Genomic DNA, 44,821 nt, shown 5'->3' on the forward strand with positions numbered 1-44,821 from the left:
TATCACAGCCGGCGCGATGATCCGTGCGATTCGTACGCCGGCTGCGAATGTGTGCATTCAGGCGCGCGACTGTGCTACGCGAACCGCAAGCGGCACATCGCGCCGAGTGCTCGGGTCGGCGCCGGTTCGTGCCGGTTTGTGCCAAATCAGTTGGTGCCGATGCTCATCGTTTCGGGCAGCGTGCTGCCGCCGTCGATGACCATTTGCGCTCCGGTGATGTAGCTTGATTCGTCGCTGCCGAGGAACGCGAACAGCTCGCCCACTTCGGTGGGCTTGGCCAGTCGCTTCATCGGCACGCCGACCGCAATGTCGCGGATCGCCGACTCGGGGTCTGCCGGATTGGATTCGACGGCCATCTTCTCCACCATCGGCGTGCGCGCGTAGCCGAGCTGCGAACAGTTGACTCGGATGTGGCGGTCCGCGTATTCCACGGCCAGACACTTGGTCAGACCGACCAGCGCGGCCTTGGTCATGGCGTAGGCCGCCTCTCCCGCGTCGGCCACGATGTCGCCGGTGACCGACGAGGCGATGACGATCGAGCCGCCACCGTTGGCGAGCATGTACGGAATCACCGCCTGACAGCTGTTCCACACGCCCTTGATATTCACGTCGATGTGGAAGTCGCGCATTTCGTCCGTCATGTCCTCGAACGGGGCGAGACGGCAGACGCCGGCGTTGCAGCAGGCGATGTCGATGGCGCCGAACGTGTTGGCCGTGCGCTTGGCAGCGTCGATCATCTGCGCCTTGTCGGCCACGTTGGCCGTGATGGTGATGATGCGCGCGTCCGGGTGCAGTCCGCGGATGCGCGCGGCCGTGTGTTCGACGTCGGGGGAGAGGTCGACCATGCAGATGTTCGCGCCGTATTTCGCGTACACTTCGGCGATGCCCTCGCCGAGTCCCGCCGCGGCGCCGGTGATGATGGCGGTTTTTCCTTCGAGCTTGCCTTGAATATGCTGACCCATGATGCGCTCCTTTGCGTAGTTGGATTCGTCGCGTCGGCTGCGATGGCGGGCGACGGGACCAGCCGTCGGTGCTGTGTCCGCCGACGACCCGTGACATCCTCATTGTAATGGTTTGGCGGAGGGAGATTCGGGAAGAAACGCGTGCGATGCGCCAATCGAGTCGCTCTGGGCTCTTCCCGGTTGGAGGTCATTGAAGGTAGTTTTGCCCGGCGTACAGCGACCAGTCCGGCTTGGGCGTGCCGTCAACGTAGCTTTGGCGGATGCCCTTGAAGAAGTGCAGTTTGCGTAGGACTTGCTGGTGCGCATCGTGCAATGCCTGCTCCTGCTTGATGATTTCCTGATGACGGTGTTCGAGCAGGTCGACCATGGCGTCGATGTTTTCCCGTTCGCCGTTTTCATACGCGAAGAAGCGCTGCAGCTCGTCGATGGTCATGCCGGCCTGCTTGAAGCACAGGATGGTGCCGAGCCGGTCGATATGCCAGTCGGTGTAGACGCGGCGTCCGCTGGCGTTGCGTTCGACGCCGGGCAGCAGTCCTGAATCCTCGTAGTAGCGCAGGGCGGACTGTTCGATGTGGAAGCGGTCCGCCACGTCCTTGATGCCGTATGTTCTGACGTTCATATCGTTCATGACTTCCCTGCCTTCGCGTGTCGGGTCTTGACTGGAAGTGTACTTGAAGAGATTGAATTAACGTTAACCAAACGGTGTTTTGCAAAAGGAGTGAGGTCATCATGAAACCGTTGGACGATTACAGTTTCATCAAGGGATTCAACTACGAGTACGACCGGTACGAGCATGACGTCATGGAGCGCGACTTCACGTACGCACAGCGACTGACGCTGAACAGCTGCCGTCCGTTCTTCCACATGAGCCGCTGGAAAGAGGATCGCGAAGGCTTCCTCGCCGAGATCCACGATCTGGTGCGCACGGCCTGGTCGAAAGGCATTTCCACCACGCCGATCCTGATGATGCCGTATTTCGCCGACGACCAAAAGCCGTACTGGTCGGCCCCCGCGCACAGCAACGCGCCGATCCCGGGCTGCTACGATCCGGCGAACTGGGCGATCGGCGACGCGTACGTGGCCGACGTGGTCAACGCGTTGAAGGACGAGCCGGGGCTCCTGTTCTGGGACGCGTACAACGAGCCGGGCTGGCACGGGTTCCTGCAGAGCGTGGACGATCCGGCCGAACGGGCACGTCGTTTCGATCTTGTCTGGGCGCACGTACGGCACGTGATCGGTGTGATCCGCGAGAACGATCCGGTCAACGCGATCGGCGTCGGCCACGTGCGCGTCGAGGACAACGAGCTGAGCGGCACGGCCGAACTGGCCGACATCATCGTCTACCACGACTATCTGCAATCCTCCCGTCTTGTCGAGGAATCCTGCCGCAAGGCCGTCGACATGGGCCGCAGGTACGGCAAGCCGGTCATCAACAACGAAACCGGCTGCATCTGCCGCGCCAACCCGTACGAGCTGGAAATCAGACTGTGCAACAAGCACGGCATCGGCTACTATCTGTTCGAACTGATGATCCCGGCGGAAACGAACCAGTGGAGCCGTGTGCACGGCATCGTCTACCCCGACGGCACCGTGCGCGACCCGTCGATCGTGGCCGCGATCCAGGGCTTCTTCCGTAATCGCTCCGACAACGCCATTTTGCCGGATCTCAATCAGGAGCATGAGGTCGACCGCACGCTGGCGATCGTCAAGGAGCGGCTCGAAGCGTCGGCGAGGACCGACCGCGAGCATCAGGAGGCCACGGCCGACGACCTGCTTGACGCCGCGGAACGCTGCGCCAACCTGCTGGAGGCCGGCGAAATGGTGCCGATGTATTACCCGCCGACCCGTCGCATCGAGGAGATGCGGCGCGACCCGCACAAGGATCTGATGAAGATCCGCAACTACACCTACGAACTGGCCCGTCAGCTGCAGGCCAAAGGACTGGTGCTCTGAACCATGGAATCCGCTCTCCCTATGCCGGCATCCGCGCCGACGCTCATGCCGACGCATCGCAGAATCACGTTCTCGTTCCTTGACGTGGCCGGCAATCTGTTGTACTGCGTCATCACGGGATACGCGTTGTACTACTTCACCAACGTGTATGGGCTGTCCTCCGTGGCGGCCGGAGCGATCATCCTGACCGCCACGTGCGTAGGCGTGATCGACGCGCCGGTATGGGGGAGCGTGATCGACCGCACGCGGTCGCGATTGGGCCGGAGCCGGCCGTGGATTCTGCGCATGGCGTTGCCGTTCTGCGTGTTGACATGGTTGCTGTTCACCGTGCCTCCCCTGCATGACGACACAACGCGCACGGTGTATGCGGGCGCAACGTACGTGCTGGCCGGCATGTGCTATGACGGGATTTCCGTGGCCGGTTCCGCTGCGTTGCCGAACCTGACCTCAACGCTCGGCGAACGCGCTCAGGTCAATTCGGTGCGCATGGTCACCGGCAATCTGGGCAATTTCGCGGCGGTGACGTTCATTCTGCCGTTGGCGACGTGGCTCGGCGGATCGAGCACGTCACCGGTCGGCTGGTCGCACGCGGTTCTGATTTTCGCGTGCGTGAGTTTCGCGCTGTTGATCGCGTGCTTCGCCGACATGCGGGAGCGTGCCGCCGATCTGCATGTTCGTCCGCCGTCTCTGCGCCGGAACGTGACCGCCGCGTCCGGCAATTGGGTATGGTGGCTGGTGACGGGCTGGAACGTGCTGTTTTGGGTCGGCTTTTCGATTCGCACGTCCATGCTGCCGTACTATTTCCGGTATGTGATCGAAGACGAGCGGTGGACGTCCATATTGAACGGGGTGTCTGTCGTGCAGATCACCGGCATGGCGGCCGTGCCGTGGCTCGTCTCGCGCATCGGCGTTCACGGCAAATCGTGGGTGACCGTACTGTCGTTTGCATTGGCCGTCGTCGGACAGGTCGGTTTTCTGGTTGCTGGCTCGTCGCCCGTGCTGCTGATCGCGTCTGACTGCTTCGCGTTTCTCGGCACCGGCATGGCATGCGCGATGTCCGCGCTGCTGGTCAGCTCGTCCGTCGACTATGGCGAATGGCACAGCGGCGTGCGCGCCAGCGGATTTCTGACCGCGGTAGGTATGGTGTGCGCGGTGCGTCTTGGCTCCGGTTTGGGCACGATGCTGTCGTCCGTCACGCTGAATGGAATCGAGTTCGACGGTAGTCGTGCATCCCAAACCGGTACGGTTGTCTCCGGCATAAGCGCGACGTTCCTGTTCCTGCCATTGGGCATGTTTGTGGTTGCGATGCTGCCGATGATGGCATACCGCCGGTACGAAACCGCAGAGGACGGCATCATTGCCGGACTTCAATAGGCTTCAATAAGACCGAGGGCCGCACAATGGGCGCTATGGCGATTGCCGATTGCTTCGCAGTCAGCTTGCAATAACGTTCACATACATCGAACACTACGTTTGGATCCGATGTTCCGTAGTGTGCGCCGCCGCGGACGCGCCGGATTACTTCCCGCGTCCGCAGGTCACACTCCGTCTTTGACGACACAGGAGCGGTGCGTAATTGTTGATGATCGCATGAATGACATACCTGTTGAAACACGCAACGACCATTCCAGTCACGGACCGACGTCACCGTTCCGTGCCGAACATCGCCATTCAGGTCGACGATACTGATGAAGTGCTCAAGATCGTGTCGCGCATCCTGAAGGAACGACGGATCGTCTCGAGGCGACCATTGTTGTTGCAGGGATTATGCATGGAAGCATTGTCCATGATCGGCGAGGGGTCTCATGCGATGTTCGACGCGTCTGGCCGGTCCGGCACTCCACTGGTGCGCGAGGCGATCAATTACATCGACGCGCATTTGGGAGATCCGGCCACCGTGCAGTCAGTGGCCGACCACCTGTTCATCAGTCGGGAGTACTTGTACAAGCTGTTTCTGAGAGATCTGGGCGTCACGCCGAGTGCGTTCATCGCCCGCACGCGTTTGTCGCAGGCTCAGGAACGGCTCGGCAGGGAAACCACTTCATTGGGGGAGATCGCGCTGGCCTGCGGATATGGCACCGCGTATGCAATGAGCAAGGCGTTCTCTCGGCATACCGGCATGAGCCCGAGTCGCTGGCGCAAGCTGCATCGTTCCATCTGATCGTGGATACGAGTCCGGGACAAGTTCACGATTGCGTCAGGGGAAGTGCGCCGGAGGAGGACCAGCCTGCCGATCCTGATACCCGGTTGCACATTTTTGTACTCATGTTAACAAACCGTCGATTCGGCCTATGATCGCATCAGCAAGGGGGATATTCTCGATTGCAAGAGGTCCGGCCACCGGGAAGGGCCTTGGAGCAGTGGCAAGGAAGCAAGTGATTCCAACGTTGGAGTCCGTAGTTAAGGAGTGGAACGGTGTACGCAGGACAACATGGCGGAACCCGCCGCAACGGTAAGACAAGCAGGGCGCGCATCATCACCATAACCGGTGCCGTAATGGCATCGGCCATCATGTTAACTGGATGCGGCGCCGACACGGCTACGAATGAGGACGCATCCGTCACCGTCATGGTCGTCCAGTCCTCGGATCAATTGAGCGTGGACAAGATGGTATGGACCAAACAAGTGGAGAAGGATTGCGGCTGCACGATCAAATGGCAGCGCGTCGACGCCAACTCCTTCCAGCAGCAACGTTCGACCATCCTCGCCTCCGAAAGCGTACCCGACATATCCATCAGCGGATTCGGATACGACGAGGCACAGAAATTCCCCTACTTCGAAGATCTCGCCCAGCATCTTGACGACATGCCGAACGTCAAAGAATACCTTGAACAGATTCCGACCGCGAGGACGCTTACCGAGAACGAAAACGGCAACATGTACGTGCTGAGATCATACATGGGAAAGGGATACGCGGTCCCTGCACAGTATCTCATGATCAACAAAACTTGGCTTGACAAGCTCGGTCTGGACCTGCCCACAACCTGGGACGAATACGAGCAGGTCCTCGAGGCGTTCAAAACCAAGGACCCCAACGGCAACGGCAAGCAGGACGAAATCCCACTCGACCTGCGCAAGCTCGACACCGGATTCTTCGGCTGGTGGAACCCGTTCCTTCTGTTGAACTCCCTCGGCATCACCACCCACTTCGGCAGCGGACCCGCCTCACAGGGCATATACGTCAGCAACGGCACGGTCGGCAACTTCATGATCGATGCCCGGTTCAGGCAGGTCATCGAATACCTGCATACTTTGATGGACCGAAACCTTATTCCCAAAGACGCGCTGACCAAGGACATTTCGAAATACTCTGCAGAACTCAACTCCGATGGCAAAACACCCCTCGTTGGCAGCGCATTCGGCTGGGGCGCTAGCGACTTCGGCACCACGTTCGAAGATCAGTACGTCGCTCTACCGACGCTGAAAGCCAACGCCTCGGACCCGGAATCAAACCTCACCTGGGACGCGTCCGGCGACACATACTCATTCACCGGAGGCATCTCCATGAGCGCCAAAACCAAGAACAAGGAGGCGGCGTACAAGATCATCAACAGCCTCTTCTCCGAGAAACTGTCCGTCCAGCAGTTCCGCGGTTCCATCCCCGAATGGGTCACCGATGAAGGAAACCATCGTTACAAGGTCTCCGAACGATTCTGGGATACCTCGACCATGGGCACCCGAGAAGCCATCGAAGGCGGCTTCGCCGGATGGATCCCCGACAACGTCGAATGGGAGGATGAAATCAACATCGACCGTCAGAAGAAAATGAACGACGCCTACCTCGACGACTACGCCAACATCGATGCCACACGGGATGTCATGCCCGCCAACGCACGCCCAACATCGGAACAGCTGACCACGTTGTCCAACAACAACACTGCGATCTTCGACTATGCAATCACCAAAATCGCGACGTGGATCGTCAAAGGCGGCATCGACGGCGAATGGGACGAATACGCCAAACAGCTTAAGGCATTGGGAATTGACGACAACGTCGCGATCTGGCAGGAAGCATACGACAAGGCAACCAAAAACTAATCCAAACAGCCACGTCGAGTATATGCATGCAGCGCCTCCTTCCACATCAAACAAGCAACATCGCATAACGACACCGGCAATACAATGAATGCGGCCTCGCCGCCAACCGACGCGGGACCGCATTCCGCATACCAAGGAGTATCCCATGCCACAAACACACGGCCATACGGCACCGTCACCGTTGCCAACCTTCGCCGAACGCCTCGCATCACAAGGTTCGATGCTGTACGGCGGCGACTACAACCCCGAACAATGGCCGGAGGAGGTGCGGAAGGAAGACATGCGCCTGTTCAAGGAGGCAGGCATCAACGAAGTCACGCTCAACGTATTCTCATGGGCACAGCTGCAACCGAGCGAAAATGAATACGATTTCAGCAAGCTTGACCGGATCGCGCGCACGGTTTCCGACGCGGGCATGTCTATCGTCATGGCCACGTCCACGGGCGCACTGCCGGCATGGATGAGCCTACGGCACCCCGACGTCAACCGCGTCGACGAAAAAGGCCGCAAAATGCGCCACCGCGAACGGCACAACGCCTGCATCAACAGCCCGACGTTCCGCACATACTCCGCGGCGCTCGCCGGCAAGCTTGCCGAACGGTACGGCGGTCTGCCCAATCTCGTCGCGTGGCACGTGGGCAACGAATACGGCGGCATGTGCTGGTGCGACACGTGCGCGGTCAAGTTTCGCGAGTGGCTGCGTGCCCGCTACGGCACGATCGAGTCCGTGAACGAGGCGTGGAACTCGGCGTTCTGGAGCCACACCTATCACAGCTTCGACGAGATCTTCCCGCCGAACGAACTGGGGAACATGACCGGTTGGAGCGGCAAGGCGATCCTCGGCGGATTCTCTTTGGACTACCAACGGTTCTACGGCGAGTGCGTGCTGGAGTCGTACAACGAGGAGAAAGCCGCGATCCGCAGGTTCGACCGGGTCAATCCGGTCACGACGAACATGATGGGCACGTATCCGACGTACGACTACTTCCGCTGGCGGGCGGGCTTGGACGGCAACGGCGATGACTGCGGCGTGGACGTGGTGTCGTGGGATTCGTATCCGCGACCGGACACGCCGGCCGCAAGCGTGGCGATGTGCCATGAGCTGATGCGCGGCGTGGGCGGAGGAGGCCCGTGGATGCTGATGGAGCAGACGCCGAGCCGGCAGAACTGGATGCCGTTCAACGCGCAGAAGCGTCCCGGCCAGATGCGCCAGCTGAGCTGGCAGGCCGTGGCGCATGGCGCGGACACAGTGCAGTTCTTCCAGCTGAGACAGAACCGGGCCGGCTGCGAGAAGTTCCATGGCGCCCTGATCGGCTCCGACGGCACGGACCGCACGCGCGCGTTCCGCGAATGCGCCGCGCTCGGCTCGGAGCTGAAGCGCGTGTCCGGACGGATTCTCGGCAGTCGCATGACGCCGGCGCGCGTGGCGCTGGTGTTCGACTGGCAGTCGCGCTGGGCAATCGACCTGTCGGCCGGTCCCACGATTTCGATGGACTACGTGGCCGAAGTGCAGCGTTGGTATGCGGAACTGCATCGTCGCAACATTCCTGTCGATATCGTCGGTCCGTATGATGAGTACGATTCGTACGATGTGTTGCTCGCGCCCTGTCTGTACATGATGCGCGCATCGCTCGTCACGCGCCTGCGCCGGTTCGTGGACCATGGCGGGCGCCTGCTGTTGACTGCGCTCAGCGCTCTGACCGACGAGCACGACAGCTTGTACCAAGGTGAGATTCCGGTGCCGTTGCGCGACTTGGCGGGCGTGTGGGTCGAAGAGACCGACGCGCTCGATCCGGATACGTCGGTGGTGCCGCTCAGGTTCGCCGATGCGACGGGCGCGACGGATGTGGCCGATGATGTGCATGAGGGCTATACTGGGACCACTCCCGTCATTGCAGACAGTGCGAACGACGCAGCGGGCCCGCACGGCCGCGTACTGTTCGACGTGCTTGAGGCTGATGAAGGCACAGAGGTACTCGCCACCTACGGCAGCGAATACTATGTTGGTACGCCCGCCTTCACGTTCCGCCCGAGTACGGGCAATGGCGGCGTGTTCTATGCGGCCACATTCCCCGACGATGCGGCCATGCCCATGTTCGTCGACCGTCTGCTTGACGGCACCAATATCGTCGGTCTCACCAACGGGCCGTTGACCGGGGTCGTCGACTCGCGTTCGATCGTGCCGGATGCCACCGTGCCGTCTGATCTGCGTGTCGTCGACCTTGAGGTCACGCGCCGCGTCGCTGCCAACGGTACCATGTTCACCTTCGTCATCAACCCGGTCAACGTGCCGGTCACGGTCGACCTGCCGGCCTCGCTGACCGGACGCGACCTGCTGACCGACGCGGACGTCACGTCCGGCGAACGCACCGTCGAACCGTTCGGCGTGCTCATCGTCGAATCCTCGACGGCAACGGCCGGACAGACTGCATAAGCGGGTTATAGGCCAAAAGCCGGTGTGCGGGCGAATCGTTCCCCTCGGTTCGCCCGCACACCGGCTTATTTGTTTTCAGGCTTCCTCATGCCAGCGGGGGTTCTGACCGAACGTGTAGCCTTCGGGATTGTCCATGGCGGCGATGTCGCGCATGTCCTGCTCGTCGAGCGCGAAACCGGTCAGGTCGAGGTTGGCGCGCTGGCGTTCGCGGTGCAGCGACTTAGGGATGGCCACGTCGCCTAGTTGCAGGTGCCAGCGCAGGATCGCGGCGACGGGGGAGACGCCGTGCTTGTCGGCGATGCGCGTGATGGTCGGATCCTTGAGCATCTGGTTGGCTCGTCCCAGCGGGCTCCACGCTTCGGTGATGATGCCGTGGGCGTCGTCGTAGGCGCGCTGTTCCGCCTGCTGGAAGAACGGGTGCAGTTCGATCTGGTTGACCACCGGCGTGACGCCGGTAGCGCGGATGAGCAGATCGATGTGACCGGGCAGAAAGTTGCTCACGCCGATGTGCTTGACGATGCCCTGTTTCTGCGCGTCGACGAGCGCCTGCCATGCTTCGACGAACTGGCCTTGCGACGGGTTCGGCCAGTGGATGAGATACAGGTCGATGTAGTCAAGTCCCATGCGCGCCACGGATTCCTCAATGGTCGTGCGCGCCTGATCGTACTGGTGGTGACGGCCGGGCAGTTTCGACGCGACAATGATCTGCTCGCGCGGCACGTCGGATTCGCGAATCGCCTTGCCGACAATGCCCTCGTTCTCGTAGTTGAACGCGGAATCGATGAGCCGATAGCCGACCTCCAGCGCCGACTTGATCGCCTCGGCGCCGGCGAACCCGTTCACCTTGTACGTGCCGAATCCGATCGCGGGCAGCTCCAGCCCGTCGTGCGCGCGACGTACGGGAATGGCCGGCGGTTCAAGCATGGTCATGATGATCGCTCCTTGTCTCGAAGTATCGGAGAGATGTTGGTATTGCATCATCCACTATAGGGATTTTCCGTTCGGCACGTATGATGAACGGCATGGACGAACGATGGATGAGGGCGCTGCAGGCCAAGGGCATCAATGGCGGCGGTCGAACCGGAGAATCCGGCGTCAATGGCCGGCTGGCAAAGTCGAACACCGACGCCGGTCCGTCCGGAAAACCCGGAAACATGCCGCGCCAATCGCAGCCGGTTCCCTCCTTGCGGGCCAAACCGTTCAAGGCCACCGGTCACAAGGGCGGCATCAGCCGGCAGGGCAACTGACATGCAATGCAGGGGTCAGATCTTACCTAAAGTGTAGGCTAAAACATTCTTGTCAAAAGCAGAGAACGCGACGCGAGGAGTGGCAATGCCGGGATCGTACGGAAGCGAAACGATGTGGGATGAGCAGCGTTACCGGCTGTCGTTCACGGTCGGTGGATTGCTCGCACCGCAGGGACGTATCATTGCCACGTTGTTTCTGGCCGAAAACAATGATGACAACCGTATAGCCCAAGGTGACGAAGTCGAGTTGGGCGAGCATATCGCGCGGATTCGCCAACGCGCCGTTGACGAGAACGTGCTCTCCATCCGCACACGGGCGGCAGGATCGCGTATGGTCAGCGAAGTGATCAAACGGCTGAGCACGCTGAGCGGAACGGAACTGTGCCATCTGGCCGGCGCCGATACGCCAACGGCCGACCGCCACGCATTGATGTGGGTGGCGATGTGCCGCTATTACGCCCTAGTGGGGCAGTTCGCCCATGAAGTGTTGCGCGACCGTTATCTGATGGGCATGCCGACCGTCACCTATGAGGACTACGACCGGTTCATACTTACCAAGGCCATGTGGCATCCAGAACTGGAAACGCTCAGCACGACCACGGCAGCCAAACTGCGCGCGAACCTGTTCAAGGCGATGCACGAGGCCGGATTGGTGGACAAAACCGACAACACGCTGCAACCCGCGCTGCTGGGCAACACCCTGACCGGTATTCTGGAACACAGACCGGAATCATTCGGATTCTTCCCCATCGGGGAACGTTGAGGCAAGACATCCGCACGGAAGAAGGAAGCGGGGAGGCAATGACGGGCAACACCGCACGACGGCAGTCATCCAACATCGAGCAGGACTTCGATGGGCTGTTTCGTTGCATGCGTTCCAAACGTTTTCGTAACGGCGAGGACACCGGCGGCGAACCGGCGAACTACATTTACGCGTATCAGCCGCAGCAGGAGCTGGAAGTCGAACGTCGCATCCCGATCCTTGTCAACCGTCTGCAGGGCATGGACCCCGTGGACGACGATGATGCCGCACCGGCCATACTGGTCATCAACCTGTACGAGCTCGCCATCCGGATCATGCAGGACAACGACGTCTTCGACTCCGCCATCGAACAGGAGCCAGACATGCACGGTGATGCCGACGATGCCGGAGTCGGCGCATGGCCGCCGCTGCAGGAGGACGACTTTTATCAGGCGCTCGCCGGTATGCTCGGTCCCGACAACGACGATCTGAAGGACGCACTCGAGACGCGATACCTGCAGGCGAAAGCGAATCATGAAGCAGATCTAGTGTTCCTGACTGGTGTGGGCCAGGTGTATCCGTACATCCGCACGCACGCGCTGCTCAACTGCGTGCAGGAGATCATCGACGAGCACACGCCCGTGGTGGTGTTCTTCCCGGGAACCTACGAGAAGACCGCGTCGACCGTATCGGTGATGCGCCTGTTCGACCGGCTCGACGCGGACAACTACTACCGTGCATTCAGTCTCAACACCGCGATCCAGGAAGGAGCCGACGCATGAGCGACATGAATGATGCGAACGCATCGCGAGGCGACGCATTGCAGTTCAGGAACATCTTCGTCAGGAACATCGAAGACAAGATCGATGGCGTCATCAAAGCCAGCAACGACAGGAACCTCGTCGACGAGGTGGACGAATACGTGTTGACCAACGAGATCCAGACCAATCTCGAACGGTTCCTCGACACGTACAACGACCCATCCGCCGACTATACGAACGGCGTATGGATCTCCGGCTTCTTTGGTTCCGGTAAATCTCACCTGTTGAAAATGCTCTCGCATATTCTGGGCGAGACTCCCGTGTCGTTCATCGCGGACGACGCCGAATCGCTGAGCCGCGAGCAGGTCATCGACATCATGAAGGCCAAGGCCCGCGACGCCGAGAACCATGAGCTTGAGGGACTATTGGACTCCAACCTGCGTATTCCCGCCACCTCGCTGCTGTTCAACATCGACAGCAAGGCGCAGAAGGGCAGCAAGACCGTGCTTATGGACGCGTTCATCCGCGTGTTTGACGAGGCTCGTGGCTATTACGGTGCCAACAAGTACGTGGCGAAAATGGAACGCGACCTCGACTCCAACGGGTGCTTGAACGAGTTCGTCCGCCAGTTCGAATCGATCGCCGGCAAACCGTGGTCCAAGGGTCGCGCCCAGGCCGCGTTCTCCGGACCGAAGATCGACAGGGCGTTCGCTGCGGCCACCGGCGACGAGGTCAGGGACATTCTCAAGGATTACCAGAAACAATACAATCCGACCATCGCCGATTTCGCCGACGACGTGAACGATTGGCTGCAACAGCAGGATGACGGTCGTCGCCTGATATTCCTGGTGGATGAGGTCGGCCAGTTCATCGGTTCTCGCACGGATCTCATGCTCAATCTACAGACCGTGACGGAGGAGCTGTTCGCGCGCACCAACGGCCGAGTGTGGGTGATCGTCACCTCGCAGGAGGACATCGACGCCGTGATCGGCGACCGTTCGGTCAGTCAGGGGCTTGACTTCACGAAGATCAAGGGCCGGTTCGCGATCAACTTGAAACTGTCCAGCGCCGACGCCATCGAGGTCATTCAGAAACGACTGCTGGCCAAGAACGAGCAGGGCGAGACGGTCACGGAGGAGCTGTGGCAAGAGCACCGGGATGAACTTGATGCTCTATTCACCCTTCAGGGCGAAGGTGGCACACGCCAGTTCAACAACATCAAATTCGGTACGCAAGAGGACTTTATCTCCACCTATCCGTTCGTCAACTACCAGTTTCTGCTGTTCCAAGACGCGATGCGCGGCATGAGTGCTGCAGGCTTTTTCGAAGGACAGCATCGCTCGGTCGGTGAACGTTCGCTCCTGTCCACAATCAGCAGTGCGCTGGTCGAACACAAAGCCGATACGGTCGGCAGTCTGATACCGTTCAGTGCCCTGTACGACGGCATTTCCGGAACCATCCAAAGCTCGGTGAATCACCGAATTCTTGAGGCGGAGCGCGAGCTCGCCCCGGACGTGCAGAAGCTAGCCATGCCATTGCTCAAGGCGCTGCTGCTGGTCAAGCAGGTCAAGGAGTTCAAAGCCAACGTGCGCAATCTGCGCATTCTTGTGCTCGGCCGGTTCGGCGAGGATCTGCCCGAACTGGAACGGCGTATTCAGGACACGCTGAACATGCTGGAACGGCAGAACTATGTGCACCGAACTGGTGACGAGTACGAGTATCTGACCAACGACGAGCAGGCCGTCGAAAGCGAGATCAAGAACGTCGACATCGAGGATCGGCAGATCCGCGACCGTTTGGGCAGGATCGTCAGCGAGGACATTCTCGGCCAGCCGCTAACCGTCGAATACGGGCAGGGACGGCAGAAGGTGAGGTTCCGGTACGGTCTGACCATCGACAACGTGGCGCAGGGACGGACCTATCCGATCACGCTGCACATCGTCACCCCGATGGACGACATACCGCTGGATGCCAAGATCATGCAATCGTCCGGCGAACGCGGGGAACTGCGCGTGATCCTCGACGGCGACGGCTCCAATTTCATGAACGACCTGACCATGGTCGAACGCACTGAGAAGTATCTCCGTCTGCACGCCAACGAACAGGGCTCCCGCAAGCACATTCTCGACGCCAAGCGCGGCGATCTCGACATCATGAAACGGGAACTGAAGTCCACGGTGTCCAAAGCACTGTGCTCGGCCGTTATCGCCTACAACGGCGCCACGTTGGATACCAAGGCTCGCGAGAGCGCGACCGGCATCATCGCGGAGGCGATGCAGACGCTGATCGGACGTCTGTACACCAACTTCCGACTGGTGGAGCACCTCGTCTACACCGAACGCGATCTTCCCGCCGTACTCGCCGACGCTTCGGACTCCACACCGTCGTTGGACGGCACCGATTCCGTGCAGAATCGTCTGGATCTGCCGGCACAGGACGTGTACGACTATGCGGCCGGGCAGATCCGCCGCAATCTCGTGCCGACCGTCAAAGACGTCATCGCACGCTATGAGAACGAGCCGTACGGCTGGCCGCTGGCGGACACGCTCGCATGCCTGTGCTACCTGTACGGTACCGAGCGAATTCGTCTGACGATCGACAGCACTCGGATTCCACGCACCGATGTGGTCAAATGTCTGACCAATCAGAAAAAGACCGAAAGCATGCGCGTGGAGATTCCAAAATGCTACGATGCCGCCAAAATCAGAGAACTACGCAACTTCGCCAACGATTACCTTGGCCTGACCGCAGACAGGCTGCCCGCCGACGCCGAAGACATGGCCCGTGCCATCAGGGACGGGATGCACGAGCAGATACGCGCGATCGAACAGCTCAAGGCCGTCAACGGACAGTTCGCGTTCGTCGCGGCGCTCGACGAGCCACTCGAACGACTGAAGACCGTTGCCGCCAAACCGGAGGAGTGGATACTGGAAACCTTCCCCTCCAAGAACGAAGACGACAACACGGAGCAACTGTTGGACGACCAAGAAGATGTGATCGCCCCGATCCGCAAGGTCCTCAACGGCTTCCAGCGCGATGTGCTGGTCAACGGCCTGGACTGGATTAAAACCAACGACTCCAACTTCACGCTTGCGTCCGCCGACCTGCAACGGGAACGTGACGAGGTGCGTGCCACGGCGGACGATCCGAAACTGTTCCAAGGCAACAGGGTCAACCTGTTCAAGACCCGACTGACCGAACTCCAGCAGCATCTCGGCAAACTCGTCGACACGGAACGCGAACAGGCGCTGGCGACCGTCGCCGCCGTGCGCGAATCCCTCACCGGCATCGACTCGTACCGAACCGCCCGCGAGGACGCCCAACGGCAGGCCCTGCGCTCGCTAGACGATGCGGCCGCGAAGATCGAGTCGGCGAAGTACATCGCCGACATCCGGCAGACCGCGGACACCGTGCGCGGCAGTCTGTACCTGACCTTGGTCAACCAGTTGGACGCGGCCAAGAAGCAGCCGCAGGAGCCGGCTGGTGTTCACAGCGGACCTGGAAAGCCGTCGGAATCGCGGGACTTGCAGAATCCGTCTGCGGGGGAGACGCTGCCCGATGCCGTTGCGCCAGTTGAGCCCGGTCCCAAACATGTCGAGCCGGTGCCGTCCGAGCCGAAGCCAGTCGAGCGCACCATCCGTGTCACGCCGCCGCGCCCCAAGCCGATGCTGCGCACGGAAGACGACGTGGACGAGTTCCTCGACGAATACCGGCGCAAGCTCATAGCCGCCATCCGAGAAGGCAAACGCATTTTACTTTGAGCAAGTTTTTGCATGGATTTAAAATCAATTTTAAATCCATGCAAAAACTGATAGTATTGAAAATACGTTTTCAATGAGGGGTGGTGTTGATGATCGACCGACCGAAGTACCTGCACAAACTCGATATGTGGAAAGACCATGACGTAGTCAAGGTAATCACCGGTGTGCGCCGCTGCGGCAAGTCAACGTTGATGACGCTTTGGAAACAACGCCTGATTGAGCGGTATGGCGTTGCACCGGAGACTATCGTTCACATCAATCTTGAACTGTTGGAGAATGAACCGTTTCTCGAGTACCGCCGCCTGTATGAGGAGATTCTCCGCCGTTGCGGCGAAGGAGGGGGAGCGCGTTATGTGCTGATCGACGAAATCCAGAACGTGCCGGACTTTCAGAAGACGCTTGACAGCTTGCAGGCCAGGGGCGGCATCGATCTGTATGTCACCGGATCAAATGCCATGCTGCTATCGGGAACCTTGGCAACCTTGATATCCGGCAGATACGTAGAGATCGCCATGACGCCTCTTTCGTTTGCTGAATACTGGAGTGCGCAATCCGACACAAGGACGACCATGCAGCGCGCATGGTCCGAATACCTGCATGATGGTGCGCTTCCCGCCACAGTGGGCTTTTCCGGCAATGAGACGATGCTGCACGATTACCTTGACGGCATACTCAACACCGTGCTGTTCAAGGATGTGGCCGCACGGCTGGGCGTCTCCAACATTGCGGCATTGGAAACGGTGACCCGCTATCTGTTCGACAATGTCGGCAATCTCGTGAATCCCAAGTCCATCGCGGATGCCATGACCTCGATGGGCACGAAGATATCGCCGCCTACGGTGTCCAACTATGTGGAAGGACTTGCAGCGGCATTCATCTTCTATCCGGTGCAACGCTATGACGTCAAAGGCAAGCGCGCTCTGCGGCAGGAACGTAAGTATTATGCCGTGGATCTGGGCATGCGTCGCATGTTGTGCTCCAATAAGGTGCGCGACACTGGTCGTCTTCTGGAGAATGTGGTGTTTTTCGAGCTGATGCGCAGGGAAGGTGATGTGTATGTCGGTCAGAGCACGGGTGGCGAGATTGATTTCATCACCAATGGCGCTGACGGCCCGTGCTATTACCAAGTGAGCGAATCCGTGCATGATCCGGATACGTTGGAGCGTGAGTTGTCGTCGCTGCGTGCGGTACGGGATAATTATCCGAAGATGCTGATCACGCTGGATGATGAACGTCCGGTTTCCCATGAAGGGATTCAACAGGTATACGCATTGGATTGGCTGCTTGACGATGGAGAGGAGCAGTGAGCATGAACACGAGTAAGTTGCAGGCTTTTGCGGCCGGGGCGCGCGTGGAGCTGATGAAGGCGGTGCGAGCCAAGCTGGATGCGGCGATGGAGCCGAATTCGGCGGCGAGCGTGGATAATCCGCGCGCGTTCGCAAAGCTGCAGGATGAGATTCGCGGCAACGGCGGCGGCGAGCAGGGTCGTGCCAGGACCGCGGAACGGCACGCCTACCGTTGGTTCAACCGGATCATCGCCTTGCGGTACATGGATGCGAACGACTTCACCAGCCCGCATGTGGTGTCCGGCGAGGACGCGGACAATCCGAACGCCTTGCCGGCCGTATTGTCGGCGGCCAAGCGCGGCGAATTCGACGAGAACGTGTTCGGCTCGAACGTTGGTGCCAAAGCCAAGCTGGTACCTACGATCACTGCGCTGTTAGATGGCAGCAAGACCAGCAACGATCCGCAGGGCGAGGCGTATGGACTGCTGCTGCGCGCGTACTGCGATTGCTGGCATAGGTTCCTGCCGTTCATGTTCGATGATGCCGGTGCGGCGGATGAGATTCTGATGCCGGCCGACCTGCTCGCCTCGGATTCGGTGTTGCGCAAGGTCGCGGAAGTGATGACCGTGGCCGATTGCGTGGGCGACGAGGGACAGGGCAATGTCGAGATCATCGGCTGGCTGTACCAGTTCTACATCGCCGAACGCAAGGATGAGGTGATGGCCGGCTTCAAGAAGAGCAAGAAGGCCGGTGCCGCTGAAATCCCCGCCGCCACCCAGCTGTTCACCCCCGACTGGATCGTGCGATACCTCGTACAGAACACCGTCGGCCGCCTCTGGACCCAATCCCACCCCGAATCCCAGCTCTACAAAAACTGGGAGTACTACGTCTCGGCCCCCTCTGATGAGGGGGCTGTCACGCGCAGCGTGACTGGGGGAGAGACGGGGGCCAAGACCTCGCTGAACATTGAGTCCCCCGAAGACCTCACCGTCTGCGACCCCGCCTGCGGCTCCGGCCACATGCTCACCTACGCCTTCGACCTGCTTTACGATATCTACGATGAAGCCGGCTACTCCGCCAACGAAATCCCTGGCCTGATCCTCGAACATAATCTGTTCGGCATGGAGATCGACGAACGAGCCGCCAACCTCGCCGCCTTCGCCCTGACCATGAAGGCCCGAGGCCGCTACCGTCGCTTCTTTCGCAAGCAGGTCCAGCCCAACATCCAGCGCATCACGCCCGAATACTTCACCGAAATCGAAGTTGAGGAGCTGAACGAGATGTATGGTGTCACCTTCGACGCCGACACTTGGAACACCTACCAGCATGCCGACATCTACGGTTCCCTCATCCAGCCCCCGTCAGAACTTAAGAAGCTGGTGGCAGCCTCGGCTCCCTCGGATAGGACATCGCCGTTAAGCAAACAGTCCAGTGGACTGTTTGTAGGCGATGTAGCGAGCGATAGCGAGCTGAATAACAGTAGCGAGACTGAGAGAGCGTACACCCTACTCGCCTCAGGCATCAAGGAACGCTCCCACACTGTTCTCACCCAAACCCGCTACCTCACTCGCCAATACGCCGCAGTAGTCGCTAACCCGCCCTATCTAAGCTCGAAAAATATGGATGACGAGCTTAAATCTTTTATTAAGAAAGCATATCCTGATGGAAGAACTGATTTGTTCGCTGCTTTTATTTTGCGAAACAAAATGTTAGTTATAGATAATGCTTTTATTGGTATGATAACTATGCAGGGGTGGATGTTTTTATCTGCTTTTTATGATTTGCGAAAAAAACTATTATCGAGTTCGACCATTGATTCATTGCTGCATCTTGGCTCAGGTGCTTTCGATAGCATCGGAGGTGAGATTGTATCAACTGTCGCCTTTGTAGTCGAGAACAAGGGGAGTGATAGATGTGGTACGTATTATCGCTTAGTTGATATACATGGTGACCTTGAGCAGAGTTCTTTTCTTCGTGATTGCGTTAAGCACAATACGCAAAATAATACGTATCATGTAAAGCAAAGTACTTTTTCCAAGTTGCCGAGTAGTGTAATCGTATACTGGCTTCCCGCTTCATTGTTAGCTTCGTTTATAAAAATCGCTAAGGGGGTCAGTGGTGAACCCCTGAGCGACATTGCAAATGTCGCTCAGGGGTTCACCACTGGAGACAATAACATATTTCTCCGCGAGTGGTTTGAATGTGCTTTCAGCAACATCGATTTTAATCGTGTTCAATGGAATGAAAAACAAAAAGGAAAATGGATTCCCTGCGATAAAGGGGGTGAGTTCAGAAAATGGTATGGAAACAATGAATTCATTGTTGATTGGACCAATAATGGAATGAAATTGCTAACATTCCCTTTTGCAACACCGCGTAATACGGATATGACTTTTGCCAAGTCCATTGCTTGCAGTTATGTAGCTTCAGATAACGTTTCCTTCAGGTTTCATGATGGGCATTATTCATTTACTGGATCGGCGGTCTGTGTTAGATCAGCTCGGTATCTTCGGAGTCTGCATTGTTATTTGAATTCTTCTGTTGCTTATGAGTTGTTAAAAGCATTATCTCCTACCATTTCTTTTGAGGCTGGGCAACTTCGTTCGCTTCCTTTCATGCTTAATGACAGTTTTGAAAATCAGTGTCGTTCGTTGCATGATGATTTGGTTGATACTTCGCGTTCTGATTGGGACTCTCAAGAAATATCATGGGAGTTTGTGCGGTTAAAGGTTTTGGAAGGTGTTGACGAAGCTTTACTGTCTGACATCATTCCTTCGTATATCGCCCACTGCAAAACCATCGCAGAAGAACAGCGCCAGCGCGAAATCAAGAACAACGAGCTGGTAGCAGATGCCTATGGCGTGCGTGATGAAGTGCCGTGCGATGTGCCGATCGAACGTGTCTCGCTGAAGCGCAATCCGGCGTTTTGCTACCCGAAGAACACGCCTGCCGAACGTGACGAACTCATGACCCGTGACATCGTCAAGGAAATCATCTCCTACGCGGTCGGCTGCATGTTTGGCCGCTACTCGCTCGACAAGCCGGGTCTGATTCTCGCCTCCCAAGGCGAAACCATCGACGACTATCACGCGCAAATTCCGAATCCCACGTTCGAGCCGGATGCGGACAACGTGATTCCTGTGACCGACGACGAATGGTTCGAGGACGACATCGTCGCCCGCTTCCGCGACTTCCTGAGCGTGGCATGCGGCGAGAAGCATCTGAACGAGAATATCGCCTACATCGAACAGGTGCTCGGCAAGCCTCTGCGCAAGTACTTCGCCACGGATTTTTATGACGATCACGTGAGCATGTACAAGAACCGTCCGATCTACTGGATGTACTCCAGCCGCGCCGATAAGAAGGGTACGTTCAAGGCGCTCGTCTACCTGCACCGGTACATGCCCGCCACCACAAACACGGTCCTCAGGTACCTGCGTGAGTTCACCGCCAAGCTCAGCTCCCAGTCCGAAGCCTTACTTGCCTCCGGCAAGCCTGCCGAGGTACGCAAGGGCGAAAAGCTGCACACCGCCATCAAGGAATGTACCGACTACGAGCGTGATGTGTTGTACCCGCTCGCCACCCGCAACCTCCCCATCAACCTCGACGACGGCGTGCTGGTGAATTACCTCCGCCTAGGCCCCGCCCTCCGCGCCATCCCCGCAATCGAGAAAAAACGCCCCACCGTCCAATCCTGGACCTGGCCCACCCACCCGTTGGAGGACTGAATGCAAGAAACACAATCAACTACGATGAGTGTTAAGAATCTGCTGTTTGCGAAGCAGCAGATTCTTAAAGCTCATTTGGATGTAATTTTGTCTCATCCTGTCACTAAAGGCGACCACTGCGAAGGTGCATGGATTGATTTTTTCAGAAGTTTCCTGCCAAGTAAGTATGCGGTTGACAAAGGATTTGTGTTTGATTCAAAAGGTGCTGTGAGCGATCAAATCGACATCATTATTTATGATGCTATGTATGCGCCATTGATCTTTGGAACAAATTCCGGTGAAAAATTTGTGACGGCTGAAAGTGTATATGCGGTCTTTGATTCGAAGCAGGAAATAGACAAAGAAACACTTCAATATACTAGTCATAAAATAAACACTGTGACTTCACTATGTAGAAGTGCAAGAAGCGTGATAAATGCTGGTCAAGAAGTTCCCCCACGTAAATTAACTCCAATATATGGTGGAATTTTGGCCAAAAAGTCAATATCTTTGCAATCTGTCGAAAAGTATTGCAAGGAATTATCAAATGTCAGATTTGGATGTGCGATAGAAGAAGGATCATTTCTGTACGATTGTGAGCATAATGTGTTTCATTCTTCGAATCAAGAAGAAGCTATTCTAGCTTTCTTTTTCATTATTCTCGATGAGCTTTATAAGCTTGGTACTGTTGCTGGTATAGATATACGTAATTATGCTGATGGATCTTTATCTTCCATATGTTTGAAAAGAGGTAATGATGACCTTGGATAAATATTTCACAAAGTTCCTTACTGATATAGAGCCCTCGCGATCAACAAAGGATGAAATAAAGAGAATTCATAGTAATCTTCGTGAGTTTCTGTCTGAGGATGATGATTGTGCTGCGATTGTTGATTCGACTTTTCTATCTGGATCATATGCTAAGAATACGAGTATCAGGCCTGTGCTAAATGATGGAAAACGTGATGTCGATATAGATATCGTGACAAATTTTACAATGAATGACGATCCTGCTGTTGTTTTAGAAAAAATAGAGGATTTACTCCATAAGCAAGCAAAATACAGTAATACAAAGAAACAGTCTCATTCTATTTGTGTTGAAATGAGTGGCTTGAATGTTGATGTTGTGCCTTTGATACGTGAAGATGATTCCAGTTATTATATTGGATCAAGAGACAATCATACTTGGAGTAAGGCCACGCCAAAAGAGCACATTCAATGGTCTTCTGACGTAAATGCAGAAAACAATATGAAATATAAACCATTGGTGAAATTATTTAAATGGTGGCGCCGAGAAAACTGCCCTGACGGCGTGCGTTTCCCTAAAGGCATTGCACTAGAAGTTATAGTTGCGGACAATATTGGAAATGTGTCGCAATCAACTGAGGATCTTTTAATTGATACAATGAGATCTATTGTATCTAGATACAGAGGATATGTGGTTAATGGTTTCGTACCTTTTCTTCAAGATCCCGCTATGACAGACAATGATTTATTGTCGAGAACAAGTTTTGATGACTTTCAGAAGTTTATTGGAGCGTTGGAAAATCATTTGTCGTTGATAGATGATGAGGGAAGAAATAATGTAGTCTGGAAAAAGATTTTTGGGGAAAGATTCCCGTCTGATAATAAGAAATCGCTTGATTTGGAATCATATAAAACAGTTTCTTATCGACAGGTTCCGCCTTGGAGCTTGCCCCATAAACCATCGGTTACGATTAAGGCTACCGTGGTTTTCCCTAATGATGCGGAATGTGAGATTTCTAGTGATGACTTTTTATTACCGAAGGGGTCGTCGATAAAGTATATGGCCGCATATCCAATTACTTCTAAAGATACGGTGAAATGGCAGATTGTAAATACCGGTAAAGAAGCGGAACTGGCATCGTGCTTAAGGGGAGGTTTTGAAAACTCCAATAATTTTAACTCAGGACCGTTGTGTCGCATCGAGTCTACTGCTTATACGGGGAAGCATTATGTACAGTGTTTTATTGTCCGTAATGGGTGCTGCATTGCATATAGCGATGAATTTTTCATAAACGTAGAATAAGGATGAAAGTTCATTTGTATGTGGTCAATTCAGGGCGAATCCAAGAATGTTGAGTATAAGGTGGCGTTGCCGGATCGGAGCATCAAGTATGTGAAGACGGCGGTGGCGTTTGCCAATGACGAGGGCGGGCGCATCGTGTTCGGCATCGAGGATCAGACGCTGAACGTGGTCGGCGTGCCGGACGATCAGGTGTTCACCATCATGGACGCCATCTCCAACGCCATCGCCGATAGTTGCGAACCATTGATCATTCCGGACATCTCCATGCGTGACATTGGCGGCAAAACGGTGATCGTCGCCGAAATTCTGCCAGGCGCGCAGCGGCCGTACCACATCAAGTCAATGGGGCGTGACCAAGGTACGTTTGTACGCGTTGCCGGCACTACGCGACAAGCCGACGCGGCGACCATTAAGGAACTGTTGTTCGAAGGCAGCAATCGCAGCTTCGACCAAACCGTGTGTCTCGGACTGGAAGCAACCGACGAGGATATCGCCAAGCTATGCGACACAATGACTGAGGTTGCCAAGTCCAACGCGAAGCATGATGCCGACTCGATCAAGCCGGTGACTGCCAAGCAGTTGCTCTCATGGGGCGTACTGGTCGAACGTGATGGCGAGTTTAAGCCGACGAACGCGTACGCGATTCTGGCTGGCATCAACGGTCCGGTGCGTTCCGTCGTGCAATGCGGTGTGTTCAAAGGCTCCACCAAAGCCGTGTTTGTTGACCGCCGTGAGTTCACCGGCGCGCCATGGGAACTCGTCGAACAGGCATACCAGTACGTGCTACGCAATATTCACATGGGTGCACGATTCGAGGGCGTGTACCGGCAGGATGTGTACGAGATTCCACCGGATGCGATTCGCGAACTCATCGTCAACGCCGTCGTGCACCGCAGCTACATCGATCATTCCAGCATCCAGATCGCGATCTACGACGACCGACTCGAAATCACGTCTCCCGGGCGGCTTCCGATGGGCCAGACCATCGCACGCATGAAGGAAGGCTATTCGAAGATCCGTAACGAGGCGTTAGCGGCGGCGTTCTCCTACATGCGGCTCATCGAACACTGGGGCAGCGGCATTCCTCGCATCATCGAAGAAGTGCGCGAGGCCGGTCTGCGCGAACCGGAATTCCTCGGCGGCGACACCGACCTACGCATCAACATTTACCGTCAAGTTGATGCTCTAGCGTCAGATACTGCGTCTGGAGTGCGGGATACTACCGAAACGGTGCGGGATACTGCGTCTGGAGTGCGGGATACTACCGAAACGGTGCGGGATACTGCGTCTGGAGTGCGGGATACTACCAGCCTGACCGATGATGAACGCGCAGTGATCCACTATGCACAGGCCAACGGCGGAATCACATCCGTGGTAGCGAAGAATGTGTTGAATCTTCAGGAACGTCAGACCCAGAAGATTCTCGCTGGCCTAGTGAACCGCGGAATACTGCAGCGTATCGGTGCTGCACGCTCCACGCGGTATGTACCGGCAGAGGCGACTGCGGCGAACGAGAATCGCGATTGAGATGTGTCGACCATACTCGACACATCTCAAGAAAAGCCAATGGAGTTTCGACTATATTCGAAACCTTCGTGTAAAACCCAGTACAGTGTCGACCATATTCGACACTCGATCATAACGGCGAAAGGAACTCGCATGAGCGGCGGCATGCAGATCGGACGATTGTTGGCGTCCCGGTTCGCGGTATTCGACGGGACGCCGTACAGCGCTGGGCGCATCGTGTTCTGGCATGACGAACGAGGTGAGTTCGCGGATCAGCTGGACGATGTCGCCGGGCCGGATGCGGCCGACGAGACGTTGCGTGACGTTCAGGTCGTACGCCTGGAACGCAATCCGTTCGCGTTGAAGCATCGCATGCTCATCGAACAGCCGACCGCGAAGTTCCTCGTGTATCTGACTGGCAAACTGCCCAAAGACGAAGACAACTGGCTGTTGGATCTCGAACTGGCATACGGTCCGCTGTTCACCGCCGACAAGCTGTCGATGATCGTCAATGAACTGTTCCCGCGCGAAGCATCCGCCATCACTCGCGATACGTGGCTCGCTATCATGCAGCGCACCAAACCGTTCTTCGAGGACGACGAACTGGTCGAATCGCTGGCAAGCCGTTTGCATGCCAACGATGACGAACGCGATTTCCAGGCGAAGATGATCGCCGTGCTCTTGAGTTTGCCGGCGGGGGAGCACAGTCTGCAATCGATCTGGCGCAAGTTGCTCGAACAATACGCGCAGGGTGACGAGGACGGCATCGAACGTATCAAGGCGATGGGACTGCTCGACTACCACTGGACCGGCACGCGCGGCATCTACCGGTTCGATTCTGCAAACGAGCTGGCGCATCCCATGGTGAAGGACTTCGCGCTCTGGCTGTTCCGCCTGGCATGGAACGGATTCAGCGACGCCGAACATGGTGCCGACTATTATGCGAACATCCGCCGCGACTTCGACATGTGGCGCAACGATCCACGGTTCGCGCCGGTGATGCGGACCTTGGCCGAGGACGTGTTCTCCGACCTGTCGATTGACCACGATATCGCCCGCATGGGATTGGACGAGCTGACGTCGCGCGGTGTTTTCCGCGAAGTCGACGAGCAGCTCGTGGAACTGCTGTACGCGGACCTCGGTAATGAGAGCATCACCGATGATGATGTGCAACGCATCGTCGCATCCCGCCAATACGGCCTGTGGCATGACGATTTCGCCAAGGATTATGCCGTCATCGCCGCCGCCAGCGCATTGCGGGCGCAACTGCGCGCGGTCCGGCCCGTCATGTCGTCCATCACGTCAGCGCAAGCCGGATTCAGGATCTACACCGACGACCTGTATCGCGTCGACGGCTGTTATCGTCGGTTCGTCGCCGCATGGAAAGCGAGCAGCCGGCCGTTCAGCGGCAGAATGGTCGCGGAAAGCCTCGAACAGGAATATGCGCGTTATCAGGCCGATCTCGGCATGGCATGGCAGTCGCAGGTCAACACGATGGCCGACTGGTCGATCGACGACGTCCCTTCGCAAACCGACTTCTACGCACGCAACGTCAAGAAAACAACAGACGCCGGCAAGAAGATCGCCGTCATCATCTCCGACGCGCTACGCTATGACGTGGCCGCGGAATTCCGCGAACGGCTGACTTCGCAAAGCCGCTGGAACGCCACGATGGACGCGCAACTGGGCGTGCTGCCCTCATACACGCAACTGGGCATGGCCGCGCTGCTGCCGCACACGATGCTCGCATTGGACCCGGCTGACCACTACTCCGTGCTCGCGGACGGCCAATCCACCAAGGGCACGGTCGCGCGGAACTTGATTCTTTCCGCAGTGAACGGCACCGCAGTGGACGCGGAAACGCTGATGAACATGAAACGGGACGAATACCGCGAACTGGTCAAATCCTGCAACATGCTCTACGTCTACCACAACGTCATCGACGCGACCGGAGACAAGGCCGCAAGCGCATCGGACGTATTCGGCGCATGCGAGCGCGCGCTCGATGATCTGGACGGCATCGTCAAGCGACTAGCCAACGCGAACGTGACCAACATGATCGTCACCGCCGACCACGGCTTCCTCTACCAGGACCATGACGTGACCGACGCCGAATGGCTGAGCGAAACCCCATCCGGCGACGTGATCTGGCAGAAGAAGCGGCGGTTCGTCATCGGCTCCGACCTTGCGAACAAACCGTCGTTCGTCACGTTCTCCGCCGCACAGGTCGGACTGGCCGACCCGAACAACGAGCACGTGACCATACAGATTCCCAACGGCATCCATCGGCTGCGCATCCAAGGCGACGGCGCACGATACGCGCACGGCGGCGCCGCACTGCCGGAAATCGTGGTGCCGATCATACACATCAACAAAGGCCGTTCCGCCTCCGGAGACGCACGGCAAGTGGAATTCCGCATCCTGCAGAACACCGACCGCATCACCACCGGGCAGATCACCGTCGACTTCCTGCAGACCGAACCGGTGGGCGGCAAGATATCCGAACGCACCGTGCTCGCCGGACTATGGGGCGTGGAATCAAACGGCCATGCCACGCTGATCTCCAACGAAGTGCCGCTCGCTTTCGCGTCCACATCCAAAGATCCGGCCGAACGTCACGTTCCAGCCACGTTCCTGCTGACCACGGATGCGGACCGGTTCAACAACACCGTCATCGAACTGCGATTGAGCGAGCGGATTGCCGGCTCCAACCAGACGCGCAGACTTGACACCAAGAAGGCGGAATACCGGCTCCAACGCGGACTCGTGATCGACGACGGTTTCGACTTCTGACACGAGGCCAGACAACTTGAGCAACGACAGACGGGTAAGGTAGGAACCATGACCAACGAAGAGCATGCGGCGGACAACACGCCGGCCGAACAAGGCAGCGTTCCGCCGATGAGCGAGCTGGACCGCAAAGTGACCGCTGAATTCTCCGGCTACACGGTACGCAAGGATCTCGTCAGCAAAGTCAAAGGCAACGCGCTCGTCCCCTCGTACGTGCTGGAGTATCTACTCGGCAAATACGCGACCACCACCGACGCGAACAGCGTACAGGCCGGCGTGGAACGCGTGCGAGCCATCCTCGCGGACAACTACGTGCACCGCGAAGAAGCCAACCTCATCCAGTCGAAGATCCGCGAAAAAGGCCGTTACCAAGTCATCGACAAAGTACAGGTCACGCTCAACGAAAAACTCGACCAATACGAGGCCACATTCGAAAACCTCGGCATCAGCCGGGTCGTCGTCGATTCGCAAACCGTTCGAAATAATCCCAAGCTCATGGTCACCGGCATCTGGTGCATGTGCACGTTGGTCTACGCCTACTCGGGCGACCCCAAGGACGTGCCGTGGCGGCTGCACCGGCTCATGCCCGTGCAGATGTCACGCGACGATCGGGAAAACTATTTCGCGATGCGCTCGCGGTTCACGGCCGACGAATGGATCGACCTGCTCATGCAGTCGGTCGGATTCAACCCGTCGCAGTTCTCGGATCGCGCCAAACTGCTGCATTTGGTGCGCATGATCCCGTTCGTGGAGCGCAACTACAACCTGATCGAACTCGGTCCGAAAGGCACCGGCAAGTCGCACATCTATTCCGAGTTTTCGCCGCACGGTATGCTCATCTCCGGCGGTGAGGTGACCGCGGCGAAACTGTTCGTCAACAACACGACCGGGCAGATCGGCCTGGTCGGCTTCTGGGACACGGTCGCGTTCGACGAGTTCGCCGGCAAAACCAAGAAGGCTGATCGTGCGCTCGTGGACATCATGAAGAACTACATGGCGAACAAGTCGTTCTCGCGCGGCCGCAACACCATGCAAGCGGAGGCGTCCATGGTGTTCGTGGGCAACACGTCGCACAACGTGCCGTACATGCTTAAGAACACCGACCTGTTCGAGGAATTGCCCATCCAATACCATGACCCGGCCTTCCTTGACCGCATCCACTACTATTTGCCTGGATGGGAGTTCGAGCAGATCCGCAGTGAGATGTTCACCTCCGGATATGGGTTTGTGGTCGATTATTTGGCCGAGATCCTGCACAACCTGCGCAATGTGGATTATGGGTCCGCGTTCGAACGGTACTTCACGCTGTCGCCGTCGCTGTCCACGCGAGACAAGGATGGCGTGCGCAAGACTTTCTCCGGACTGATGAAACTCATCTACCCGTCCGGCGATGCGACGATGAGCGAGATGGAACCGTTGCTGCGCTGCGCCATCGAGGGACGCAAACGCGTCAAGGACCAGCTGTGCCGCATCGACTCGACGATGGCCGAGGTCGACTTCAGCTACACCCGGGTCGGCTCCGTGGAACCCGTCGCCGTGCATACGCTCGAAGAGGACGACTACCCGGAGCTGTATTGGCGGGATGGAAACGGGCGTGACGACGTTGCGGCTGCGGAGAATACCGCGATGCCGGGCATGCCGGCGACGGTCGCCGTTGCCGATCCTGTCTCCAACGTTGTGGACGCTAGGTCGATTCCATCCGCAACGGATGGCCAAACCCAGCCTGCGGGAGATTCTTCCATCCAGTCCGTAACTGCGGCGAAGAAGCCTGTTTTGTCGCGCATCGAACGAGCCGCCGCAGCGGCTCGTGAGGGCCATCTTGAATTTGTCGAAAACCAACGGGGCATCACGTACAACAAACTGTTCGGCGCGTATGTAGCCGGCGCAAAGCGCATCACGCTGAAGGACCAGTACATCCGAATGCCTTATCAGATACGCAATCTTGCCGAATTCCTGGAAACCGTGCTCAACTACACCGATCGAGGGGACGAAGTACAAGTGCACTTGGTCACGGGACGCACCGAGCCGCAATTCCTTGATCAGCAGATCGAAGACCTGAATGCCGTGCAGGCCGAGTTCGGGGAGCTGGGCATCGTTTTCACATATGAATTCAGCGACTCCGGGCACGATCGTTCCATCGTCACCGATACGGGATGGCGCGTCATCCCCGGCCGCGGGCTTGATATCTATCAGCCGTACAGCTTTGACTGGCTCAACCCGCTCACACGGCAGCAGTCGTTGCGGCGTGCCAAGGAGTTCTCCGTGACCTATCAGAGGGTTGACCTGAGTAAGTGAATGGGCGTCACGGTTCCCGGGATTATTGTCGGAAAATCCCGGGAACCGGGTGATGTTCGCTTTTTGACGGAGAAGCGCGGGGATATGCCGAATCGTCATGTTCGGTTGTTGGGAAATGTGAGATTCCCGGTTCCGGGATGGTTCGGCGCAATCCCGGGAACCGGATATATTGGTATCTTCCTCACAAGGTCGATCAGAATCATAAGGAGAGACAGTCATGCAGGAACGTCGCGGGGCGCTCAGGGCCGGCGAGAAGGTGCAGTTCACCGACCGTAAGGGCAAGAAGATCACCGACCAGTTGGTCGCCGGCGGCTCCACGCAGACCGAGCACGGCCTGATTCTCCATGACGACGTGATCGGCCGCACGGAAGGCATCGTCGTGACCACCGTCACCGCGAAACGCGAGGCGCAGGTCAACCAGGTGCATCCCGAACGCGACGCCAACAAGCCGTGGAAGGCCGCGCGCGCGATCGGCGGCTGGGACTATGCGGTCATGCGCCCGCGGCTGGCCGACTATGTGCTGTCGATGCCGCGCGGCGCGCAGATCATGTATCCGAAGGACATCGCGCAGGTCATCCAGCTCGGCGACATCCGCAAAGGCCTGCACGTGCTCGAGTCGGGCGCCGGCTCGGGTGCGATGAGCGTCAACCTGCTCGACGCGGTGGGGGAGACCGGCCACCTGACCACGATCGAGTTGCGCCCCGACTTCGCGCGCGTGGCCGAGGCGAACGCAACCCTGTATTACGGCGAGAAGCCGGCGTGGTGGGATCTGAAGACTGGCGACTTCGACTCGGTCGCCGCAACCTTGCCGGAGCACGAATACGACCGCATCATGCTCGACATGCTCGACCCGTGGAACCGGCTCGAACAGGCGTACCGCGTGATCGCGCCCGGCGGCGTGCTCGTCTGCTACATCACCACGACCACGCAGATGTCGCGTCTGGTCGAGGCGCTGCGCGACGCCGGCCGCTGGACCGAACCGGACATCCAGGAGACGCTGGAGCGCAGCTGGAAGGCGCAGGGACTCGCCGTGCGCCCCGACCATCAGATGATTGGCCATACCGGGTTCCTCGTCGTCTCGCGCGCGATGGCGGAGGGGTTCGCGGCGCTCAAGAAGCGTGACCGCGTCACCAAGGACACGACCACCGACATCGACTCGCTCACGGATGAGGAGCGCGCCGCGCAGCTGGAGGATCTCGAACTGCGCGATATTTCCGACCGCAAGCTGCGCAAGGTGCTGCGCGATCTCGACACGCAGGTCGGCCATCTTTCCTGAGCCTTCATTCCAAATTCCCTGGCTCGTGAAAGCCGCTCCACGACTGGTTTTCACGAGCCCGTCCCCGTCGGCGATGGTGCCGCGCGCACAACACGCGGTCCGAAAGTTCACTTTCATCGGCCATAATATAGGGCAGTTTTGAATCGTATCGATTGAGATCGAAAGAGGGACGAATGGCCGTCAAACCGGGCAAGGCAGCGAAGAAAGCGAAAGTCTACCAGCACATCCTCATCATCATGCGCCATGCAAAGGCCGAGCCGTTCGGCGTCAACGGTGACCGGGATCGCCCGCTCGCCGACAAGGGCCTCAAGCAGGCGAAGGCAGTGGCCAAAGGGTTGCTCGACATGAAGCTCGTTCCTGACCGCATCGCCTGTTCGGCCGCGCTGCGCACGCAGCAGACCTGCGAGAAAATGCTCAAGACCTTCGGCGACGGTCCGAAGGTTGACTACCGGCAGAGCCTGTACGACGGCGGCATGCAGGCCGTGCTCGACGAGCTCGCCCACACCAAGGACAAGCATCGCGTGCTCATGGTGCTCGGCCACGAACCAACTGTGTCGATCGCCAGCCAGTGGCTCGCCTCCGCGGAATCCGATCCGGCGACCATCGACCTGCTCAATTTGGGCATGTCGACCGCGTCGGTTGCGATCTTCGGCTCCGACAAGCCGTTCAGCCAGTGGCAGCTGCATGAAGCCGACCTGCTTGCCGTCATCAGTCCCAAGGACTTCGACTGACGGCAAGGTTTCCGCATGGCATTCGGCCGCATGTTTCGCGACGCGTTTCGCGGGCCGGCTTGCCTGCCGTAGGATGCGCGTCGTCCGTGCAAGAATACCGGTATGACTTCGATCGGCATAGTGGACAACGACCGTTTCGCACTGACCATGCTCACGCAGACCGTGGGCCGCGCGATGCCCGGTTCCCGCGTGGTCTGGGCGGTTGAATCGGGCGCGCAGGCATTGCACCATTGCCTGTATGACAGGTCCGCCGTACCTGACGTGCTGCTGCTGGACATGTCGCTCACCGACGTCGACGGCGTTGAAGTTTGCCGGCGCATCCGCATGGCGTCGGATCGCCCGCCGATTTTGGGCATCACCTCGTATGCGCTCGATCACTACCGCCAAGCTGCGATCGACGCGGGCGCGCAGGGTATCATTCCCAAAAGTTCGACGCCGCGTGAACTGGTCGAAGCCATAAGCATCGTGGCTGATGGTGGCGTCATCGGGGAGGGGTTCACGGACGCGGCCGCGGCGCATCGGTCCGTCGTCTTCGCCTCGCAGCCGGCCGAAGTCTTGTCGGAGCGTGAGCGGCAAGTGCTGGATCGGTACGCGGCGAACCGTTCCACCGACGAAATCGCGCGTGAGCTCGGCATCAAGCCGTCCACTGTGTTCGTGGTCGTCGGCCATGCCAAGTCCAAGCTGAAAGCGGCCACACGCGCTGAGGCGATCCGCATCTACTTGGCTTCGAGACGCGCCGACAGCACCCACTGACCATCCTCAACATGGGTTTCCACGTCGACGCCCATGCGTCGGTACCGTTCCAGTCCGCTGCCCAGCCCGTTCAGCCCGTCGGCCGTGCCGCGCCGCCGGGGAACGTCCGTTGCTGTGATGATGATGACCGGTCCGGTTCCGTCACGACGGTTCACGGAAGCGAACGAGTCGTCGGCCACGGCGATCGACACCACGTACCCGCGCGATGGATCACCGTGCTTGGCGATGTTCGCGTAGATCTCCGACAGCAGTCCGGTCAGTTCGTCGAACCCGCGGTCGCTCAGGCTTGGCAGAACGTCTGGTAGCGTCGTTTGCCCGGCAAAGCCGAGCGCGCGCAGCCGGTCCTCCTGCTCGTCGACGCACGCGACGATGCGTTCGACCGTGTCCGTATCATGCGCGAAAGAACGTGACGATGACGTTGACGTCGTCGCTGGCGTGTCGTCGAGCGTTGTGATGACCTGATGCGTGCCGTGCAGCGCATGATCGACGATCGTGCGCAGCTCGCGCAGTTCGGACGCGACGTCGAACGACGTTGCGTTAGCGTGAGCCCCGCATGTACTGCCGGCGTCACGTTCGTCGCCGTCGCTCGTGCGATGTCCGGCATCGTCGATCGACGTAAGATCGCGATCGATGCGCATGATCGCGTACGCCAGATCGTTGGAGATACGATCGTGCAGCACCATCGCGATACACTCGCGCTCTGTCTGCCGGCGTACCTGCTCGGTCAGTCGCGCCCGGTCCGCGCTCCAGCGCGACGCGACGCCGATCGTCAGCGCGAACACGCAGTACGCGAACGAGACCACCACCGAATCGGACAGACCGAGGCCGAACAGCAGTTTGCGGTCGACCATCAGCGCGGTGACGCCGAGCGCGGCGGACAGGCTCGCCGCCAGACGACTGTCCGTCCAGATCACCGCCACGGCCATCAGCATCGCCAGCGAATACGAGTACGACATCGGGAACGGCGACACCAAACCGACGCAGTACAGCGTGACAGTCAACCACGCGCCGGACTGCGGAGCAAGCGGCAGCACGACCAGCGACGCTAGCGCCAGCCCCGGAATCAGCAGATACGACAGAAGGTGTCCGGCCGGCCAGCGCAGCACGGTCTCCGCGATCACGCACGCCGCCGTTACGGCACAGCCGACGGCAAGCCAACGGCGCGCGGACATGGATTGTCGCGCGTCATCCCCCGGCATGAGGGACTTCAACGATTGCGCGAAACCGGTGACATGCATGACCATGCCCCTTATTGTCGCACCACGGTCGTCGAGCTCTGACCGATATGGCTGATAATGCTGTCACCCCGGTTGGTGCGAGTGTGCGGAAGCAGCGGGACAACGCGCGGACGCGCACTGTTCAAAAGGCCATAAATCAGCTTTATAACACTATGGCCTCTCAGGGCTTGAAAACATTGACTTCTCGCAGCGAGTACACTCTAAGTGCACTCTATTTTGCTTTGCAACCAGTATACACGGCGCAAAAAACGCCCCGCCGGCCTCCGTTGCGGAAGACTGGCGGGGCGCTTTTCTTGTCAGGCGTTTATTTTCGGCCGTCCGGGTCTGGCGTCCCGCGTTTCGGCCCATGTTCTGACCGCAGCCTCCGAATACAGGGGCCCCTGTGCGGTTTCGATCACGGGCTTGGGGAAGGAGTCTATCTTGGGGAACGCGTGTGCGCGCTGGCGGGTCACTCCGATTATCCGGGCTATTTCGGCAAACCCGACGACCTTCGGAAAGGTCGGGCTGGTGGTCTCGCGTTCGGCTTCATCCCAGCTGCGAATCGACACGCCCACGACGTCGAACCCTTCGAGGCGACCGTCGTCGCGGATTGCGGCGACGGTTTTCTCGAGGGCCGACGCCGTGTCTTCGGCGTCCATTGAGAGGACGACGCTCAGTCCTCTTTCGTCGGCGTCGAGCGCGGCTGATGCGCCATACCGGCCGAGCCTGTCCATGAGGTCAAAGGCGAAGTCTTCATTGATCGGCATCGGAGTACGTATATCCACCGACACCTGCCAAGTGCGGTTGTTGCTCGTCATGTGTTTCTCCTACCGCAGTTCGCGCCGGCCTCGGTGCGCGCCTCGCGGTTCAGGGACCTTTCTTGAGATGGGGAGGCCGTTTGAGAATTCGTGATAAGCTGGTGGCATTGGGAATGGCCGTTCCCGATACCACCAGCGTGATCATTCCGCTTACTCGATGAATCCGTTGCGTTTCAGGAGTGACATGCAGTTTGCGTACCATCGTGAGTCCGATGGTGTTTTGTGTATCATCACTGCCTGTTTGGTTTTGTCCGGCGGATAGCACATCCAGCCTTTCGTTTTGTCCACGATGCGCCATCCTTGGTTCTCGAGCTTCTCAAGAAGCGGTTTGGTTCTTTTGTCTTTGATATCACCTCCCTTTTAATGTTTACGTTGTAAATAATACTATATTCTATTTACATCGTCAACATATTATGGCATGGAAAAACGCCCCTCGCCCTCCGATCATGGAGGATGAGGGGCGGTTTCCTCTAGAGTGCCGAGCAGGTTCACTGATTGACGATTGATGCGACGTTGTGACCGTCGTCGACTTCCGGAATACCTGCCGCGCTGGTGAGAATGGACAGGATGGCAGCGAGTCCGGCGGTGCCGGCGATGACACGCCAGTCAACCGAGCCGATGAGCGTGGTGGTGCCGATGGCGGCGACCGCGGATTGAGCGGCGGTTTTGATCGCGCGGATCGCCGCGGCGCGGACCCAATGGATGAGGTTTTCGGCCTCGCTGCCGTCGATGAGATCGTCGATATCGGGGTGTCCGTCGTTTTTGACCATGGGTTGCTCCTTACTTGTCGATGCGGATGCCGAACGCGGCCGAGTTCTCAACCTTGTTCTGACCGGGCTTGCCACGCAGCGCACCCCATTCGACAACTTTGGCGCCGGCTTGTTTGAGCATGTTGATCGTGTCGGTCTGATCCTGCGGGGTCTTGAATGCGCGCCACGTGCCGGCGAGGATGTTGGCGATGCAGATGCCGCCGTTGTACTGGAAGAGGATGTGGGTTGCCTTCATGTCGCTGATGACTCCTTCGATGAGACTGGTATTAGTGGTGGGTTTGCTGGTAGTGGTGGTTTTACCGCCGGTGGCGTAACGTTGCCATGTGGAGCGGTCGCCGTAGAACTTGTTCAGATCGAGGTTGCCGTTCCAACCGTCGAGTCGTCCGCTGCTCGTGTACTGGCGCATGGCGCAGCTGTAGGTTCCCTCGTTCCATGGGGTCGACTGGTAGCCGGTGGGCTTGTAGTCCGGGTATTGGGCGACCCACAGACCGCAGTTTTTCCGCACGTCCTCGGGTATCTGATTGATCGCGGATGATTGCACGTAGACGAGCGGCCAGACGCCGGTGCGTTTGTGGACTCGTTCCACCCATGCTCGCACCCATGTGCCGTCGCCCCACGCCGTGTTGTCCCCGGACTCCCAGTCGAGCACGGGGATGGCCTTGCCCTTGTACGGATTGAACGTGTTGAGGAAATGGTCGGCCTCCTTGATCGCGTTCCCTCCGCTGGCGTAGTGGTAGGCGCCGAGCAGCTTGCCGGCTCGCGCCGCGCCACTCATCTGCGCGTTCCATGCGGGGTTCACGTAGCCGACGCCTTCGGTGGCTTTGACGATGACGAAATCACACGGCACTTTGGTGAGATTGATACCGGACTGCCAACTGGCGATGTCGATGCCGTTTAACGCCATACATGCTCCTTTCCGCCCGGTTCCGGGCATGAAAAAGGCCCGAACGCGGACTTGCGTTCGGACCTTGGTTGGGTTGGGGTTATTGGGGGTCGGGTTTGATGTGCGCGTCCCTGATGTCCTCGATCATTTGGGTGCCGAGACCGTTGCCGCCCAGATCGTGATAAGCCGAGTAGATCTGCTCGGCTCGCTCTTTGATATGGATGGGGCACACGTGCCCGTCCTCGACCTGCCGGTCGTTGATCTCCTCCAATCGAAGGAACAGGATCAGGCGCATCGCGCGTTCCAACGCGCTGGGTTTCTCGAACCGTCGCAGAATCCACGCGGTGAACGTACCTGTGGCTCCCGACCCGATCACGGCGGTCAGGATCACCGCCCACACGGGAATCGTTTCCGTCACGTCGTCATGGCCTTCTTTCCTTTCTACTGTTTGAACAGGGGATAGTCGGTGGAGTTGAACCAGGTGATTCCATGTTTTTGCATGGCGGTCCAGTCGTCGAGCCGGTACACGCCCACGTTGCTGAACACGGTGGTCGAATCGACCACGTCACTGCCCTGGAAGCGAATCATGAACCAGTCAGCGGGGAGCGTGAATTGCAGGGTGTAAGTGCCCGACGTAGTGCTGCTAGCTGCCTTCTGTTTGCCGGTATCGTCGACGACGGCGATCAACGGCCAACCCTGATATGGGGTGTGGGAGCATACCACGGTAGCGCGCAGGATCAGCGGCACTCCGGCGGACCGACTGTTAAGTGACACGTTGTGCTGGTAGTACACCGTGTTCGCGCCCTTGGCGATGCCGGTCAGGGTAAGTGTGCCGTCACCGCCGTACGTGATCTTGACGCCATTGGACGAGGATTCCGAGCCGACGAACAGGGGATTGGGGTACAGGTTCTCCACGTGAATCATGCGGCCAGCCCCCAATCTTGGGAGTCGACCACACGAGTCAGGCGGAGGCTAAGCCCCCCCCCCGAAGATGATGGGCGTGTGGCGGGTTCTAGTGATCGTTGCAACGCTTGGCTGATTGATGGGAGTGCCAGGTGGGAGACGAGAGCGCGCAGCGCGCGAGTAGGTGGGTGTTCGAGGGCGTGACGTACGCGACGCGTCGTGAGATGTGCGCGGCGCGGCGGGGACGGTACGTTGAGTATCTCAACGCGGGCATGAACTTCACGCAGGCCGCTCGCGCGGTGGGCGTGTCGAAGCGAACGGGGAAGGCGTGGCGCAACGGTCGGACGCGGGCCACGGGACGCAACGAGAAGCCCTTGGTGGACTGGTATCGTTCCACCGTGGACAAGCCCAAAAAGATCAGCACGAGGTATTTAAGCCAGGACGAGCGCATGAGCATCGCCGACTGGCGGCATGCCGGCATGGGCGTGCGCGAAATCGCGCGCAGGCTCGCTCGACCGGCGTCGACCGTCAGCCGCGAATTGTCACGCAACACGAACCCAGCAACCGGCATGTACGAGCCGTATCGAGCCCAGCAGATGAGCGCGGACAGGCTCAAACGACCCAAACCCGTCAAGGTACGCACGGTGCCGGGACTGCTCGACTATATCCACAACGGGTTGCGGGCACATTGGAGTCCCGAGCAAATCGCCGGCAGACTGAGAACCGATTTCCCGGATAATGATGCTATGCACGTGTGCGCGGAAACGATCTACCAGGCCATCTACGTCCAGGCCAAGGGCGAGTTGAAAAAGGACGTGTCCAAAGCATTGCGCAGCGGACGGGCCGCACGCCGGCCACGCTCGAGCACAGACGAGAGGAAACCCCGGTTCCGCGACCCGATGGTCATGATCAGCGAACGACCCGCGCAGGTCGAGGACCGGGCCGTGCCAGGCCATTGGGAAGGCGATCTGATCTGCGGGACAGCGAACCGCAGCGCGATCGGCACGCTCGTGGAACGCTCAACCCGGTTCACGATCCTCCTGCACCTGCCCGACGGCCACGACGCCGAACACGTCCAGCAGGCCATCATCCGCAAGATGCGCTCACTACCGAAACTCCTGCGCAACTCGCTGACCTGGGACCAGGGATCCGAACTCGCCCTGCACCAACGCGTTTCCACGGCCCTTGACATGCAAGTGTACTTCTGCGACCCGCACTCACCATGGCAGCGCGGCACGAACGAGAACACGAACGGACTCCTGCGCCAGTACTTCCCAAAAGGCACCGACCTGAGCGAGTACCCCGAACAGTATCTCGACACAGTAGCCGCAGAACTCAACGACCGGCCAAGAAAAACCCTCGGATTCCAAAAACCATCCGAGAAAATCCTCGAACTCATCAACGCCGCATGATACGATCACACCATTCCAAGACCGCCATCAAGAGCGGCAAACACCCCAAGTGTTGCAACCACCACTAAAATCCGCCAAAAGGGGTCCGGGCAACGTGCCCAGACCCCGGAATGCGGACAGAGCGAGATTCGAACTCGCGGAGGGTTGCCCCTCAACGGTTTTCAAGACCGTCTCTTTAGACCGCTCAGACATCTGTCCATGCGTGACGCGCGATCAGCGAGTCAACCGTTACAGTGTAGCGCAACATGGAGAAAACGCGATGCGCGTTGCACGAACTCACTCTTTGCCGGATATGATGTCGGACAGCGCCTGTCGCATGGCCGTGCAGTAGTCCGGAAGATCTTCGGGCTGAGCGAGCGTCATGATGTCGGCCAGCCGAACGTCCGGCAGATCACCGGCCGCCGGAGGATTGTCGACCGCGTTGATGATCATGTCCGCAACGGCGGATGCGCATTCGATCGGCTGCCCCGACTTGATCCAGCCGAACGTCCGCGGCATGGTGAACAACGCGACTTCGACCAGCTGGTCGCGATTGTCGACGGCATCCTGCGAGTCGGGCGATGCGTCGGACTGGGACCCGTCCGGAGCCTCGCCTGCGAACCATTCGTCATGCCCGTCGGACATTTTCCGCAAGGTATCGCGCAGATCGGCGATGCCAGCGTACGCCATTGCGGTGGCGTCGCGGACAACATCGTCGACCATGTCGGCCGCATGTTCGAACCATTGCGCGTAGGCAGCGCCATCCTCGGTGGCCATGTAGGCGTCCCATTGCTGCCGTTCCCGTTCCATGCCCTTATATTCGCCGTCGGGATACCGAGTCCAGTCCCGCTGCGCGCGCACCCAGCCGTGCATGTCGCCGACCTTGGACTCCAATTCCGCCAAGGGCTGCATGTTCTTGCCATACCATTCATCGCACGTGGCATTGATCCACTCGTCGCGCGTCGGCTTCCGAGTGACCGGTTCGGCGGTAACCTCGGGAGCATCAATCCGAGAATCACCGTCGTCGGACGCCTCGCCGGCGGACCGAACCGGCACCGACCGGCCGATCGTCGGACCATCGGATGTTGCCGGTCCCGGCTCAACCCCGTCTCCGTCAAAACTGAGTATCAGACCGACATAGTACGGAACAAGACATACCACGACAGAAATGAGCAACGATGCGACAAGCCACTGCACCACCCATGTCTCCAAGAGGCCCCACAACACGGTATGCGGGTCGCCGATCATCTGATGAGATGACATATAACCCAGCACCGGCAGCGTGACCGGCAGCGACAGCAAACCCCACGCAACCATGTCAATCATTGCCGCGATTATCGCCAATGCGGACACAATGATCGCCAGGAAAAGCACCACGTAGAGCAGCCACAGTATCGGATCGAACGCACCGCCTCCGGTGGCGCCGCGAATGCCGGAAGCATACTGGTTGCCCCATCGCAGTATGCGGACCGGTCCGGCGACGATCCAGGTGAGACCGTTGAACACGGTCATGCCGCTGCCGGTTTCGATATAGGCCAGCAGGAACGCCAAGCCCCATAACACCGCGCCAAGCACGCCGGCAAGCATCACCGCCGCCGTTCCCAGCAGAAACAGCTTACCAGCCCTCCCCGTGACCAGTCTGGCCCAGACTTTCGCGGGCCATACGAGGAGGTCCAGATACCCGCGTACCGGACGACGCCAGTGACGGAAGATCAGCACGACGAACGGTACCACACAGACAATCGCGTATTTGCTGAACGCCCACCACAGCAATCGAAGAATGCCCTGCACCGACCCCAGTATCACGTATCCCATTTCGCCGCCGTCGAACGACGTCGAACCGTTGGGATTGAGTTCAAGGTAACGGCGACTCCACATGCCGTCAGGATCGGCCTTCGCTATCTCGTACGCGATGGGGTTCAGCGTGTGGCTAATCCACAGGTTGGTGCTGTAGCCCCACGCCTTCATCGTCCTGCCGAATACGTTGAGGTTCGGCACGATCTCCGTCAGGAACGTGAAGGCGATCACGCCGCCGGCGACCGCGGCAAACACCACCAGCATGGAGCAGGGCACCATGAGCAAGCGTCCGATCACGCCCATGATTGAGGCTACCGGGTTGAATCCGGACGTTCCGTCTGCAGCCTTTCCCACGGTCTTTGCCGTGGCCGTGTTCTGCGTGTCATTCGATGTCATATCATCACTCATATCTCTCTCAACCGGACAATCCGTACGCGAATCATCCATCTCTCTCCGATCCGAGTCTAGCCGACAAGCAATCATCGCCGTACAAACGTACAAAAAAATCCCCGGCAAATGAGCAGTGCGCTCATTTGCCGGGGATTTCGGTTCAGGTTAGCGAACCCGTGATGAAATCAGGCCTCCCCCGTGACGAACGTCACGCCTCCCACGTGACGAACAGTCCAGTGGACTGTTCGTAGCCGCGCACAGCGATAGCGGCCGTGCGCGACGCAGGATACAGCAGGCGTGATGAAATCACGCCTCCCACTTAGTCGGCTCGATGACTTCCTTGCCGCCCATGTACGGACGCATGGCCTTCGGGATCTCGATGGAGCCGTCCTTCTGCTGGTGGTTCTCGAGGATCGCGACAAGCCAGCGGGTGGTGGCCAGCGTGCCGTTCAGCGTGGAGACCGGGCGGGTGGAGCCGTCGGCAGTGCGCTCGCGGATGTTGAGGCGGCGGGCCTGGTACTCGGTGCAGTTCGAAGTGGAGGTGAGCTCGCGGTAGCGGCCCTGGGTCGGCACCCACGCCTCGCAGTCGAACTTGCGGGCGGCGGAGGAACCGAGGTCGCCGGCAGCGGTGTCGATGATGCGGTACGGCACCTCGACCTTAGCGAGCATCTCCTGCTCCATTTCGAGCAGGTGCTGGTGCTCCGCGTAGGAGTCCTCCTGCTTCGCGTAGACGAACATTTCGACCTTGTCGAACTGGTGCACGCGGATGATGCCGGAAGTATCCTTGCCAGCGGCGCCCGCCTCGCGGCGGTAGCAGGACGACCAGCCGCAGTAGCGCAGCGGACCGTTGCCGAGATCGAGGATCTCGTTCTCGTGCATGCCGGCGAGCGCCACTTCGGACGTGCCGACGAGGTACTGGTCATCGGGCTCGCGCAGACGGTAGATCTCGTCGGCGTGCGAGTTAAGGAAGCCGGTGCCGCGCATGACTTCGGGGCGGACCAGCGTCGGGGTGATGGCGAGCACGAAGCCGTGCTGTTCGGCCTGGTCGACGGCCATGGTGAGCATGGCGATCTGCATGCGGGCGACCGCGCCGCGCAGGAAGTAGAAGCGGGAGCCGCCGACCTTGACGCCGCGGCGCATGTCGATGCCCGCGACCTCGGTGCCGAGGGTCAGGTGGTCCTTCGGCTCGAAGCCTTCGGCCGCGAAGTCGCGGATCTGGCCGACCTTCTTGACGACGACGTAATCATCCTCGCCGCCTTCCGGAGCTTCCGGTTCGACGATGTTGGAGAGCTTCCACATGGCGGTGGTGTACTCTTCGGCGGCGGAGTCGGCAGTGGCCTTGTATTCGGCGACCTTGGCGGCGAGATCCTTAGTCTGCGCGATGAGCGCGGCCTTCTCGTCGGCGGGCGCGGCGGCGACCTTCTTGCCGATTTCCTTCTGCTGGGCGCGGGCCTCCTCGTATTCCTTGAGGGCGGTGCGGCGGGTTTCGTCGGACTTGAGCACTTCGTCGACGAGTTCGACGGATTCGCCGCGCTTGCGCTGCGATTCCTTCACGACGTCGGTATGGTCACGAATGAATTGAATATCAAGCATGTGCCCCAGCCTACCGCCGTAAGCCGACACGCGGCAAGACCCGAATCCGACGAGAGCGCGACCGCGATAGCAACGCGCGAACGTGCAGGAATCGTCGAGTTTCGCCGTGTCGCGCGGCGATTGCGGGCGTGGTGCGGGAACAATGGAAACCATGCCTACCGCCACCATCGTCGCCATCGTCCTCGCCGTCGTAGCCGGCATCGTCATCATCGCGGCCGCCGCGTACCTTGCCGTGCGCGCGCTGCGCCGCCGCCGGCTCGCCGAACAGCTCGACCGACGCAACGACGATCAGGTGCACTACGCGTTCATCGTCAACCCGTCCAAACCGCAGGCGGCGGAACGCAAGAAGCACATCAAGCAGTTCTGCAAAGCCAAGGGCCTGACCGAAATCGAGTTCATCGAAACGAAACTCGACAAGGACGGCCGCGCGTGCGCGAAGGAGGCGCTTGCGCACGGCGCGGACGTGGTCGTCGCGGTCGGCGGCGACGGCACGGTGCGCACGGTGGCGAGCGCCGTGTCGGGCACGGGCCATGCGCTCGGCATCATTCCGATCGGCACGGGCAATCTGTTCGCCCGCAACATGGGCATTCCGGTCGACGACATCGACGCGGCGCTGTCGGTGGCCACGTCGCACGGCTCGCGGCACGTCGACATGGGCCGGCTCACGCTGCTCGACGATCCGGATTCGGATCACGGCCACGCGTTCCTGATCATCGCGGGCATCGGATTCGACGCGCTGATGATCGACGATACAGATCCCGAACTGAAGAAGAACATCAGCTGGCTCGCGTATTTCGTGTCGGGTGTGAAGAACCTGTTCGCGCCGAAGTATCACGGCAGCGTGACGATCCGCAGCGCGGACGGCAACTCGCACACGATCAAGGGTCTTGCGTTTCGCACGTTCATGGCCGGCAACTGCGGCCAGATCCCGTTCTTTTCGCTGATGCCGGACGCCTCGTACGACGACGGCATCCTCGATTTCGAGATCATCGACACGTCGGGCGGCATTCTCGGCTGGGCGAACCTGTTCGGCGACGTGGTGCACCAGACGATCACCGGCAAGTCCGGGTCGAGTCCGCTGTCGACGAATTCGTCGATCGACAACATTCAGGGCGTGAGCGCGGAGATCATGTTGGAGAAGCCGGCGCTGGCGCAGGTGGACGGCGATATGCTGCCGGTCACGCGCCATATTCGCTTCGACGTGGAGCGCAAGGCGCTGTGCGTGCGCGTGCCGGAGGTGGATCCCGATCTGTCGGCGACGGGCATCATTCCGCCGATCAAGTGACGTTTAACGGCACGTGACGTGCATGATGCGACGCGCGGCACGACGCACGATGCGTCTCGACCGGCGGTCGATAACACGATCGATGACGACGATCGGCGATCAGCGCGCGGCCGCGTCCGTGCGTGCGGCACGTCGCTCGGCCTTTGCGTCGGACGTGACGCGCGCGATGTGCAGCGCAAGATAGGCGATTTCGTCTGACGTGAGCGGCGAGTCGAGCCGGATGCGCACGATGTCGGCGACGGCGCACGCGCAGCTCATCGCCTCGGGATACGACTGTTCGATCGACGTGATGATCGGCTCGGGCTCGCGGTCGAGCTGCTGGTGCTGCCTGATGCGCACGAACAGGTAGCGCAGATGCGTGATGAACCGGCCGACGTTGATGCTGTGCTGGTCGAGTTCGATGCCGTAGCAGCGTTCGATCACGGCGATCATCTGCTGGATGATGCCGGTCATCTGGTACGTGTACGACAGATCGCCGGTCGAGAATCCGGCGTTGACCAGATGCATGGCGAGCGCGACGGTTTCGCCGTCGGGCAGGATGCCGTTCAGCTCGGCGTTGAGCTGGGCGATAAGACGTTCGGCCTGCTCATATTCGGCCGGGTACAGCGACTGCACTTCGGCCGTGAGCGGATAGGAGACCTGGTCCCCGTGCTTGAGCCGGCGGAGCGCGCCGGCGATGTGATCGGCCAACGCCATGACCAGCGTGGGCTTGGATTCGGCCTGCTGGCCGAGGCCCACGCGCGTCATGGCGTCGGTGACCAGACGGATCATTTCGGGCGGGATGTTGGACAGCAGTTCTGCCAGATGATCCGGATCCCGCCCGTCGGAGGGGACGAACACCCGAACGACCTTCGCGCTGTCGATCTCCTGCCCCGGTTTCGCTTTGAAGCCCAGTCCCCTGCCGGTGACGATGACCTCCTGCGCGCCGTCCGAAGCAAGCACGACGTTGTTGTTGAACACGCGAAGCACTTTCAAGTGCGTCCCCTTTTGTCTATACGGCCTCCAGACTCAGTGCTGGATGTCGAGCACCGGGTCGCCCGCGGCGACGTCGATTCCCGTCTTCGGAGTGACGCCAGCCAGGGCCACGGTATTGAGCACCGTCATCAGGGTGGTGGTGCTGTATCCCGCTGCCTTGACCTTATCAAAGTCGACGGTCACGAGCGTGTCGCCGGCGTTGACGCGCTGTCCGGCGGCCACGGCGACGGAGAAGCCCTCGCCGTTCATCTTGACCGTGTCGATGCCGACGTGCACGAGCACTTCGACGCCGTCATCGGACTTGATGCCGAACGCGTGGCCGGTTTCGGCGACGGTCTGCAGCACGCCGGAGATCGGGGCAACGACGGTCGAGTCGGTCGGCTGGATGCCGACGCCCTCGCCGAGCGCGCGGGAGGCGAACACCGGATCGCCGGTGTCGTCGAGGGAGATCACGTGGCCGGCGACCGGGGCGTTGACCGTGTCGGTCGCGGTCGCGGCGGCGGCCGG

Annotated in this window: 34 protein-coding genes and 1 tRNA gene; 21 read left to right on the forward strand and 14 right to left on the reverse strand. The window is 59.1% G+C overall.

The window, feature by feature from the left end; translation table 11 throughout:
* Nucleotides 1-146: 146 nt before the first annotated feature.
* Both ucpA and BBIA_RS03315 read right to left on the reverse strand, forming a co-directional pair.
* Nucleotides 147-962, reverse strand: coding sequence for an SDR family oxidoreductase UcpA (ucpA, locus tag BBIA_RS03310; protein WP_033494244.1), 816 nt, complete (start codon nucleotides 960-962; stop codon nucleotides 147-149).
* A gap of 187 nt (nucleotides 963-1,149) precedes the next feature.
* On the reverse strand, nucleotides 1,150-1,590 hold the full coding sequence (locus tag BBIA_RS03315; RefSeq protein WP_033494243.1) for a MerR family transcriptional regulator: 441 nt from the start codon (nucleotides 1,588-1,590) through the stop codon (nucleotides 1,150-1,152).
* A 101-nt stretch (nucleotides 1,591-1,691) separates the two neighbouring features.
* On the opposite strand from BBIA_RS03315, the gene BBIA_RS03320 reads away from it, so the two are divergent.
* From BBIA_RS03320 to BBIA_RS03340, 5 genes are all read left to right on the forward strand, one after another.
* Entirely contained in the window at nucleotides 1,692-2,915 is a 1,224-nt protein-coding gene (locus BBIA_RS03320; RefSeq protein WP_033494241.1) for a hypothetical protein, read from the forward strand.
* A 21-nt stretch (nucleotides 2,916-2,936) separates the two neighbouring features.
* Nucleotides 2,937-4,289 (forward strand): MFS transporter, encoded by a 1,353-nt coding sequence (locus BBIA_RS03325; protein WP_033494239.1) that lies wholly within the window; start codon nucleotides 2,937-2,939, stop codon nucleotides 4,287-4,289.
* A gap of 232 nt (nucleotides 4,290-4,521) precedes the next feature.
* Entirely contained in the window at nucleotides 4,522-5,076 is a 555-nt protein-coding gene (locus BBIA_RS13205; protein ID WP_238548416.1) for a helix-turn-helix domain-containing protein, read from the forward strand.
* 254 nt (nucleotides 5,077-5,330) lie between these two features.
* Nucleotides 5,331-6,953: a type 2 periplasmic-binding domain-containing protein gene (locus BBIA_RS03335; RefSeq protein ID WP_033494237.1), complete on the forward strand. Its 1,623-nt coding sequence runs from the start codon at nucleotides 5,331-5,333 to the stop codon at nucleotides 6,951-6,953.
* 145 nt (nucleotides 6,954-7,098) lie between these two features.
* The gene (locus BBIA_RS03340) at nucleotides 7,099-9,387 is read left to right on the forward strand and encodes a beta-galactosidase (RefSeq protein WP_160268245.1); all 2,289 of its coding nucleotides are present in this window, start codon (nucleotides 7,099-7,101) and stop codon (nucleotides 9,385-9,387) included.
* Between the two features lie 75 nt (nucleotides 9,388-9,462).
* Here the strand turns inward: BBIA_RS03340 and BBIA_RS03345 are convergent, their stop codons facing one another.
* Entirely contained in the window at nucleotides 9,463-10,311 is an 849-nt protein-coding gene (locus BBIA_RS03345; RefSeq protein ID WP_033494311.1) for an aldo/keto reductase, read from the reverse strand.
* Between the two features lie 113 nt (nucleotides 10,312-10,424).
* Between BBIA_RS03345 and BBIA_RS03350 the strand changes: the two genes are divergently transcribed.
* From BBIA_RS03350 to BBIA_RS03405, 14 genes are all read left to right on the forward strand, one after another.
* The gene (locus BBIA_RS03350) at nucleotides 10,425-10,634 is read left to right on the forward strand and encodes a hypothetical protein (protein ID WP_238548418.1); all 210 of its coding nucleotides are present in this window, start codon (nucleotides 10,425-10,427) and stop codon (nucleotides 10,632-10,634) included.
* 85 nt (nucleotides 10,635-10,719) lie between these two features.
* Entirely contained in the window at nucleotides 10,720-11,397 is a 678-nt protein-coding gene (locus BBIA_RS03355) for a DUF1819 family protein (protein ID WP_033494234.1), read from the forward strand.
* Nucleotides 11,398-11,435: 38 nt separating this feature from the next.
* The gene (locus BBIA_RS03360) at nucleotides 11,436-12,158 is read left to right on the forward strand and encodes a DUF1788 domain-containing protein (RefSeq protein WP_033494233.1); all 723 of its coding nucleotides are present in this window, start codon (nucleotides 11,436-11,438) and stop codon (nucleotides 12,156-12,158) included.
* On the forward strand, nucleotides 12,155-15,898 hold the full coding sequence (brxC, locus tag BBIA_RS03365; RefSeq protein WP_051923722.1) for a BREX system P-loop protein BrxC: 3,744 nt from the start codon (nucleotides 12,155-12,157) through the stop codon (nucleotides 15,896-15,898). The genes BBIA_RS03360 and brxC overlap by 4 nt, the downstream gene beginning before the upstream one ends.
* Before the next feature lie 89 nt (nucleotides 15,899-15,987).
* On the forward strand, nucleotides 15,988-17,205 hold the full coding sequence (locus BBIA_RS03370; RefSeq protein WP_051923733.1) for an ATP-binding protein: 1,218 nt from the start codon (nucleotides 15,988-15,990) through the stop codon (nucleotides 17,203-17,205).
* 2 nt (nucleotides 17,206-17,207) lie between these two features.
* Nucleotides 17,208-20,912, forward strand: a complete 3,705-nt coding sequence (pglX, locus tag BBIA_RS03375; RefSeq protein ID WP_033494229.1) for a BREX-1 system adenine-specific DNA-methyltransferase PglX — start codon at nucleotides 17,208-17,210, stop codon at nucleotides 20,910-20,912.
* A gap of 24 nt (nucleotides 20,913-20,936) precedes the next feature.
* Entirely contained in the window at nucleotides 20,937-21,662 is a 726-nt protein-coding gene (locus tag BBIA_RS13685; RefSeq protein ID WP_081891941.1) for a DUF6602 domain-containing protein, read from the forward strand.
* Nucleotides 21,646-22,941: an SMODS domain-containing nucleotidyltransferase gene (locus BBIA_RS14110; protein WP_152600554.1), complete on the forward strand. Its 1,296-nt coding sequence runs from the start codon at nucleotides 21,646-21,648 to the stop codon at nucleotides 22,939-22,941. The genes BBIA_RS13685 and BBIA_RS14110 overlap by 17 nt, the downstream gene beginning before the upstream one ends.
* A gap of 18 nt (nucleotides 22,942-22,959) precedes the next feature.
* The gene (locus BBIA_RS03380) at nucleotides 22,960-24,468 is read left to right on the forward strand and encodes an ATP-binding protein (RefSeq protein ID WP_033494227.1); all 1,509 of its coding nucleotides are present in this window, start codon (nucleotides 22,960-22,962) and stop codon (nucleotides 24,466-24,468) included.
* Between the two features lie 132 nt (nucleotides 24,469-24,600).
* Nucleotides 24,601-27,240 carry a BREX-1 system phosphatase PglZ type A gene (gene pglZ, locus BBIA_RS03385; protein ID WP_033494225.1) on the forward strand — a complete coding sequence of 880 codons (2,640 nt, stop codon included), beginning with the start codon at nucleotides 24,601-24,603 and terminating at the stop codon, nucleotides 27,238-27,240.
* Between the two features lie 48 nt (nucleotides 27,241-27,288).
* Nucleotides 27,289-29,532, forward strand: coding sequence for a BREX system Lon protease-like protein BrxL (brxL, locus tag BBIA_RS03390; RefSeq protein ID WP_202962027.1), 2,244 nt, complete (start codon nucleotides 27,289-27,291; stop codon nucleotides 29,530-29,532).
* Nucleotides 29,533-29,749: 217 nt separating this feature from the next.
* Nucleotides 29,750-30,808, forward strand: coding sequence for a tRNA (adenine-N1)-methyltransferase (locus tag BBIA_RS03395; protein ID WP_033494223.1), 1,059 nt, complete (start codon nucleotides 29,750-29,752; stop codon nucleotides 30,806-30,808).
* Nucleotides 30,809-30,981: 173 nt separating this feature from the next.
* Nucleotides 30,982-31,539 carry a SixA phosphatase family protein gene (locus BBIA_RS03400; protein WP_033494221.1) on the forward strand — a complete coding sequence of 186 codons (558 nt, stop codon included), beginning with the start codon at nucleotides 30,982-30,984 and terminating at the stop codon, nucleotides 31,537-31,539.
* A gap of 102 nt (nucleotides 31,540-31,641) precedes the next feature.
* Entirely contained in the window at nucleotides 31,642-32,292 is a 651-nt protein-coding gene (locus BBIA_RS03405; protein ID WP_081891923.1) for a response regulator, read from the forward strand.
* Here BBIA_RS03405 and BBIA_RS14775 read toward each other — a convergent pair.
* The 6 genes from BBIA_RS14775 to BBIA_RS03440 all read right to left on the reverse strand — a co-directional run bounded on the left by BBIA_RS14775 (nucleotide 32,256) and on the right by BBIA_RS03440 (nucleotide 36,904).
* Nucleotides 32,256-33,536, reverse strand: a complete 1,281-nt coding sequence (locus BBIA_RS14775) for a sensor histidine kinase (protein WP_156103662.1) — start codon at nucleotides 33,534-33,536, stop codon at nucleotides 32,256-32,258. The two genes, BBIA_RS03405 and BBIA_RS14775, sit on opposite strands and share 37 nt — an antisense overlap.
* A gap of 290 nt (nucleotides 33,537-33,826) precedes the next feature.
* Entirely contained in the window at nucleotides 33,827-34,327 is a 501-nt protein-coding gene (locus tag BBIA_RS03415) for a hypothetical protein (RefSeq protein WP_033496747.1), read from the reverse strand.
* 488 nt (nucleotides 34,328-34,815) lie between these two features.
* Nucleotides 34,816-35,097, reverse strand: a complete 282-nt coding sequence (locus BBIA_RS03425) for a holin (protein WP_081891929.1) — start codon at nucleotides 35,095-35,097, stop codon at nucleotides 34,816-34,818.
* A gap of 10 nt (nucleotides 35,098-35,107) precedes the next feature.
* Entirely contained in the window at nucleotides 35,108-36,001 is an 894-nt protein-coding gene (locus BBIA_RS03430; protein ID WP_051923723.1) for a GH25 family lysozyme, read from the reverse strand.
* A gap of 79 nt (nucleotides 36,002-36,080) precedes the next feature.
* Nucleotides 36,081-36,398, reverse strand: a complete 318-nt coding sequence (locus BBIA_RS03435; RefSeq protein ID WP_051923724.1) for a hypothetical protein — start codon at nucleotides 36,396-36,398, stop codon at nucleotides 36,081-36,083.
* A 23-nt stretch (nucleotides 36,399-36,421) separates the two neighbouring features.
* Nucleotides 36,422-36,904 carry a hypothetical protein gene (locus BBIA_RS03440; RefSeq protein WP_035137987.1) on the reverse strand — a complete coding sequence of 161 codons (483 nt, stop codon included), beginning with the start codon at nucleotides 36,902-36,904 and terminating at the stop codon, nucleotides 36,422-36,424.
* A gap of 203 nt (nucleotides 36,905-37,107) precedes the next feature.
* On the opposite strand from BBIA_RS03440, the gene BBIA_RS03445 reads away from it, so the two are divergent.
* Nucleotides 37,108-38,295: an IS30 family transposase gene (locus BBIA_RS03445; protein ID WP_238548422.1), complete on the forward strand. Its 1,188-nt coding sequence runs from the start codon at nucleotides 37,108-37,110 to the stop codon at nucleotides 38,293-38,295.
* 113 nt (nucleotides 38,296-38,408) lie between these two features.
* On the opposite strand, the gene BBIA_RS03450 is transcribed toward BBIA_RS03445, so the two are convergent.
* The 3 genes from BBIA_RS03450 to serS all read right to left on the reverse strand — a co-directional run bounded on the left by BBIA_RS03450 (nucleotide 38,409) and on the right by serS (nucleotide 42,054).
* Nucleotides 38,409-38,493: transfer RNA gene (locus BBIA_RS03450), tRNA-Ser, on the reverse strand.
* Between the two features lie 78 nt (nucleotides 38,494-38,571).
* On the reverse strand, nucleotides 38,572-40,467 hold the full coding sequence (locus tag BBIA_RS03455) for a hypothetical protein (protein WP_033494005.1): 1,896 nt from the start codon (nucleotides 40,465-40,467) through the stop codon (nucleotides 38,572-38,574).
* A gap of 300 nt (nucleotides 40,468-40,767) precedes the next feature.
* Nucleotides 40,768-42,054 carry a serine--tRNA ligase gene (gene serS / locus BBIA_RS03460; RefSeq protein WP_033494003.1) on the reverse strand — a complete coding sequence of 429 codons (1,287 nt, stop codon included), beginning with the start codon at nucleotides 42,052-42,054 and terminating at the stop codon, nucleotides 40,768-40,770.
* A gap of 142 nt (nucleotides 42,055-42,196) precedes the next feature.
* Here serS and BBIA_RS03465 point away from each other — a divergent pair, with 142 nt between their 5' ends.
* Nucleotides 42,197-43,339 (forward strand): diacylglycerol/lipid kinase family protein, encoded by a 1,143-nt coding sequence (locus tag BBIA_RS03465; RefSeq protein ID WP_051923725.1) that lies wholly within the window; start codon nucleotides 42,197-42,199, stop codon nucleotides 43,337-43,339.
* Between the two features lie 99 nt (nucleotides 43,340-43,438).
* Here the strand turns inward: BBIA_RS03465 and BBIA_RS03470 are convergent, their stop codons facing one another.
* Nucleotides 43,439-44,314 carry a PRD domain-containing protein gene (locus tag BBIA_RS03470; protein ID WP_051923726.1) on the reverse strand — a complete coding sequence of 292 codons (876 nt, stop codon included), beginning with the start codon at nucleotides 44,312-44,314 and terminating at the stop codon, nucleotides 43,439-43,441.
* 33 nt (nucleotides 44,315-44,347) lie between these two features.
* A partial coding sequence (locus tag BBIA_RS03475) for a PTS sugar transporter subunit IIA (protein ID WP_035137998.1) occupies nucleotides 44,348-44,821 on the reverse strand: 474 nt, incomplete at its 5' end.

Origin of the sequence: Bifidobacterium biavatii DSM 23969 (genome assembly GCF_000741165.1) — a bacterium.
In the GTDB taxonomy this organism is placed as follows: Bacteria; Actinomycetota; Actinomycetes; order Actinomycetales; family Bifidobacteriaceae; genus Bifidobacterium; species Bifidobacterium biavatii.

Excerpts from the sequence above, each read along its gene's own strand:
- BBIA_RS03345 (WP_033494311.1), bottom strand. The coding sequence starts at position 10,311 with ATGCTTGAACCGCCGGCCATTCCCGTACGTCGCGCGCACGACGGGCTG.
- BBIA_RS03340 (WP_160268245.1), top strand. The coding sequence starts at position 7,099 with ATGCCACAAACACACGGCCATACGGCACCGTCACCGTTGCCAACCTTC.
- BBIA_RS03350 (WP_238548418.1), top strand. The coding sequence starts at position 10,425 with ATGAGGGCGCTGCAGGCCAAGGGCATCAATGGCGGCGGTCGAACCGGA.
- BBIA_RS03355 (WP_033494234.1), top strand. The coding sequence starts at position 10,720 with ATGCCGGGATCGTACGGAAGCGAAACGATGTGGGATGAGCAGCGTTAC.
- serS (WP_033494003.1), bottom strand. The coding sequence starts at position 42,054 with ATGCTTGATATTCAATTCATTCGTGACCATACCGACGTCGTGAAGGAA.
- BBIA_RS14110 (WP_152600554.1), top strand. The coding sequence starts at position 21,646 with ATGATGACCTTGGATAAATATTTCACAAAGTTCCTTACTGATATAGAG.
- BBIA_RS03320 (WP_033494241.1), top strand. The coding sequence starts at position 1,692 with ATGAAACCGTTGGACGATTACAGTTTCATCAAGGGATTCAACTACGAG.
- BBIA_RS03445 (WP_238548422.1), top strand. The coding sequence starts at position 37,108 with ATGTGCGCGGCGCGGCGGGGACGGTACGTTGAGTATCTCAACGCGGGC.
- BBIA_RS03395 (WP_033494223.1), top strand. The coding sequence starts at position 29,750 with ATGCAGGAACGTCGCGGGGCGCTCAGGGCCGGCGAGAAGGTGCAGTTC.
- ucpA (WP_033494244.1), bottom strand. The coding sequence starts at position 962 with ATGGGTCAGCATATTCAAGGCAAGCTCGAAGGAAAAACCGCCATCATC.
- BBIA_RS03360 (WP_033494233.1), top strand. The coding sequence starts at position 11,436 with ATGACGGGCAACACCGCACGACGGCAGTCATCCAACATCGAGCAGGAC.
- BBIA_RS03430 (WP_051923723.1), bottom strand. The coding sequence starts at position 36,001 with ATGGCGTTAAACGGCATCGACATCGCCAGTTGGCAGTCCGGTATCAAT.
- BBIA_RS14775 (WP_156103662.1), bottom strand. The coding sequence starts at position 33,536 with ATGGTCATGCATGTCACCGGTTTCGCGCAATCGTTGAAGTCCCTCATG.
- BBIA_RS03380 (WP_033494227.1), top strand. The coding sequence starts at position 22,960 with ATGTGGTCAATTCAGGGCGAATCCAAGAATGTTGAGTATAAGGTGGCG.
- BBIA_RS13685 (WP_081891941.1), top strand. The coding sequence starts at position 20,937 with ATGAGTGTTAAGAATCTGCTGTTTGCGAAGCAGCAGATTCTTAAAGCT.
- BBIA_RS03455 (WP_033494005.1), bottom strand. The coding sequence starts at position 40,467 with ATGACATCGAATGACACGCAGAACACGGCCACGGCAAAGACCGTGGGA.
- BBIA_RS03465 (WP_051923725.1), top strand. The coding sequence starts at position 42,197 with ATGGAAACCATGCCTACCGCCACCATCGTCGCCATCGTCCTCGCCGTC.
- BBIA_RS03440 (WP_035137987.1), bottom strand. The coding sequence starts at position 36,904 with ATGATTCACGTGGAGAACCTGTACCCCAATCCCCTGTTCGTCGGCTCG.
- BBIA_RS03400 (WP_033494221.1), top strand. The coding sequence starts at position 30,982 with ATGGCCGTCAAACCGGGCAAGGCAGCGAAGAAAGCGAAAGTCTACCAG.
- BBIA_RS03425 (WP_081891929.1), bottom strand. The coding sequence starts at position 35,097 with ATGGTCAAAAACGACGGACACCCCGATATCGACGATCTCATCGACGGC.
- BBIA_RS03415 (WP_033496747.1), bottom strand. The coding sequence starts at position 34,327 with ATGACGAGCAACAACCGCACTTGGCAGGTGTCGGTGGATATACGTACT.
- pglX (WP_033494229.1), top strand. The coding sequence starts at position 17,208 with ATGAACACGAGTAAGTTGCAGGCTTTTGCGGCCGGGGCGCGCGTGGAG.
- BBIA_RS03325 (WP_033494239.1), top strand. The coding sequence starts at position 2,937 with ATGCCGGCATCCGCGCCGACGCTCATGCCGACGCATCGCAGAATCACG.
- BBIA_RS03405 (WP_081891923.1), top strand. The coding sequence starts at position 31,642 with ATGACTTCGATCGGCATAGTGGACAACGACCGTTTCGCACTGACCATG.
- BBIA_RS03315 (WP_033494243.1), bottom strand. The coding sequence starts at position 1,590 with ATGAACGATATGAACGTCAGAACATACGGCATCAAGGACGTGGCGGAC.
- pglZ (WP_033494225.1), top strand. The coding sequence starts at position 24,601 with ATGAGCGGCGGCATGCAGATCGGACGATTGTTGGCGTCCCGGTTCGCG.
- brxL (WP_202962027.1), top strand. The coding sequence starts at position 27,289 with ATGACCAACGAAGAGCATGCGGCGGACAACACGCCGGCCGAACAAGGC.
- brxC (WP_051923722.1), top strand. The coding sequence starts at position 12,155 with ATGAGCGACATGAATGATGCGAACGCATCGCGAGGCGACGCATTGCAG.
- BBIA_RS03370 (WP_051923733.1), top strand. The coding sequence starts at position 15,988 with ATGATCGACCGACCGAAGTACCTGCACAAACTCGATATGTGGAAAGAC.